The 56,782-nt window shown below is 63.9% G+C and carries 52 protein-coding genes, 1 other RNA gene, 1 pseudogene and 1 riboswitch (1 of these 55 cut by a window edge); of the genes and pseudogenes, 31 read left to right on the top strand and 23 right to left on the bottom strand.

Features of this window, described 5'->3' with window-relative positions; genetic code table 11:
- The 11 genes from OJJ21_RS07095 to OJJ21_RS07045 all read right to left on the bottom strand — a co-directional run.
- Positions 1-166, bottom strand: partial view of a fused MFS/spermidine synthase gene (locus OJJ21_RS07095; RefSeq protein ID WP_297684548.1) — the start only. 1,370 nt of this gene lie to the left of the window's left edge; 166 of the gene's 1,536 nt are visible here — the first part of the coding sequence; its start codon is at positions 164-166; its stop codon lies beyond the left edge, outside the window.
- 22 nt (positions 167-188) lie between these two features.
- Positions 189-779, bottom strand: a complete 591-nt coding sequence (locus OJJ21_RS07090; RefSeq protein ID WP_297684569.1) for a thioredoxin family protein — start codon at positions 777-779, stop codon at positions 189-191.
- A 5-nt stretch (positions 780-784) separates the two neighbouring features.
- Positions 785-1,243: a DsrE family protein gene (locus tag OJJ21_RS07085; RefSeq protein ID WP_297684546.1), complete on the bottom strand. Its 459-nt coding sequence runs from the start codon at positions 1,241-1,243 to the stop codon at positions 785-787.
- A gap of 2 nt (positions 1,244-1,245) precedes the next feature.
- Positions 1,246-1,905 (bottom strand): cytochrome c, encoded by a 660-nt coding sequence (locus tag OJJ21_RS07080; RefSeq protein WP_297684544.1) that lies wholly within the window; start codon positions 1,903-1,905, stop codon positions 1,246-1,248.
- Positions 1,889-3,160, bottom strand: a complete 1,272-nt coding sequence (gene soxC / locus OJJ21_RS07075; protein ID WP_297684542.1) for a sulfite dehydrogenase — start codon at positions 3,158-3,160, stop codon at positions 1,889-1,891. Before soxC ends, OJJ21_RS07080 begins: the two co-directional genes overlap by 17 nt.
- A gap of 14 nt (positions 3,161-3,174) precedes the next feature.
- Positions 3,175-4,881 carry a thiosulfohydrolase SoxB gene (soxB, locus tag OJJ21_RS07070; RefSeq protein ID WP_297684540.1) on the bottom strand — a complete coding sequence of 569 codons (1,707 nt, stop codon included), beginning with the start codon at positions 4,879-4,881 and terminating at the stop codon, positions 3,175-3,177.
- A gap of 84 nt (positions 4,882-4,965) precedes the next feature.
- Positions 4,966-5,817: a sulfur oxidation c-type cytochrome SoxA gene (soxA, locus tag OJJ21_RS07065; RefSeq protein WP_297684538.1), complete on the bottom strand. Its 852-nt coding sequence runs from the start codon at positions 5,815-5,817 to the stop codon at positions 4,966-4,968.
- Positions 5,818-5,826: 9 nt separating this feature from the next.
- Positions 5,827-6,156: a thiosulfate oxidation carrier complex protein SoxZ gene (gene soxZ / locus OJJ21_RS07060; protein WP_297684536.1), complete on the bottom strand. Its 330-nt coding sequence runs from the start codon at positions 6,154-6,156 to the stop codon at positions 5,827-5,829.
- Positions 6,157-6,188: 32 nt separating this feature from the next.
- On the bottom strand, positions 6,189-6,659 hold the full coding sequence (gene soxY, locus OJJ21_RS07055) for a thiosulfate oxidation carrier protein SoxY (RefSeq protein WP_297684534.1): 471 nt from the start codon (positions 6,657-6,659) through the stop codon (positions 6,189-6,191).
- A 30-nt stretch (positions 6,660-6,689) separates the two neighbouring features.
- A complete protein-coding gene (gene soxX / locus OJJ21_RS07050) occupies positions 6,690-7,160 on the bottom strand; it encodes a sulfur oxidation c-type cytochrome SoxX (RefSeq protein WP_297684532.1) in 471 nt (156 codons plus the stop codon).
- A gap of 129 nt (positions 7,161-7,289) precedes the next feature.
- Positions 7,290-7,682 (bottom strand): transcriptional regulator, encoded by a 393-nt coding sequence (locus OJJ21_RS07045; RefSeq protein WP_297684530.1) that lies wholly within the window; start codon positions 7,680-7,682, stop codon positions 7,290-7,292.
- A gap of 62 nt (positions 7,683-7,744) precedes the next feature.
- Between OJJ21_RS07045 and OJJ21_RS07040 the strand changes: the two genes are divergently transcribed.
- Positions 7,745-8,650, top strand: coding sequence for an alpha/beta fold hydrolase (locus OJJ21_RS07040; protein ID WP_297684528.1), 906 nt, complete (start codon positions 7,745-7,747; stop codon positions 8,648-8,650).
- 44 nt (positions 8,651-8,694) lie between these two features.
- On the opposite strand, the gene OJJ21_RS07035 is transcribed toward OJJ21_RS07040, so the two are convergent.
- Positions 8,695-9,345, bottom strand: coding sequence for a TerC family protein (locus tag OJJ21_RS07035; protein ID WP_297684526.1), 651 nt, complete (start codon positions 9,343-9,345; stop codon positions 8,695-8,697).
- A 184-nt stretch (positions 9,346-9,529) separates the two neighbouring features.
- Here OJJ21_RS07035 and hutG point away from each other — a divergent pair, with 184 nt between their 5' ends.
- Positions 9,530-10,333, top strand: coding sequence for an N-formylglutamate deformylase (gene hutG / locus OJJ21_RS07030; protein ID WP_297684524.1), 804 nt, complete (start codon positions 9,530-9,532; stop codon positions 10,331-10,333).
- Complete coding sequence (locus OJJ21_RS07025; RefSeq protein ID WP_297684522.1) at positions 10,330-11,745, top strand: ATP-binding protein; 1,416 nt, start codon at positions 10,330-10,332, stop codon at positions 11,743-11,745. The genes hutG and OJJ21_RS07025 overlap by 4 nt, the downstream gene beginning before the upstream one ends.
- Before the next feature lie 179 nt (positions 11,746-11,924).
- Here the strand turns inward: OJJ21_RS07025 and OJJ21_RS07020 are convergent, their stop codons facing one another.
- A complete protein-coding gene (locus OJJ21_RS07020) occupies positions 11,925-12,542 on the bottom strand; it encodes an ABC transporter substrate-binding protein (protein WP_297684520.1) in 618 nt (205 codons plus the stop codon).
- 199 nt (positions 12,543-12,741) lie between these two features.
- On the opposite strand from OJJ21_RS07020, the gene OJJ21_RS07015 reads away from it, so the two are divergent.
- From OJJ21_RS07015 to OJJ21_RS06995, 4 genes and pseudogenes are all read left to right on the top strand, one after another.
- Positions 12,742-13,707, top strand: coding sequence for a metalloregulator ArsR/SmtB family transcription factor (locus OJJ21_RS07015; protein WP_297684518.1), 966 nt, complete (start codon positions 12,742-12,744; stop codon positions 13,705-13,707).
- The gene (gene metF / locus OJJ21_RS07010; RefSeq protein ID WP_297684516.1) at positions 13,704-14,618 is read left to right on the top strand and encodes a methylenetetrahydrofolate reductase [NAD(P)H]; all 915 of its coding nucleotides are present in this window, start codon (positions 13,704-13,706) and stop codon (positions 14,616-14,618) included. The genes OJJ21_RS07015 and metF overlap by 4 nt, the downstream gene beginning before the upstream one ends.
- An 86-nt stretch (positions 14,619-14,704) precedes the next feature.
- Positions 14,705-18,417: pseudogene (gene metH, locus OJJ21_RS07000) on the top strand (methionine synthase).
- Positions 18,414-18,872, top strand: coding sequence for a GNAT family N-acetyltransferase (locus OJJ21_RS06995; protein WP_297684510.1), 459 nt, complete (start codon positions 18,414-18,416; stop codon positions 18,870-18,872). Before metH ends, OJJ21_RS06995 begins: the two are co-directional and overlap by 4 nt.
- A 3-nt stretch (positions 18,873-18,875) precedes the next feature.
- On the opposite strand, the gene OJJ21_RS06990 is transcribed toward OJJ21_RS06995, so the two are convergent.
- Genes OJJ21_RS06990 through OJJ21_RS06980 form a run of 3 tightly spaced genes read right to left on the bottom strand, consistent with a single transcriptional unit; the run spans position 18,876 to position 21,272 of the window.
- Entirely contained in the window at positions 18,876-19,631 is a 756-nt protein-coding gene (locus OJJ21_RS06990; RefSeq protein ID WP_297684508.1) for an SDR family oxidoreductase, read from the bottom strand.
- Positions 19,625-20,305 carry an SDR family oxidoreductase gene (locus OJJ21_RS06985; protein ID WP_297684506.1) on the bottom strand — a complete coding sequence of 227 codons (681 nt, stop codon included), beginning with the start codon at positions 20,303-20,305 and terminating at the stop codon, positions 19,625-19,627. Before OJJ21_RS06985 ends, OJJ21_RS06990 begins: the two co-directional genes overlap by 7 nt.
- A 10-nt stretch (positions 20,306-20,315) precedes the next feature.
- Positions 20,316-21,272: a hypothetical protein gene (locus tag OJJ21_RS06980; protein ID WP_297684503.1), complete on the bottom strand. Its 957-nt coding sequence runs from the start codon at positions 21,270-21,272 to the stop codon at positions 20,316-20,318.
- 203 nt (positions 21,273-21,475) lie between these two features.
- Here OJJ21_RS06980 and OJJ21_RS06975 point away from each other — a divergent pair, with 203 nt between their 5' ends.
- The 6 genes from OJJ21_RS06975 to OJJ21_RS06950 all read left to right on the top strand — a co-directional run bounded on the left by OJJ21_RS06975 (position 21,476) and on the right by OJJ21_RS06950 (position 26,020).
- The gene (locus OJJ21_RS06975) at positions 21,476-21,823 is read left to right on the top strand and encodes a metalloregulator ArsR/SmtB family transcription factor (protein ID WP_297684501.1); all 348 of its coding nucleotides are present in this window, start codon (positions 21,476-21,478) and stop codon (positions 21,821-21,823) included.
- Between the two features lie 14 nt (positions 21,824-21,837).
- A complete protein-coding gene (locus OJJ21_RS06970; RefSeq protein WP_297684499.1) occupies positions 21,838-22,497 on the top strand; it encodes a cation transporter in 660 nt (219 codons plus the stop codon).
- A 109-nt stretch (positions 22,498-22,606) separates the two neighbouring features.
- Positions 22,607-23,425 carry a class I SAM-dependent methyltransferase gene (locus tag OJJ21_RS06965; protein ID WP_297684497.1) on the top strand — a complete coding sequence of 273 codons (819 nt, stop codon included), beginning with the start codon at positions 22,607-22,609 and terminating at the stop codon, positions 23,423-23,425.
- A 146-nt stretch (positions 23,426-23,571) separates the two neighbouring features.
- Positions 23,572-24,372, top strand: coding sequence for a TerC family protein (locus tag OJJ21_RS06960; protein ID WP_297684495.1), 801 nt, complete (start codon positions 23,572-23,574; stop codon positions 24,370-24,372).
- 115 nt (positions 24,373-24,487) lie between these two features.
- Positions 24,488-25,117 carry an exopolysaccharide biosynthesis protein gene (locus OJJ21_RS06955; protein ID WP_297684493.1) on the top strand — a complete coding sequence of 210 codons (630 nt, stop codon included), beginning with the start codon at positions 24,488-24,490 and terminating at the stop codon, positions 25,115-25,117.
- Between the two features lie 3 nt (positions 25,118-25,120).
- A complete protein-coding gene (locus OJJ21_RS06950) occupies positions 25,121-26,020 on the top strand; it encodes a diacylglycerol kinase family protein (protein ID WP_297684491.1) in 900 nt (299 codons plus the stop codon).
- A 12-nt stretch (positions 26,021-26,032) separates the two neighbouring features.
- On the opposite strand, the gene OJJ21_RS06945 is transcribed toward OJJ21_RS06950, so the two are convergent.
- Together OJJ21_RS06945 and OJJ21_RS06940 are read right to left on the bottom strand one after the other, a co-directional pair.
- Entirely contained in the window at positions 26,033-27,676 is a 1,644-nt protein-coding gene (locus OJJ21_RS06945; RefSeq protein ID WP_297684490.1) for an isovaleryl-CoA dehydrogenase, read from the bottom strand.
- Between the two features lie 16 nt (positions 27,677-27,692).
- On the bottom strand, positions 27,693-28,304 hold the full coding sequence (locus OJJ21_RS06940; RefSeq protein WP_297684488.1) for a TetR/AcrR family transcriptional regulator: 612 nt from the start codon (positions 28,302-28,304) through the stop codon (positions 27,693-27,695).
- Between the two features lie 175 nt (positions 28,305-28,479).
- Between OJJ21_RS06940 and OJJ21_RS06935 the strand changes: the two genes are divergently transcribed.
- Positions 28,480-29,754, top strand: coding sequence for a serine hydrolase domain-containing protein (locus OJJ21_RS06935; RefSeq protein WP_297684486.1), 1,275 nt, complete (start codon positions 28,480-28,482; stop codon positions 29,752-29,754).
- Between the two features lie 15 nt (positions 29,755-29,769).
- On the opposite strand, the gene OJJ21_RS06930 is transcribed toward OJJ21_RS06935, so the two are convergent.
- Complete coding sequence (locus tag OJJ21_RS06930; RefSeq protein ID WP_297684484.1) at positions 29,770-30,819, bottom strand: hypothetical protein; 1,050 nt, start codon at positions 30,817-30,819, stop codon at positions 29,770-29,772.
- 230 nt (positions 30,820-31,049) lie between these two features.
- On the opposite strand from OJJ21_RS06930, the gene OJJ21_RS06925 reads away from it, so the two are divergent.
- The gene (locus OJJ21_RS06925) at positions 31,050-31,589 is read left to right on the top strand and encodes an AAA family ATPase (RefSeq protein WP_297684482.1); all 540 of its coding nucleotides are present in this window, start codon (positions 31,050-31,052) and stop codon (positions 31,587-31,589) included.
- Here the strand turns inward: OJJ21_RS06925 and OJJ21_RS06920 are convergent.
- From OJJ21_RS06920 to OJJ21_RS06910, 3 genes are all read right to left on the bottom strand, one after another.
- Positions 31,586-32,644, bottom strand: a complete 1,059-nt coding sequence (locus OJJ21_RS06920; RefSeq protein WP_297684480.1) for a hypothetical protein — start codon at positions 32,642-32,644, stop codon at positions 31,586-31,588. The two genes, OJJ21_RS06925 and OJJ21_RS06920, sit on opposite strands and share 4 nt — an antisense overlap.
- 42 nt (positions 32,645-32,686) lie before the next feature.
- Positions 32,687-36,355 carry a hydantoinase B/oxoprolinase family protein gene (locus OJJ21_RS06915; protein WP_297684478.1) on the bottom strand — a complete coding sequence of 1,223 codons (3,669 nt, stop codon included), beginning with the start codon at positions 36,353-36,355 and terminating at the stop codon, positions 32,687-32,689.
- Positions 36,356-36,452: 97 nt separating this feature from the next.
- On the bottom strand, positions 36,453-36,971 hold the full coding sequence (locus OJJ21_RS06910) for a winged helix DNA-binding protein (RefSeq protein WP_297684475.1): 519 nt from the start codon (positions 36,969-36,971) through the stop codon (positions 36,453-36,455).
- A gap of 278 nt (positions 36,972-37,249) precedes the next feature.
- Between OJJ21_RS06910 and OJJ21_RS06905 the strand changes: the two genes are divergently transcribed.
- From OJJ21_RS06905 to OJJ21_RS06885, 5 genes are all read left to right on the top strand, one after another.
- Complete coding sequence (locus OJJ21_RS06905; RefSeq protein WP_297684473.1) at positions 37,250-38,137, top strand: DMT family transporter; 888 nt, start codon at positions 37,250-37,252, stop codon at positions 38,135-38,137.
- On the top strand, positions 38,134-38,907 hold the full coding sequence (locus OJJ21_RS06900; RefSeq protein WP_297684471.1) for an N-acetylmuramoyl-L-alanine amidase: 774 nt from the start codon (positions 38,134-38,136) through the stop codon (positions 38,905-38,907). Before OJJ21_RS06905 ends, OJJ21_RS06900 begins: the two co-directional genes overlap by 4 nt.
- Before the next feature lie 60 nt (positions 38,908-38,967).
- An RNA gene (gene rnpB / locus OJJ21_RS06895) (RNase P RNA component class A) lies at positions 38,968-39,346 on the top strand.
- A gap of 32 nt (positions 39,347-39,378) precedes the next feature.
- A riboswitch (cobalamin riboswitch) is annotated at positions 39,379-39,579 on the top strand.
- A gap of 121 nt (positions 39,580-39,700) precedes the next feature.
- Positions 39,701-41,827, top strand: a complete 2,127-nt coding sequence (locus OJJ21_RS06890) for a TonB-dependent receptor (protein WP_297684469.1) — start codon at positions 39,701-39,703, stop codon at positions 41,825-41,827.
- A gap of 4 nt (positions 41,828-41,831) precedes the next feature.
- Positions 41,832-43,280 carry a PepSY-associated TM helix domain-containing protein gene (locus tag OJJ21_RS06885; RefSeq protein WP_297684467.1) on the top strand — a complete coding sequence of 483 codons (1,449 nt, stop codon included), beginning with the start codon at positions 41,832-41,834 and terminating at the stop codon, positions 43,278-43,280.
- Here the strand turns inward: OJJ21_RS06885 and OJJ21_RS06880 are convergent.
- The gene (locus tag OJJ21_RS06880) at positions 43,270-43,869 is read right to left on the bottom strand and encodes a hypothetical protein (RefSeq protein WP_297684465.1); all 600 of its coding nucleotides are present in this window, start codon (positions 43,867-43,869) and stop codon (positions 43,270-43,272) included. The two genes, OJJ21_RS06885 and OJJ21_RS06880, sit on opposite strands and share 11 nt — an antisense overlap.
- A gap of 275 nt (positions 43,870-44,144) precedes the next feature.
- Here OJJ21_RS06880 and OJJ21_RS06875 point away from each other — a divergent pair, with 275 nt between their 5' ends.
- From OJJ21_RS06875 to murC, 11 genes are all read left to right on the top strand, one after another.
- On the top strand, positions 44,145-44,618 hold the full coding sequence (locus OJJ21_RS06875; protein WP_297684463.1) for an MraZ family transcriptional regulator: 474 nt from the start codon (positions 44,145-44,147) through the stop codon (positions 44,616-44,618).
- 71 nt (positions 44,619-44,689) lie between these two features.
- Entirely contained in the window at positions 44,690-45,634 is a 945-nt protein-coding gene (rsmH, locus tag OJJ21_RS06870) for a 16S rRNA (cytosine(1402)-N(4))-methyltransferase RsmH (RefSeq protein ID WP_297684567.1), read from the top strand.
- Positions 45,631-46,179 (top strand): hypothetical protein, encoded by a 549-nt coding sequence (locus OJJ21_RS06865; RefSeq protein ID WP_297684461.1) that lies wholly within the window; start codon positions 45,631-45,633, stop codon positions 46,177-46,179. Before rsmH ends, OJJ21_RS06865 begins: the two co-directional genes overlap by 4 nt.
- Positions 46,179-48,041: a penicillin-binding protein 2 gene (locus tag OJJ21_RS06860; protein ID WP_297684459.1), complete on the top strand. Its 1,863-nt coding sequence runs from the start codon at positions 46,179-46,181 to the stop codon at positions 48,039-48,041. Before OJJ21_RS06865 ends, OJJ21_RS06860 begins: the two co-directional genes overlap by 1 nt.
- Positions 48,028-49,533, top strand: a complete 1,506-nt coding sequence (locus OJJ21_RS06855) for a UDP-N-acetylmuramoyl-L-alanyl-D-glutamate--2,6-diaminopimelate ligase (protein ID WP_297684457.1) — start codon at positions 48,028-48,030, stop codon at positions 49,531-49,533. Before OJJ21_RS06860 ends, OJJ21_RS06855 begins: the two co-directional genes overlap by 14 nt.
- Positions 49,533-50,960, top strand: coding sequence for a UDP-N-acetylmuramoylalanyl-D-glutamyl-2,6-diaminopimelate--D-alanyl-D-alanine ligase (locus OJJ21_RS06850; protein WP_297684455.1), 1,428 nt, complete (start codon positions 49,533-49,535; stop codon positions 50,958-50,960). The genes OJJ21_RS06855 and OJJ21_RS06850 overlap by 1 nt, the downstream gene beginning before the upstream one ends.
- A 15-nt stretch (positions 50,961-50,975) precedes the next feature.
- Complete coding sequence (gene mraY / locus OJJ21_RS06845; RefSeq protein WP_297684453.1) at positions 50,976-52,061, top strand: phospho-N-acetylmuramoyl-pentapeptide-transferase; 1,086 nt, start codon at positions 50,976-50,978, stop codon at positions 52,059-52,061.
- A gap of 7 nt (positions 52,062-52,068) precedes the next feature.
- Positions 52,069-53,457, top strand: a complete 1,389-nt coding sequence (gene murD / locus OJJ21_RS06840; RefSeq protein WP_297684451.1) for a UDP-N-acetylmuramoyl-L-alanine--D-glutamate ligase — start codon at positions 52,069-52,071, stop codon at positions 53,455-53,457.
- Positions 53,454-54,578 (top strand): putative lipid II flippase FtsW, encoded by a 1,125-nt coding sequence (ftsW, locus tag OJJ21_RS06835; RefSeq protein ID WP_297684449.1) that lies wholly within the window; start codon positions 53,454-53,456, stop codon positions 54,576-54,578. The genes murD and ftsW overlap by 4 nt, the downstream gene beginning before the upstream one ends.
- Complete coding sequence (gene murG, locus OJJ21_RS06830) at positions 54,575-55,747, top strand: undecaprenyldiphospho-muramoylpentapeptide beta-N-acetylglucosaminyltransferase (protein WP_297684447.1); 1,173 nt, start codon at positions 54,575-54,577, stop codon at positions 55,745-55,747. The genes ftsW and murG overlap by 4 nt, the downstream gene beginning before the upstream one ends.
- A partial coding sequence (gene murC / locus OJJ21_RS06825; protein WP_297684445.1) for a UDP-N-acetylmuramate--L-alanine ligase occupies positions 55,744-56,782 on the top strand: 1,039 nt, incomplete at its 3' end. The genes murG and murC, both read left to right, overlap by 4 nt.

Raw genomic sequence — 56,782 nt, 5'->3', positions numbered from 1 at the left:
GGCCGACCGACAGGCCGGCCAGCACCACGGCGATGATCGCAGTCCAGGTATAGAGCGACATGCCGACATGGGGCGCCAGCATGCGTCCGGCGACGATCTCGACGATCAGCGCGCCGGCCGAGGTGAGGAAGAGGGTGAGGCCATAGCCGGCCTGTCTGGTGCGCACGCGAATGGACAGACGGAAAGGTTCAGTTGCTGGGCGTGGCGGCCGCCTTGGCCGCATCGATCCGATGCTGCGCCAGATAGGCGGGGAATTCCATCTTTTCGTAGGCACGCTCGGCCACGAATTTGAACATGGCGAGGAAAGCCGGCGGCGGCAACAGGCCACGCATGCGCGCCGACGCCACATCCTTGGCCGATCCCTTCACCGGTTTGTCGGGCAGGAACAGGATGGTCGGCGTGGCCGATACCGCCCAGCGCCGGGCCATGTCCTTTTCCGGCAGGGCACGGCCGTCCAGATCGGTGACTTCGCGGGCGCCGAACAGGTTAAGCTGGATCATTTCGAAATGCTGGCGGATATAGCCGCTGATCGCCGGGTCGGCGAGATGTTTCTCGTGCATCTCGGTGCAGAAGATGCAGCCGCGCTGCTCGAAGCTCAGCGCCACCCGCTTGCCTTTGGCCGCGGCTTCCTCGATGTCCTGCTTGAGATCTAGGAAACTGTCGAGAAACCAGTCCTGCACATGCAGGCCATCGTCATTCACCCGCGCAGCATGCAGGGCGGCCGGTGCCAGAATCAGACTGGCGGGCAGGGCGGCGAGCAGACGGCGGCGGGTCAGCATAGCCTTCACGGACGCAGGTGAATCCAGCCGCGCAGGCTGCGCTCGACGATCTCCGGCAGGCCGTTCGGCACGACGGAGACTTCGGGCAGCAGATCGGCTTTTGTTTTCTTCATGGTGTCCAATGTAGCGCCGCAGGCGATGAAGTCGACCTCAAGTTCCTGCAGGCTGGCGATGCGCTGGGCCACCGGGCTGCCCTTCAGCACGGCAACCAGTCCGGGCCCGTAGGCGATCACCGCCAGTTTCACCTGGGTGGCATCGTAATATTTCTGGATATTCGTGATGTTGCTGAACACGGCGCTGATCCGCTTCGGATCGTCTTCCGACAGGCTGAGCACAATCTTGCGCGGATTGTCGATGGTCGGCTGCGGATCGGCGAATTTTCCGGCCTGGGCCCAGGCGTCGATATGGGCAGCGGCGGGCAGCAGCGCGGTCAGGGCAAACAGAACGGCACGCCGCGTGGACATGCTCAGTCAGCCGCCTTCTGTTGTGTCGGCGTCACGCCCAGCCGGGCGGCCAGGTCGCTGGTGATCTTGGGCGGCGCTGTGCGGCAGTTGGTCATGCAGGTATCGGGTTTCACATCGGGTCGCGGATCGCCGCCGGTAATGAAGCCGTCGCGGTTCGGCAGTTTCAGCGCCTTGAGGCTGGCGGCGTCGAGGTCCTTGTCGGCCGGCCACAGGTCGCCCTGGTTCAGCAGCCAGGCGACGATGGAATAGACCTCGTCATGGGTCAAGCTCTGCGGCGCACCGAAGGGCATGGCCCGATAGATGTAATCATACAGACTGGGGCCGTGCGGCCAGTAACTGTCGATGGTCTTGCGCGGGTCGTCGGATTTCAGCGTGCCGCGGCCGCCGATCAGCTCCGGGTAGCGGCCGGCACCTTCGGCGAACTCGCCATGGCAGGCTGCGCATTGCGCCATGAAAAGCTCTTCGCCAGCGGCGACGCTGCCCTTGCCGGGCGGCAGGCCGGCGCCATCGGGGCCGCGCACGTCGATATTCCAGCCGGCGATCTGTTCGGTCGTGGCCGGTGTGCCGAAGCCGAAGCGCTTTGCCGGCTTGTCCTGCGCCGCCACCGGTAGCGCCAGGCCGAGCGCCAGCAGGATGGCAAGGATTTTAAGCGATCTGAACATTCTCAACCTCGCCATCGGGACGCACGCGCCAGGTATGGATCGAATTCTTGTGATAGATCGAATTGAGGCCGCGCGCCTTGCGCAAATTTTCGATGCTCGGCTGCACATAACCGCTGTCATCGGTGGCGCGGCTCTGCAGCAGCATCGGCCGCCCGTCCCATTGCAGCGGCAGGCGGAAGCGGGTCAGGCAGCGCGACAGCACCGGGCCCTGCAATTCAGCCGTGCGCCAGTTCATGCCGCCATCGGTGCTGACATCCACTTTCTTGATCCTGCCGTAGCCGGACCATGCGAGGCCGCGGATTTCGTAGAAGCCCTTGCCATGCTTCAGCGGCTTTTCCGGACATGGGGAGGTGATGACCGAATTAGCCTCCTGCACGAAAGTGAACTGGCGGGCTTTGCCGTCCGGCATCAGGTCGGTGTATTTCGAGGTCTCCTCGCGATGATGCCAGGGCTGGTCGCCGACCTTGATGCGGCGCAGCCATTTGATGTTGACATTGCCTTCCCAGCCCGGCACCAGCAGGCGCAGCGGATAGCCGTTTTCCGGCCGGATGCGCTCGCCGTTCTGCGAATAGCAGACGATGATATCGTCCATCGCCTTGGCCAGCGGGATGCTGCGTGTCATCGCCGCGGCATCGGCACCCTCGGCGAGAATCCATTTGGCGCTTTTCTGCACGCCCGCTTCTGCCAGCAGGGTGGAAAGCTTGACGCCGGTCCATTCGCAGCAATGCACCATGCCGTGGCTGAACTGCACGCCGGCCATCTGCGCGCCCTTCCATTCCATGCCGCCGTTCGCCGGGCATTCCAGGAAATGGATGCGGCTGACCGAAGGGAAGCGCATCAGGTCGGCCATGGTGAAGATCAGCGGCCGGTCGACCAGGCCATGGATCATCAGCCGGTGCTGTTCAGGGTCGATATCGGGCACACCGCCGTGATGGCGTTCGAAACACAGGCCGCTCGGCGTAATGATGCCGTCGAGTTCATGCAGCGGTGTGAAATTGATCGAGGATTCTTCCGTCGCCGTCAACCAGGGCACGTTGCGCCGGATCGTATTCTTTTCATACGGCGACGGATTGCCGTAGGGATTGGCGGTGACGCCGGGTCCGAGCGTCTTCATCCATTCCGGCACATTGGGCGGCAGGTTGTCGGCGCCGGCCGCCATCGCTTCGCCGACACCGGCGCCCGCCACCAGCGTCAGGCCGCCAATGGCAGAGGTTTTCAGGAAGCGGCGCCGGGATGGGTCATTCGGTGGGCTCATGAGTCATTCCCTCCTTACGCTGCCATGCCGCGCGGATCGGCGCCGGTGACTTTGACGCTGCGGTTCTCCGGGATGGCGATGGCCTTCCTGCTGCTGATGTATTTGCCGACCAGGTCGTAGATCGGCGGCCCTTCGGTGCCCTCGTTGATCGAGGCCCAGCCGGCCACCGTATAGCTCCTGCCCGGATCGATTGGCTGGTTGTTGCGCAGCAGGGTCATGTTGGAAATGCGCTGGCCGATCGGCTTGGACACATCGATGCTGTAGGCCAGCCCACCGACCCGCACCATATCGCCGCCCTGCTGATAGTAAGGGTCCGGGTTGAACAGGTTATCGGCGACATCCTCCAGCACGGTCTTGAGGAATTCGCCCGTCATCTGGTTGCGATAGACATTGGGATAGGTGATGGCCGTCTGCGAATACAGGATGTCGCCGGTGATCGCCTGGCCGGGCAGCAGGGTGGCGCCCCAGCGGAAACCGGGCGACAGCGCGATCTCCGCCTCGCGCTCGGCCAGCATGGCCTGGCAGATCAGGTCGTCGAAGGTGCCGTTGAAATTGCCGCGCCGGTACAGCAGTGAATCCGCCTGGCCATAGACCTTGTCGATCACCGCCTTATGCGGCGCGCGGATGTCGTCGACCAATTTCTTCATGGCCGGATCCGGCGTGATCGCATCGGAGAAAACCGGGATCAGGCGGAAGCGGTAGGCCGCCACTTTCTTGTTCTTCACGTCGAGGTCGAGGCGGGCAAGGAACTTGCCATGGCTGCCCGGCGCCACCAGCAGGGTGGTGCCGATTTCGACCACGGCAGGAATCGCATCATGAGTATGGCCGGTCAGGATCACGTCGATACCCTTGACGCGGGCGGCCAGCTTGCGGTCGACATCGAAGCCGTTATGGCTCAGCAGCACGATCAGCTCGGCGCCGCCGGCGCGCGCGGCATCGACGCGCTGCTGTACCTTGTCTTCCTCGATGCCGAACGACCAGTCGGGAATCAGGTAGCGCGGATTGGCAATCGGCGTATAGGGGAAGGCTTGGCCGATTACGGCGATCTTCACCCCGCCGCGCTCAAACATCTTGGTCGATTCGAAAACCTCGTCGCCGAAGCTGGTATCCTTCACATTGCCGCACAGGAAGGGGATGCCCATGCTCTCGGTGATCTGCTTCACGCGCTCCGCGCCGTAGGTAAATTCCCAGTGCGCGGTCATGGCTTCCACGCCAAGCGCCTGCATCACCTTCACCATGTCGCCGCCCTTCTCGGCCAGCGAGGTGTAGCTGCCCTGCCAGGTGTCACCACCATCGAGCAGCAGCGTGTTGTTCGGCCGTTCGGCGCGGATCGCTTTCACCAGTGTAGCGAGCTGCGCCACACCGCCAAGCCGGCCATATTCCTTTGCCAGCTGGGCGAAATCCGCATAGGTCAGCGCATGAGCCTCGGGTGAAGCGGCCTTGATGCCGTACTGGCGCAGCAGGTGGGAACCGACCAGATGCGGCGGCAGGCCGAGCGCCTCGCCGACACCGATATTCACGCTGGGCTCGCGGAAATACAGCGGCATCAGCTGGGCATGGATGTCGGTGAAATGCAGCAGCGTGACCTGACCAAGCGGTTGGAAGCGCAGCAGGTCGGCCTGGCTGATTTTCTGGTCTGCGGCTCGCGTGCCCACGGACGCGCCGCCGAGCAGCACTGCGGCGGCGGCACCGGCTTGCAGGATATCGCGGCGGCTCAGCATTCACTCGCATCCTTCGTTTGCAATCGACAACAGTATTTTTCTGTACAAAACCTGCGTGCTTCCGCCCCTTGCGGGGCGAAAGGCTTAGCGGCGGACGCTGGGAGCTTCGGACTTCAGTCCGTTGCCGCGCCAGGCAACGAAGAGTTCGAGATTGGTGTATTCGTCGGAGCCGCGCGGGAAAGGCTGGGCCCGGACTTCCTCGTTGCAGCCTTCGAAGCGGCGATGCAGCGAGCCGAAGGACTGCCATTTCAGCCGATAGGTCGGATAGCCGTTCGACTGGCCCTGGCTGAGATTCTCGACGCCGATGCTCATGCCGGCATTGGCCTCGTGGCACTGGTTACAGGCAATGTCCATCTGGCCGCGCCGGGTGTAGTAGAACTTCTTGCCCTCCTCGAAGAAGGGCTGGGCCGCGCCATCGACCTTGACGCTGATCGGCAGGCCGCGCGACTGGTATTCGACATAGGCGGTCAGGCCGAGCAGGGGTTTGGATTCCCATTTCAGCTCCGGCGCCTTCATCTGCTCGGTGCGGCAGAGGTTGATGCGATGCTCGATATTGGCGAGTTTGCCGCGCTTGGGCTCGAATTTCGGATAGGTGACGGCCACGCCCTTCATGCTCTTGGCGGCGTCGCCATGGCAGGAGGCGCAGGATTTTCCGGCGCTGCCAGCCACCGTGCTCCATTCCGTTTCGCCATCCTGTACCGCCAGCATGCCGGGATTCTCGAAATCGTCGTCCTGCATCGTCTGGGTTTCCGGAGAGGCGAAGACATAACCGGAAAACTTGTCGCCAACGATGCGGTCGGCGAATTTCGGATTGGCGCGATATTGCGCCAGCACCTCGTTCTCGTTGCTGCCGGCCGTCTGCTTGTTGTCGCAGGCGGCCAATCCACTCATCAGCATCAGCGCTGCGGCGGCGGGGAGGATGCGTGAATGGGGCATGCGCATCGCTCAGGCTACCGTAATGGCCTGGGTGGCCTTGTAGGTGCTGCCGTCGTCGTCGGTCCAGGCGAATTCCAGGCTGCCGCTCTGCGTGCATTTCAGGAAGAACGACAGATAGGGATTCGCCGAGATGGCGGGTTCCAGCTTCGCCTCGAAGACCTGCTTGCCGTTGAAGGCGACGGTCATCTTGTTGATGATCTTGCGCGGGATGGTTTTGCCCTGCGAATCCTTGCGCTGACCAGATTCCATCGGATGCGAGATCAGTGTCTTGATCTCTATGATTTCATCCTTCTTGGCGCTTTGCGGCACCCGGATGCGCGGCTTGATATCTTCAGCCATGGTCTTGATCCTTTCCTATTCCGCTTCGCCGCTCAGCCGCCGCAGCCGCCGATGGTGACCTTGACCTCGCGGGTCGCGGTCCAGGTTGTACCGTCGTTCATCTCGGCGACAGCGATGATATTCTGCGTTTCCGCCATGCGCATGCGCAGCTGCACTTCCGCCTTGCCGTTGGCCGGCGTCAGCAGAAAGCTGGCAACGCCGGGCTGCGGATTGCGGTCGGCGACGACATGGATCGCTTTGACGTAATCCTTTTCCGTCATCGGGCTTTCGACCGCGATGGTGACCGGCACGGTATTGCCGTTCTCGGCGATTTCCTGGGTTTTGATCTGCACCTTGCCGGCCTTCGGCTCGGCCTTGGCCAGCTCGCTCAGCAGTTTCTTGGCGGTTTCGGGCGACGCCGAAGCGGCAAAGGGCATCAACGCCGCAGCCGCTCCCAGCGCGGCAACCGCCTGACGGCGGCTGACGCCGGTCTGGCGCCGGGGGAGGTGAAGGGATTCGGTCATGACAGACACTCCTGCTGGAACGGTACGCGCTTACTTCAGCGACGACAGATAGGCGACGAGATCTTCGACCTGCTCGGGCGTCAGCATCGGCTTGTTGGCGAAGCGGGTGGCAACGCGGTTCAGGCCGTTGACCCGGTAATAGGCCGGCATGATGGTTTCTTCGTTGAGCAGCTTCGGGTTCACGATCCGCATGCGAATCTCGCCGGGCGTCAGGCGACCGCCGACCTCGGTCAGATCGGGGCCGACATTGCCGATGCGGAAAGCGACTTCGGGGATCGGCATTTTATGGCAGATCACGCAATTGCCCTGGCCGCTGGTTATGGCAAGCGCGCGACCATTTGCCGCGTCGCCGGGCTTGCCGGTCAGCGACTTCTCGATCGCATAATCCTTGACCATATAGGGCAGCAGGCCGGGCTCGCGGACGTCCGCCGTCTGGGCGAGGGCGGTCGAGAGTGATGCAGAAGCCAGCAGCAGGGCTGCGGCGGCAAGCGTCAGGCGCATCGTTCCTCCGGTTTTATGACCACACTGCCCGTTGATGCTTCGGACCGATGGCGCAGCCTGTCGACTGCTGGTTGAGGAGTCCATAACAAACTCATTCCACATTTTGCAAGTGGAGTTTTGTCGCACCCTTTAGCCGCATGCTGCGCCCCCGGCGTGATCGGCGATTAACTGCGCAATTTTGGGATAAAAGAAATCCGCGCCGGGATAGCCGATGAAACGTGCCACTTCGCGGTTGCAGGCCATCAGCACGAAGGTGGGCGTGTAGAGAATCGGCAATTTCGGCAGATCGGCAGGCCAAGACCTGTCCAGGTCGACACGGCGCAGCGGCGCCTGCAGGCCCTCGTCGGATTTCGGATAGCCGGTGCCGATCTCCCGGTGCCAGACCCTGCACCACGGGCAATCGTCGCGCTCGAACATCACCAGCTGTAACGGGGCCTTGGCCTGGGCCAGCACCGTCAGGGGTGAGGCAAACAGCACAGTAGCTAAAACACATAAAAATTGTGCAATGCGAAAAAGCAGCATAGTGTGATGTTAATTTAGAGATGCCCGGTTATCAATGGGCAGGATCACTATGGGAGGACTCAATGATTGCCATGCGCAATGTCGCAGCGCTGCTCGGTTGCCTGTGTCTCGCCTTGCCGGCCTGGGCGGAACCGGTTCGCCTGGTGCAGGAGGGGCGTGGCCTCGATGGCGAGTTGAAACTCGCCGCCGGCAAGACGGTGAAGGACGGCGTGCTGCTGCTGGTGCATGGCACGCTGGCGCATAACCGCATGGAGATCATGCAGGCGCAGCAGGCGTTGCTCGCCGAGCGCGGGCTTTCGACGCTAGCGGTGTCGCTGTCGCTTGGCATCTCCGATCGCAAGGGCATGTATGATTGCGCGCAGCCGCATCGCCACAGCAATGCACAGGCCGCCGCCGAGATCGCCGCCTGGGTTGATTGGGCTGTGAAAGCCGGTGCCGGCAAGATCGGTATTCTGGGCCATTCGCGCGGCGGTGCGCAGGTTGCGTTTTATGCCGCGCGTGCCGGCGCCGCGTTGCCGTCTGCCGTGCAGAAAATCGTGCTGGCGGGACCGACCACCTTTGACCGCAATCGCGCCGCGGCCGAATTCAAGGCGCGCTTCAGGGCCGATTTCGCGCCGGTGATTGCCGGGGCCGAAGCCCTGGGGGCAGCCGGGAAGGGCACCGAGATGATGGCCGTGCCCGGCTTCATGTATTGCCCGAATGCCAGTGTGGCGGCCGCCACCTTTGCCGATTATCACGCCGCCGATGGGCGAAACGATGCGCCGAGCCTGCTGGCGAAGTTGCCGCGGCCGGTACTGGTGGTGGTGGCCGGCGGCGATGAAGTCGTCACCGATCTGCCGGCCCGGCTGCAGGCACTGCCGAAATCGGACCGGCTGCGCATCGTCACGGTCGATGGTGCGGATCATTTCTTCAAGGACCTTTATGGCGAGGACCTTGCCGACGCGGTTACGGCCTACTGGAAGGAATGATGGCCTGCCGGCCCGGGCTGGCCGGGCCGGCGCAGGCGATGCAATCAGCCGCCGTTCAGCGCAGGGATGAACGGGGCCACCTGGAGGCCACCATCCCAGATCATCTTCAGCGCCACATAGGCGATGATTATCAGGCCGATATAGGCGATCCAATGGAAGCGGTCGAGCAGGCGGGCAATCGCCTTGGAGGCGACAGCCATCAGCGCGATCGACAGCACCAGGCCAAAGCCCAGAATGTAGGGATGCTCGCGCGCCGCACCGGCGACCGCCAGCACGTTGTCGATCGACATCGACAGGTCGGCCACGATGATCTGCATCACCGCTTCGCGCTGGGTCTTCGGCGCCGGCTTTTCCTTCGCTTCGCCGTTTTCGCCCGCTTTGGCGGCCTTGGCCTGTTCGCGCAGCTCACGCCACATCTTCCAGGCCACCCAGAGCAGCAGGATGCCGCCCGCGAGCGTCAGGCCGATGATCTGCAGCAGTTGCACGGCCACGCTGGCGAACAGGATGCGCAAAACGGTCGCGGCGAGAATGCCGTAAACGATGATCTTGTTGCGCTGCGCCGCCGGCAGGCCGGCAACGGCCATGCCGATCACAATCGCATTGTCGCCTGACAGAATGACGTCGATCAGAATGACCTGGGCGAAAGCACTAAGTTCGGCAGCGGTGATTGTGAGGCCGAAGAGAGTAATATCCATCGAATAGCCTTGGAATGATGAAGCTTAAGCTGGGGAGCGGAAATCCGCCGCACTCTAGGCGAAACCCGGCCTTTGCTCAAATAGGGAATGCCGGCCGTGAATTATCCGTGTCGGCCTGCACTCCCAGCTTGGCGCAGGCAGCCTGCTTTGTTACCTATGTCGGCCGCAATTTCCAGTCTTCGCCATGAGCCCCAGCCCAAACCTGTTCACGCTTGTTCCCGGCCATACGCCGCTACTGGTCAACGTGCCCCATGCCGGGCGCGGGCTCAGCCCCGGCCTTGCCGAGCGTCTGACGCCGACGGCCCGTCGGCTGGCTGATACTGACTGGCATGTGGAGAAACTGTACGATTTTGTCACTGGCCTCGGCGTCGGCCTCATGGTGGCGACGCAGTCGCGCTATGTCGTCGATCTCAACCGCGATCCTGCCGGCCGGGCGCTGTATCCCGGTGCCGACAATACCGAGCTCTGTCCCACCCGCGGCTTCGATGGCGCACCGCTCTATGCCGACGGTGCCGCACCCGATGCGGCCGAGGTGAGGCAGCGCACGGATGCATACTGGCAACCCTATCATGATCGGCTGACCGCCGAACTGGAAGCGATTCGCGTCCGCCATGGCCATGTTATCCTGCTCGACGGTCACAGTATCGTCAGCGAGGCGCCGCGCTTTTTCCAGGGCAAGCTGCCGGATCTCAATCTCGGCACCAACGAAGGCCGCAGCTGCGCCCCGGCGCTGGCCACCCAGGCTTATGGTGTGCTTGGCACAGCTTCCGGTTTCACCCATATCCATAATGGCCGTTTCAAGGGTGGCTATATTACCCGTCATTATGGCCGGCCGGCTGAAAACATGCATGCCCTTCAGCTCGAAATGGCGCAGAGTTGCTATATGGATGAAGGCAACCTCGAACTTTGGGATCCGCAGCGCGCTGCGCCGCTGACGGCCGTGCTGCGCCGGCTGGTGGAAACCCTTCTGCACTGGACGCCCGCATGAGCGATCAGCCGGCCGGCAGCCTGCGCACCATGCGCTACCCGGTGATGCGCTGGCTGGCGCTGTTTCTCATCCTCGGTGTGCCGCTGTCTGGTGTGATCCTCATCGCCTGGTTTGCCGGGGCGCTGTCGGATGGTGCGGTCTGGTCGATCACCATCCCGATCCTCGGCATCATCGCCCTGTTTTCAGGTTGGCACACGCTGGCCGCCTGGCGTGTGTTGCGCAGCACCGACGAGATCGCCGGCGCCGGTCCGCGCACCCGCAGCGACTGGGATGCGCTGACCATGATCGGCGAGCTGGGGCTGACCGTGGAGCGCCTGCGCCAGACTCTGCTGGACGAGAAAGGCCAGGTTGTCCTGCAGACCACCACGGCGGATGCGATTCTCAATGCGCTGCCCGATCCGGTGCTGCTGCTCGACGGCCGGCGCACCATTGCGCGCGCCAATTTCGCCGCGCGCAAATTCTTCGGCAACGACATCGTCGGCAATGACCTGACGGCGGCGCTGCGCCATCCCACGGTACTGGACGCGGCCGATGCCGTGCTGGGCGGCGAAACCGGTATGGCAGCGGCCGATCTGAACTTGCCGGTGCCGGACGGGCGTAGCTTCTCGGTGCGCGTGGTGGCCCTGCCGGCGGCGCGCGAGGATACCGCAGCCGTGCTGGCGCTGCATGACCTCACCTCGCTGCGCAAGGCCGAGAAAATGCGCGCCGATTTCGTCGCCAATGCCAGCCACGAGTTGCGTACCCCGCTGGCGTCGCTGGTCGGCTTCATCGAGACGCTGTTGGGGCCGGCCAGGGATGACGAGCCGGCGCGGCTGCGGTTCCTCGGCATCATGCGCGACCAGGCTGCCCGTATGGCGCGTTTGATTCAGGATCTGCTGTCGCTGTCGCAGATCGAGATGCGCGAGCATGATCAGCCGTCGGAGCCGGTGGCACTCGCACCGTTGTTGCGCGATGCCGCCGCCGCCCTGGAGCCGCAGGCCAAGGCCAAGAAGATTCAGATTCAGCTCAATCTCGACGACAGCCTGCCGCCGGTGCGCGGCGCCCGCGACGAACTGATGCAGGTGTTCCAGAACCTGATCGACAATGCGATCAAATACGGCCGTGCCGAGACAGCGGTGGTGGTTCGGCTGGCGCGCCGCGATGCCGACTGGATCGAGGTTGGCGTGCGCGATCATGGCGAAGGTATTCCGCGCGAACATCTGCCCCGTCTGACCGAACGATTCTACCGGGTCGACTCGGCGCGCAGCCGCGATCTGGGTGGAACAGGACTTGGCCTTGCCATCGTGAAGCACATTATCAACCGCCACCGTGGCCGGCTTGTCATCGAATCCGAACTCGGAAAAGGCAGCGAATTCATCGTTCGCATGCCGGATGTTCCTGAAAAATCCAAGACAGCCGCAACCCCCGTCTAATCCGCTCCTGTCTGGCGATGTCATTCAGGTCCGGCCGGCGCGGCCAATTTGGGGCGGGCTGTCGCGGCATTTATGTCGAGCAGCGTCGATGGCGCTATCCGACGCTGGCGATGAGCGCCAACAAAAAAAGCCAGCCGTCGCAAAACGGCTGGCTTTTTTTTGCGTTTTGAAGCGGCCGTCTAGCGGCGGCCGGCGATCTGCTTCTTCATCGCCGCGAACAGGGCTTCGAGCTTGCCGCCGTTATTCTGGATCACCGATTCGAATTGCTGGCGCTGGGTGAACGCCATCGATACGCCTTCCACCACCACATCGGTGACCAGCGGTTTGCCGTTCTTCTCATGGGTTTTCCATTCGACGCGAATCGGCGGGCCGCTCTGGCGGTTGATTTGCGACTCGACAATAGTTTCGCTGCCGGCGGCGCGGGCACCGTCCCGGACATCCAGAGTCTCGCCGTTATATTGCGACAGCAGCTGCGCATAGACTTTCACCAGATAGTCCTCGAACAGCGCGTCGTATTCCTTCTTCTGCTCCGGAGTGATGCCGCGGCTGTAGCGGCCAAGGCAGAAACGGCCGACCGCATCGAGATCGAGATGGTTGGTCAGCAGGTCGCGGACCAGACCTTCGCGCTTCTCGGCGGTCAGGGAGCGATCGCCCAGAGCCTTCAGGGTGCCGGTGCCGACCTCGCGGATAAACTGGTCCGGCGCGGCTGGTGCGGAGGCGGTCGCCAGGCCCGATATGGCCAGGGTCAGGCCGGCCAGGGCAGCGAACAGGAATCGGCGGGGCAGGGCAGCGAGCATGGGGACAACCGGACTAAAGCTTGGAGATCAATGATCTTTTGAGCTGACAATAAGGCCTTAACGAGGCGAATACATAGCCCGGCTGCCTTATGAAGACCATGATTCTTTTTATGACCCGATTTGGCTCTACACAAATACATAAAGATATGTTTATATCTCCCGCATGAACGCCGAACCGAGCCTTTCCCTTGATGTCCTGATGGCTGCCCTGCGGGCTGCGGCCGAACCGACGCGGCTGCGCCTGCTGGCGCTGTGTGCCGACAGCCAGCTGACGGTATCGGAACTGACCCAGATCCTGGGGCAGAGCCAGCCGCGGGTCTCGCGTCATCTGAAACTGCTCTGCGAAGCGGGGCTGCTGGAACGTGTACCGGAAGGCACCTGGGCCTTTTACCGTGTCGGCGACCGGCTGGCCGGGGCGCCGCTGGTCCGCGCACTCGCCACCCTGCTGCCGGCCAGCGACCCGATCCTGGCCCGCGATGCCGAACGGCTGGTGGCAGTGAAGCGCGCCCGCGCCGATACCGCCGAACGCTATTTCCGCGACAATGCCGCGCAGTGGTCGGCGATCCGCTCGCTGCATATCGATGAGGCCCAGGTCGAAGCCGCCGTGCTGCGCCTGCTGGGTCAGGGCGCACCGATCGACGATCTGCTCGATATCGGCACCGGCACCGGGCGCCTGCTTGAAATCCTCGCTCCCCGGGTCAAGCGTGGCCTGGGCGTCGATATGAGCCGTGACATGCTCAGCATCGCGCGCAGCAATCTGGAACGCGCCGGGATCAAGCATTGCCAGGTGCGTCAGGCCGACATGTATGCTCTGCCACTCGACAGCAGCAGCGTCGATGCCGCAGTGATCCACCAGGTGCTGCATTTCGCCGATGAGCCGCAGAAGGCGATTCTGGAAGCGGCCCGCGTGCTGAAGCCGCAGGGCCGCCTGGTGATTGTCGATTTTGCCCCGCACGACTTGGAAGACCTGCGTGCCCGTCATGCCCATCGCCGGCTTGGCTTTGCCGATGCCGAACTGCGTCATTGGTGCGCCGCCGCCGGGCTCGATCTCGATCCGGTCACGGCCCTGCCGGGTCAGCCGCTCACCGTGCATGTCTGGCGCGCCGTCAAGCGCGCGCCGGCTGTCGTCCATGTTACGCCCTCGCAGAAGAGTGCTGCCGAATGACCCTCCCTGATACCAATGCCTATGCCGCCCGCCGGCCCGGTCCGCTCAAAGTTTCGTTCGAATTCTTCCCGCCCAAGACGGCGGAGATGGAAGAAAGCCTGTGGCGCAGCGTCACCCGGCTGGCGCCGCTCGGTCCGCGCTTTGTTTCGGTCACCTACGGTGCCGGCGGTTCGACCCGCGAGCGCACCCATAATACGGTGGTGCGAATCCTCAATGAAACCGGCCTGAAGCCCGCTGCGCATCTCACCTGCGTCGGTGCCTCGAAAGGCGAGGTGGATGAGGTGGCGCAGCATTACTGGCAGGCCGGCATCCGTCATATCGTTGCGCTCCGCGGCGACCCGCAGGAAGGCACTGGCGGTTTCGCGCCACATCCGCAGGGTTATGCCAATTCCACCGACCTGATCGCCGGACTGAAGAAGATCGGCGATTTCGAGATCAGCGTCGGGTGCTATCCCGAAGGCCATCCCGATACCGCCTCGCCGCGGATCGAACTGGAGCACCTCAAGCGCAAGGTGGATGCCGGTGCCACCCGCTGCATCACGCAGTACTTCTTCGACCCCGATGTCTATTTCCGCTTTCTCGACCGTGCCCGCTCCGCCGGCATCACCGTGCCGATCGTGCCCGGCATCCTGCCGGTAACCAATTTCCGCCAGGTGGTGAAATTTTCCGCCGCCTGCGGTGCCAGCGTGCCGGCCTGGATGGCCGATATGTTCGATGGGCTGGACGACGATGCCGAAACCCGCCGTATGGTGGCGGCGCATATGGCTGCCGAGCAGTGCCGCAGGCTGCTCTCTGCCGGGATCGACGAGTTCCATTTCTACACGCTGAACCGCGCCGATCTCACCTACGCGATCTGTCATGTGCTCGGCGTGCGGCCCAAACCCAGCATCGCAGGAGAGGCGGCGGCCTGATGTTCGATACACCGGAAAACCGCAAGACGCGCCGCGCGGCCCTGAAGGTGGCGGCGAAAAACCGCATCCTGGTGCTGGATGGCGCCATGGGCACGATGCTGCAGCGGCGCAAGCTGAGCGAGGCCGACTATCGTGGCGACCGCTTCAAGGGTGCCAACAGCGACCTTAAAGGGAATCACGACATCCTGAATATTACCCGGCCCGATGTGATCTACGAGGTGCACAAGGAATATCTCGACGCCGGCGCCGACATCATCGAAACCAACACCTTCAGCGGCACCTGGATCAGCCAGGCCGACTACCATCTCGAAGCTGCGGTGGCCGACATCAACCGCGAGGGCGCGAAACTGGCGCGCAAGGCGGCTGATGAATATACCGCGAAAGATCCGTCGAAGCCGCGCTTCGTGGCTGGGGCCATCGGGCCGACCAACCGCACCGCTTCGCTGTCGCCTGATGTGAACCGACCGGATTTTCGCAACATCACCTTCGACGAGCTGAAGGATGCCTATAAGGAACAGGCGCGCGGCTTGGTCGAAGGCGGTGCCGATCTGCTGCTGATCGAAACCGTGTTTGACACGCTGAATGCCAAGGCCGCAGCTTTCGGCGTCTACGAGCTGTTCGACGAGTTGGGCGAGGAATGGCCGATCATGATTTCGGGCACCATCACGGATTTGTCTGGCCGCACGCTGTCGGGTCAGACCACCGAAGCCTTCTGGAATTCGTTGCGCCACACCAGGCCGTTTTCAGTCGGCCTCAACTGCGCTTTCGGCGCCCAGCAGATGCGGCCCTACGTCGCCGAGCTGAGCCGCGTCGCCGATGTGCCGGTCAGCGCCTATCCCAATGCCGGGCTGCCCAACCAGTTCGGTGAATATGACGAACCGCCACATGCTACGGCCGCGCATCTGCGTGAATGGGCCGAACATGGCCTGGTCAATATCGTCGGCGGCTGCTGCGGCACCACGCCGGAGCATATCAGGGCGATCGCCGACAGTGTGAAGGGCGTGAAACCGCGCCGCATCCCCACCATCCCGCCGCAGCTCCGCCTCAGCGGCCTCGAACCCTTTGCTGTGCCTGCCGCATGACCGATATTGATGAAGCATTCTCGCCTGAATCGGAAAACCGCGGCTTCAACGGTCCGGTCTTTATCAACATCGGCGAACGCACGAACGTCACCGGTTCGGCGAAATTCCGCAAACTGATCCTGAACGGCGATTTCGATGCCGCGCTCACGGTGGCGCGCCAGCAGGTGGAAAACGGCGCCCAGATCATCGATATCAACATGGACGAGGGCATGCTCGACTCCAAGGCGGCGATGGTGAAATACCTGAACCTGATCGCCTCCGAGCCCGATATTTCGCGCGTGCCGATCATGATCGACTCCTCGAAATGGGATGTGATCGAGGCCGGCCTGAAATGCGTGCAGGGCAAGGCCATCGTCAATTCGATCAGTATGAAGGAAGGCGAGGATGCCTTCCTGGAACATGCCCGCAAGGTGCGGCGTTACGGTGCCGCCGTCGTGGTCATGGCCTTCGACGAGCAGGGCCAGGCCGATACGGCTGACCGCAAATACGAAATCTGCGCCCGTGCCTACAAGTTGCTGACCGAGAAAATCGGCTTTCCGCCGGAAGACATTATCTTCGACCCCAATATCTTCGCGGTCGCCACCGGCATCGAGGAGCATAACAATTACGCGGTCGAGTTCTTCGAGGGCGCCAGGCGTATCCGCGAGAACCTGCCGCACTGCCATATCTCCGGCGGCGTTTCCAACGTCTCCTTCTCCTTCCGCGGCAACGAACAGGTCCGTGAGGCGATGCACGCCGTTTTTCTGTATTACGGCATGCAGAACGGCATGGACATGGGCATCGTCAATGCCGGCCAGCTGCCGGTCTATGAGGATATTCCGACTGAACTGCGCGAACGCGTCGAAGACGTGCTGCTCAACCGCCGCCCGGATGCCACCGAACGCATGCTGGAAATCGCCGAACGCTTCAAGGGCGGCGCGCGGACACAGGAAATCGACATGTCATGGCGCGAGAAGGATGTGCGCGCCCGCCTGACCCATGCGCTGGTACATGGTATTTCCGATTTCATCGATGAGGATACCGAAGAGGCGCGCCACATCGTGGCCAGGCCGCTCGAAGTCATCGAAGGCCCGCTGATGGACGGCATGAATGTCGTCGGCGACCTGTTTGGTGCGGGCAAAATGTTCCTGCCGCAGGTGGTGAAATCCGCCCGCGTGATGAAAAAGGCAGTCGCCTATCTGCTGCCGTTTATCGAAGCCGAGAAGAACGCCGGTCCGGCCAGGACCAACGGCAAGGTGCTGATGGCCACAGTGAAGGGCGATGTGCACGATATCGGCAAGAACATTGTCGGTGTCGTGCTCCAGTGCAACAATTACGAAGTGATCGATCTCGGCGTCATGGTGTCCTGCGCCCGCATCCTGGATGAGGCGAAGCGGCAGAATGTCGACATTATCGGCCTCAGCGGCCTGATCACGCCGAGCCTGGACGAGATGTGCTATGTCGCCAGCGAGATGCAGCGTGAGGGTTTCCAGTTGCCGCTGCTGATCGGCGGCGCTACCACCTCGAAGGTGCATACGGCGGTCAAGATCGCGCCCAACTACAAGGGCCCGGTGATCTACGTCACTGACGCCTCGCGTGCCGTCGGCGTGGCCGGCCGGCTGGTTTCGGCCAACGACCGGCCGACCTATGCCGGCGAGATCGCCAGCGAATATGAAAAAATCCGCGACATCCACGCCCGCGAGCGCAATACCGGCCCACGCCAGAGCATTGCCGATGCGCGCCGCAACAAAACCAGGATCGACTGGAACGGCTATGTGCCGCCGCGGCCGTCCTTCCTCGGGGTGAAGGCATTTGACGATTATCCGATTGTCGAACTGGTCGAGTGCATCGACTGGACGCCGTTCTTCTCTTCCTGGGAATTGCGCGGCAAGTATCCCGAGATTTTGAAAGACCCGGTGGTGGGCGAGGCGGCCACCAACCTTTTCAAGGATGCCCAGGCGATGCTGAAACGCATCGTTGCGGAGAAGCCGATCAGGGCCAGCGCTGTGATCGGCTTCTGGCCGGCGGCGCAGATCGATGATGACGACATCGCGCTCTATGCCGATGAGGTCCAGGGCGAGGAAGTGGCGCGGCTGCATATGCTGCGCCAGCAGATGAAGCGCGACCGCGAGCGGGCTAATATCTCGCTGGCCGATTTCGTCGCCCCGAAGGAATCCGGCCTGGCTGATTATGTCGGCGCCTTTGCCGTCACGGCGGGGATCGGACTGGATGACTGGATCAAGCGCGAATTCACCGCGAAACAGGACGACTATTCGGGCATCCTGGCGCAGGCGCTGGCCGACCGCCTGGCCGAAGCCTTTGCCGAGCGCATGCATGAGCGCGTGCGCAAGGACTTCTGGGGCTATGCCGCCGATGAGACGCTGGGCAACGACGACCTGATCGCCGAGAAATATCGCGGGATCCGGCCCGCACCGGGCTATCCGGCCTGCCCCGACCATACCGAGAAGGCGACCCTGTTCAGCCTGCTCGATGCCACGCAGAAGGCTGGTATCACGCTGACCGAAAGCTTCGCCATGTGGCCCTCGGCGGCGGTCAGCGGCTGGTATTTCAGCCACCCGCAATCGGCCTATTTCGGTATCGGCCGTATCGAGCGCGACCAGGTCGCCGATTATGCCAGGCGCAAGGGCATGGACCTGGCGACGATGGAACGCTGGCTGGCGCCGAACCTGGCCTACGATCCGGCGCGCGAGGCGCCGCCAGCCGAGGCCGCCGAGTGAGTCTGACATTCCGCTTGGCCACCGCGGCCGATCTGCCCGAGATCGTGCGCCTGCTGGCCGATGATCATCTCGGCGGCAGCCGCGAACGCCACACCGATCCGCTGCCGGCCGAATACGGCATCGCCTTCGCTGGCCTGCAGCGCATCGGCGCCGAAGTGATCCTGGCACTGGATGCTTCGGGCATCGTAGTGGGCTGCCTCCAGTTATTGGTGCTGCCCGGCCTTGGCAGTCTGGGCAAGCAGCGCGCCCAGATCGAGGCCGTGCGGATCGAATCCTCGCTGCGCGGCAAGGGGCTCGGCTCGGAACTGATCCGCCACGCTGTAACCCGCGCGAAGGAAAAGGGCTGCAAGCTGGTGCAGCTCACGTCGGACAACAGCCGCCAGGGCGCGCACCGCCTTTACGAGCGGCTCGGCTTCAAGGCGAGCCATGTCGGCATGAAGCTGTATCTCGACTAGACCTCAGCGCCCGCCGGCGACATCCAGCAGGGCACCGTTGACGTAGCTCGATGCGTCATCCAGCAGCCAGATGATGGCTTCCGCCACTTCCATCGCAGTGCCGGCGCGTCCCAGTGGCGCAGTGGGACCGAGCCGCGCGGCGCGATCCGGTTCGCCGGCGCTGGCATGGATATCGGTTTCGATGATGCCTGGCCGTACTGCATTGACGCGGATGCCTTCCGGGCCGAGTTCCTTGGACAGGCCAAGCGTCAGCGTGTCGATGGCGCCTTTCGAGGTGGCATAATCGACAAACAGGTTGGGCGAGCCGAGCCGCGCCGCCACCGAAGACAGGTTGACGATGCCGCCACCTTTGCCGCCGCGTCTGGTTGACAGGCGTCGCGCGGCTTCGCGGGCACACAGCACGCTGCCGAGGATATTGGTGTCGAACAGGCGCTTCAGCCGCTCCAGCGACATATCGGCCAGGTCGGCCGTCGGTGCCACTACCCCGGCGTTGTTCACCAGGCCATCAAGCTTGCCGAAAGCCCTCTCGGTGGCATCGAACATCGCGATCACATCGGCCTCGACGGCGACATCGCCCTTGATGGCGATAGCGCGACCGCCGGCTTTCTGCACGGCCTGCGCGGTGTCCTGCGCGGCCTTCTCGTTGCCGGCATAGTTCACGCCGACCGACCAGCCCCGCTGGCCGGCCAGGATGGCGACGGCGCGGCCGATGCCGCGACTGCCGCCGGTGATCAGGATCGCTTTTGCTGCACTCACCATGGAATCTCGCTGCCGTCGTAGTTGAAGAATTTGCCGGTATCCTTGATCGTCAGGCCGTCGATCACATTTTTCAGTCCGGCGCCGCTGGTCGCCACATCGATGTCCGCGCCGGCGCCGCCCATATCGGTCTTCACCCAGCCGGGATGCAGCGTGATGACGCTGATGTTGCTGGATTTCAGGTCGAGCGCCAGATTGTGCATGCCGGCATTGATCGCGGCTTTCGAGGCACGATAGGCGTAAGCCCCGCCGCTGCCGGCGGCAATCGAGCCCATGCGGCTGGAGATGGTGGCTATTTTAGCCCCCCCTTTCGCAGCCTTCAGATGCGGCAGGAAGGCGAGCGCCATTTTCATCGGCGCCACGCTGTTGACCTGCAGCACCTGCAGGTAGATGTCAAAATCGCTCACCGTCAGTCCGCCGTCGCGGTTGCCATAGATGCCGGCGTTATTCAGCAGCAGGTCGATGGCGGTGCCCTGGTATTTCTGCGCTAGTGCATCGACGGCGGCATAGTCGGTCACCTCCAGCGCCTCGATGCTGACGCCGCGCACCGCCTTCAAGGCCGTGGCGGCCTGCGGGTCGCGGCAGGTGGCGATCACGGTCCAGCCATCGGCGGCATAGCGTTTGGTCAGCTCCAGGCCGATGCCGCGGTTGGCGCCGGTGATCAGCAATGTGGGCATGTTTCGCTCCTTATGCGGGTCGCGCCGCGACGCGGCGATACAGCGGTTGCAGCAATCCGGGCAGCATATACATCGGCAACTGGCCCATGGCGAAAAACACCACCATGTCGAACACCGCACGGTCGGCCAGCGACACCATCACCAGGCCCATGTTGCAGTTGCCGGTGAGGATTCCCAGTGTCAGCGCCGCTGCTTGCCCGAAGCGGAAGACAAAGCGCCCGACAGCATAGCCCAGCACCTGCAGGGCCAGGTTGGCGATGAAGGCCGAGGCCGTGGCGAGCAACACATAGCCCGGTTGCGCCATCAGCTTGACGGCGACGCCATCCATGATGGCGATGGCAAACAGCACCAGTGCCAGCACGGAACTGCCGTCCATCAGCCGCTGGTTCTTCCGCAGCCAGCCGGGCGGCAGCTTCCAGTGCGCCAGCAGCGCGGCGGCGAAGGCAAAGCCGACCATGAGCGCCAGACGCCCCATGAATTCGATCAGCGACATCTGCACCTCGATATCGAGCAGCAGCAGCGCCAGCGGCGGCAGCGTGAAGGGCACCAGCGCGGTGGCGATCACCATGACGATGACGGCGAGTGCCGCATCCAGCCCGAGGATCAGTGCGAAAGCCACCGTTGCCGTCACCGGCGGCGCCGCCGACATCAGCACGATGGCTTCCATCAACGGGCGCGGCAGGCCGAGTGGGGTCAGCGCGGCAAACATCAGCAGCGGGCAGACCAGCAGCAGGAAGATGATGATCGGCACGAACAGCAGCGGCCGCCGCGCATAGGCCTGGAAGGCGCTCCAGTCGAGCCGCATCAGCGACAGCGACAACGGCAGCAGCAGGAAGACCACCAGGCCCGGCCGCAGCAGGCTGGCCAGCGGCGGCACCAACAGGCCGACCAGCACGCCGCCGAACAGGAATTTGGTGGCATGGCGGCCCATGTAGTCGAGCGGCCTCCAGAGCAGGGTACGGATCACGGCTTGGGCTTCCGGCTGGAAAACAGGGGAGTTTCACGTGAAACATAGAGGGAACAGAAAGTCAGGGGCGGCATACGGATCATCATGCGAGCGGGGAACATTTATCGTTATATCCTAGGAGCATAGACCCGGGATGCTGGGCAGGCGAGGGCGGAATTGTCCCGCTTGACACTCAATACTCAAACATTTAAATAAATATTGAAATGTTTGATCTTAGCCATATCGAAGATGCCGAGGTGATTCAGCTCGCCGACATGTTCCGGCTGCTGGGCGACCCCTCACGTTTGCGCCTCGTGGTGGCGCTCTGTGCCGGGCCCTGTCCGGCGTCGGCTGCGGCCGAAGCTGCCGGCCTGTCGCCGCAACTCGCCAGCCATCATCTGCGGCTGCTGAAGGCGGCACGGCTGGTGCGCGGCATCCGGCGCGGCCGGCAGATCTATTACGACCTGGCCGACGATCATGTGCGCCACATGCTGGCAGACATGGCCGAACACGTCGCGGAGCCGCATAAGGATGAGACGGCGCTCGACGACCATCTTGAACACACGATTTGAGATAGGGTGTAATCATGAGTGCGTCCTGCTGCTCTCCTGCACATAACCACCAGCCCGGCCATGGTCATGGCGATCACGATCATGATCACGGCAATGCAGCTCGGCCTGCCTTGTGGATCGCGCTGCTGTTGAATGGCGGCATGTTCGTCGTCGAGCTGGGGGCTGGCCTAAGCGCTGCTTCAACCTCGCTGCTCGCCGATTCCGCCGACTTCCTGGGTGACGCAGCCAATTACGGCCTCGCGCTGGCCGTATTCTCGATGGCGCTGGTCTGGCGCGCCCGGGTTGCGCTGCTTAAGGGCATTTCGATGGGCCTGTTCGGCCTGTGGGTTGCCAGCATGACGATTCATCATGCCGTCGCCGGCACAGTGCCGGAGCCGGCCACCATGGGCATGGTGGGTTTCGCGGCGCTTGCCGTGAATGTGCTGGTCACGATGATCCTGTATCGCTTCCGGACCGGTGACAGCAACATGCGCGCGGTGTGGATCTGCAGCCGCAACGATGCGCTCGGCAACCTCGCCGTGATGGCGGCGGCCAGCGGCGTGTTCGTCACCAATTCAGCCTGGCCCGACCTGGCCGTGGCGTCCTTCATGGCGGCGTTGGCGCTCTGGGGCTCGGTCCAGGTGATCCTGCATGCCCGTCGCGAGCTGCGGCAGGATGCATTCAAACCCGCATGAAGTGAATACGGTGGATGCGAACAGTCTGGTATCGTTTATGGCCGAAAACCGGAGACGGACCGTGGTCGCTGAGTTATAACAACTACGATTTCCTGCCTGAGTATCAGATATGAACGAGAAACTTAAAACCGCAGACAGCCATTTTGCCTTCGGTGAAAACTGGGCGAGTTATGCCCACCTAATCGACCAAAGCCGCCTTGCTAAAGCCCGTGAAGGTTTGGTTCGGCTATTAGGCGAAGATGGTCTGCGCGACAAAACCGTGCTGGATATCGGCTGTGGTTCAGGCTTGCATGCTGTAGCGGCACAGGCGCTCGGTGCCCGGCGTGTTCTTGGTGTTGATATCGACCGGAGTTCCGTCGCTACATCTCGGCAAGTTTTTGCCCGCATGGGTACTGAGGCGCAATGTAGTGCGCAGGAATGCAGCGTATTTGAGCTTGAAAACGCCGGCCTCGGGCAATTCGATGTCGTCTATTCCTGGGGTGTTCTGCATCATACCGGTGCCATGCATGAAGCGCTTGAGAAAGCGGCGGGGATGACGGCGCCCGGAGGAACTTTCGTTTTCGCGCTGTACCGCAAGACCAAGTTGTGCTGGCTGTGGAAGGTTGAGAAACGTTGGTATGCCAAAGCATCGCCCACTGCGCAACGTATGATGCAGCGGCTTTATATTGGTATGATGCGTTTAGCGTATTGGTTACTCGGTCGGGATTTCAAAGCGCATCTGCGAAGCTATAAAGAGCAACGTGGCATGGATTTCGAGCACGATGTGCATGACTGGCTTGGTGGCTATCCTTATGAGTCGATCTCCCCGGCCGAGGTCGCTGCCCTGATGGGAAAGCTCGGTTTCGATCCAGTGCGCAGTTTCACACGCCCCGGGGGCTGGGCCGTGTTCGGCTCGGGTTGCGACGAATTTGTATTTCGGCGGTCTTAACTCGTTCAGAGTGAGAATAACGCCTTGAAAACGCCATAATTCCGGGTAGATTGCAGCCCACGTCCGGGCCCCTCTGGCTGCCATGAACGGGATGGCAGCGATGTCGGACGGCTTTTTGCAAAAGCCCCCCGCCCAGGATATCTCTCATGGATCTTTCGGTTTTCCTTGAACCGGCTGCGCTGCTTGCGTTGGTCGGCCTTATCGCCCTCGAACTCGTCCTCGCGGTCGACAACCTGATCTTCATCACCATCCTCACCAGCCGGCTGCCGGAACACCAGCAGCCGCTGGGCCGCAAGCTCGGCCTGCTCGGCGCGGTCATTACCCGCGTCATGCTGCTTCTGTCGGCGGCCTGGCTGATCACGCTGACGGCGCCCTGGTTCACCCTCTTCGACTATGAAATTTCCGGTCGTGACCTGGTGCTGATCCTCGGCGGCCTGTTCCTGATCTGGAAGGCAACCATGGAAATCCATGAGCGTGTCACGCCGAAGGACAGCGACGAGATGGAGAATGGCACCCCCGGTGCAACCGGCGGCGAGCCGAAAAAGAAGTATCCCGCCTTCTGGGCCATCATCGGCCAGATCGCTGTGCTGGATATCGTCTTCTCGCTCGACAGCGTGATCACCGCCATCGGTCTGGCGCGCCAGATCGAGATCATGGTGGCTGCTGTACTCATCTCGGTCGCCATCATGGTGGCGCTGGCCGAGCCGCTCGCCCGTTTCGTGAAGAAGAACCCCAATATCGTCATGCTGGCGCTGTCGTTCCTCGTCATGATCGGCATGGCGCTGGTCGCCGAAGGGTTCGACATCGAGATCCCCAAGATCATGATTTACGGCGCCATGGCCTTCTCGGTGACGGTCGAGCTGCTCAACATGGCCTCGCGCAAGGCCCAGCTCAGCCGCACCTATCGGGCCATCCGCGACCCCGAAGGACGCAGCGAAGCCGACTGAGGCTGATGGTCTTCATGCATCCGAAGAGGCGGGCTCAGGCCCGCCTCTTTTTTATCGCCGCGCTTTCGCCCCATTCGCTCGCCATCATCACGGCATGAACGGGAAGCGTGCCGATATGTCAGCCTCTGCGCCGCGCCGTCGGCCCAGCATTGCCGGCGACCTGTCGCGCCTGCGCCGTCATGGCCGCACGCGCAGCCTGACACTGGCGGAAGCCAGCGCGATGTTTGCCGACCGTTCGACGCCGCTGCTGCTGCTTTTCCTCGGCCTGCTCGGTTTCATCCCGTCGCCCGGCCTGCCGCTCGGCCTGATCACCGGGTCGCTGGTGGTCTGCATCGCCTTTGGCATGCTGCTGCGCCCCGGTAATCCACCGATCCCGGGCCTGCTCGGCCGTCGTCGCCTCTCGAGCGGCCTGCTGCGCAGATTCATGGGCTTTGCGATTCCCTTCGTGCGCCGGCTGGAACGCCGTTTCCGGCCACGGCTGACCTGGGTGGTCAGCGGCACGGGCGTGGCCTTCGCCGCCATTGCCATCGCGATCCAGGGTATCGGTCTGGCGCTGCCATTGCCCTTCGGCAACCTGCCGTTTGCCTTCGGTATCGTACTGACCGCGCTCGGCCTGCTGACCCGCGACGGCCTTGGTGCATTGGCCGGACATTTTGTCGGGATCGCCAGCACGGCCTTGTTCGTTACCCTCGGGATCGGGTTGGCGCGAGCCGGCACCGATCTGACCGATTGGCTGCTCTGGTAACGCATGACCATCTCTATCGTCATCAATGCCGAATCAGGCACGGCGCGACAGTATGGCGCGGTGGCTTTGCGCGACCTGATCCATACGGCGGCCGCCAAGGCCGGCCAGCCCGATGTCGATGTGCAGATGGTGGCGCCGGCGCAGTTGTCGCGGGCACTGGCCGCGGCCGCGCAGGGCAGCACGGAAGTCTGGGTCGGTGGTGGCGATGGCACGCTCCGCGCGGCGGCCGAACTGGCCATGAAACGCGATATCGTGCTGGGCGTGCTGCCGCTCGGGACCATGAATCTGCTGGCGCGCGACCTGAACATACCGCTGGAAATCGAAAATGCCGTGGCCGCGCTTTGCGAAGCCACCGTGGCCGCCATCGATGTCGGGCGCGTGAACCAGAGCCTGTTCCTCAACAAGTCGGCGCTCGGCCTATATCCGGAAATGGTGGTGGACCGCGAACGGCGCCGACGCCTGTTCGGCCTGACCAAATGGCCGGCCATGATGCGCTCGGCCTGGCGTGCGGTGCGCCGTCACCGGATGATGGAAATTGCCATCGACCATCATGGCCAGCGGTCAGAAATCCTGTCGCCGGCCATCGTGGTGGCGGTCGGCAGCTATGAATTCAATGCCGGCCGACTGTTCAACCGCTCCGATCTGCAGAGCGGCGAACTCACCATCTATGTCAGCCACGAGAAAACCTGGCTCGGCTCGGCCAGCCAGCTCGCCAAGCTGCTCCTAGGGACATTGCAGGACGATCCGTCGCTGCAGGTGATCAAGGCACACAGCCTGCAGATCGACTTCCGCCGCGCCAAGCCGGTCGCCAATGACGGCGAGATCGACATGCTGAAAGGCCCGATCCGCTACGCCGTGGCACCCCGGGCGCTCAAGGTGCGCATGCCGGTGGAGTCCGCGTAAACCACCAGTCTTTTAAACGGGCAGCGCGCGGTCCGCGATGGCGCGGGTATTGATGCCTTTCGGCAAAGTGCCGAAGGCATGGCCCCAGTCGCCGCCCAGCCGCGAGGCGCAGAAGGCATCGGCCACGTCCGGGGTGGAGTGGCGCACCAGCAGCGCAGCCTGCAGCGTCACCATCATTTTCTCCACCACGCGCCGGGCGCGATGCTCGATCTCTCCCAGGTCGGCGAATTCCGTCTTCAGGTCGTTGATCGCCGCATCCAGCCGTTTGTCGTTGCCGCGGGCCGGGATCAGGTCGGCGAAATAGGCCTCCAGTCCGTCCGGGTTTTTCTGCATGGCGCGCAGCACGTCGAGGCACATCACGTTGCCCGAGCCTTCCCAGATCGAATTGAGCGGAATTTCCTTGTACAGCATGCCGAGCGGACCCTCGTCGACATAGCCGTTGCCGCCATGCACCTCCATGGCTTCCACCACCGCATTGGGCGCGCGTTTGCAGATCCAGTATTTCACCGCCGGTGTGCACAGGCGACGGAAGGCGGCCTCGACGGGGTCGTGTTCGGCGCGGTCGAAGGCGCGCGCCAGTCGCATCGCCAGCAGCGTGGCGGCTTCGGACTCGATGGCGAGATCCGCCACCACATTGGTCATCAGCGGCTGGTCGATCAGATGGCGCTGGAAGGCGCGGCGATGCGCGACATGGTGCAGGGCCTGCGCCACGGCACCACGCAGGAGCCCGGTTGACCCCAGCGCGCAGTCCAATCGCGTATACGTTCCCATTTCGATAATCGTGGGCACGCCCCGGCCTTCCTCGCCGAGCAGCCAGCCATGCGCATTGTGGAATTCTACCTCGGACGACGCATTCGACTTGTTGCCGACCTTGTCCTTCAGGCGCTGGATCTGTACGGCATTTTTGCTGCCATCCGGCAGCCAGCGCGGCACGAAGAAACAGCTCAGGCCATGGGGCGACTGCGCCAGCACCAGATGCGCGTCGTTCTGCGGGCAGGAGAAAAACCATTTATGCCCGTTGATGATGTATTCGGCGCCCGGACCGCCCGTACCCACCGGTTTGGCGACCGTCGTGTTGCTGCGCACATCCGAGCCGCCCTGTTTTTCGGTCATGCCCATGCCGATCAGGGCGCCGGTCTTCTGTGTCACCGGCTTGTTGCTGCCGTCATACTGGCGCGAATAGATTTTCGGCAGCCAGGTTTCCGCCAGATGCCTGTCCTTGCGGATCGCCGGCACGCTGCCATAGGTCATGGTGGTCGGGCACTGGCTGCCCGGCTCGATCTGCGCATGCATGATATAGGCGGCGGCGCGGGCGACATGGGCGCCGGGTTTTGGCTCGGCCCAGGGGGCCGAATGCAGGCCCTCGCCGATGATCAGCGCCATGATGCCGTGCCAAGCCGGATGGAAGTCGACTTCGTCAAGTCGATGACCGAAGCGGTCGAACAGTTTCAGCTGTGGCGGATGCTTGTGGGCCAGCCGGCCCATCTCGATGGTCTCGGCATCGCCCAGACGCTGGCCATAGACGGTGAGGCGGTCTTTCGCCCAGCCGGCGCCATTGATCTCGGCCACCTGCAGCAGTGCCCTGTCGGTGGTGAAGAGATTGTAGTCCTCCAGCGCCGGCGGCTGGTTGAGCACATCGAAGACGGCATCGGTCATGGCGTTTCTCCCGTTATCATTTGTCTCGCGCGCTCACGGCGCGGATGCAGAACAGCGCCAGGTCGTGAATCAGTTGTTCCTGGTCGGTTTTCCTGGCCTGCGGCGCCAGCGGGCCGAGCAGCGCCTCCACCAGCGCGCCGACGATGGCCGAGGCGGCGAGCATGGCATCCTGCTGCGGCAATTCGCCAGTACGGATGCCATCCTCGATCAGGGTGCGGAAAATGTCGCGATAGGGCGCGCGGTAGCGCCGGCGGTCGGCCTCGACCAGGGCATCCACCGGCTCTGCGAGGAGCGCCCAGGCCAGGCGGCGGCCCTTCATGGCGCGCTGGGCGAAGACTTCGACGACATGCGCGATCCGCGCCGCCGCCGATCCCGGAGTCTGCGCCGCGGCGGCACAGACATCGATCTCGCGCTGCGAGGCGCGACGGAAGACTTCGTCGAACAGTTCGGCCTTGGAGGGGAAATAGCGATACAGCGCGCCGGTACTCAGGCCGGCCTCGGCGGCAATCGCCGGAATGCCGGTGCCGCCATAGCCATGTTGCGCCACCAGGGTCAGGGCCGCCATAACGATGCGCTCGCGCGTTTCGTTCAGGCGCGCCACCACGGTTTCGGTGCGGCGATAGGCCATGTCAATCTTTCCTCCGCAAAGAAGTGAAACATGATTCACTTCTTTCGGCAAGAGTGAAATCGGGCCTTGCCCAAGCGTAACGGTCCGTATCCGGCCTTGATTTCGGCAGGAAAAACCCGGTGGCGGCGTTATGGTTTGTGACAGAGGAAGCAGGTGCATACACGAGGTTTGCGTCATGGCTGATACGGTTGGCGCTGTCACAACAGGAGCGCGCTGCCTGAAGCGGATCGGTTATGCGCTTCTGCTGACGATTCTGTCTGTGCAGATCGCCGGCGCCAGTCCCACCGGTTCTGCCCTGGCGGGACTGGAGGCCTTCGATGCCGAAATGGCTGCCCTGATCGAGCGATGGAAAATGCCGGGCGCGAGCCTTGCCGTCGCCGTGCACGGGCGGATCGTGCTGACACGCGGCTATGGCCTGGCCGATCGCGAAAAGCAGGAGCCGGTGCAGCCGGCGACGCGTTTCCGTCTCGGCAGTCTGGCCAAGCCGCTGACTGCGGTTGCCGTGCTGCGGCTGGTTGAGCAGGGCCAGCTCGATCTCGATGCGCCGCTGCTGCCGGTGCTGGGTGAGCTCGGGCCACGGCCGGCCGCGATCACCGATCCGCGCGTGTACCGAATTACCATCCGGCAGTTGCTACAGCATACCGCGGGCTTCGATCGTGGAATCGCCGGCGATTTGGTGTTCATGCCACGCGCGGGAGAGGCGGCGGCGCGTCAGAATGCCGCCATGCCACCGAGTTGCGCGGTCGTCCTGCGCGACAGCCTGGAACGCAGGTTGGATTTCGATCCTGGCAGTCGCCACGCCTATTCGAATATCGGCTACTGCATTCTTGGCCGGGTGATCGAGCGCGTCAGCGGGCAGACTTACGAGGCCTTTGTGCGCCAGCATATCCTGACCCCGGCGGGTGCCGGCGGCCTGCAGCTGGCGCGCACCTTCGACATGGCCGAGGGAGAAGCTGCCTATTACGACTATCCCGGTGCGCCGCTGGTCGAAGCGATGCCCGGAGTCGGTTCGTCCCGCATGGTGGCGGCACCTTACGGCCTCTATGCCATGGAGACCATGGATTCCTTCGGCGGTTGGATCGGCTCGTCGCTGGATTATCTGCGCTTCATGCTGGCCATCGACGGACAGCGCGGGGCACCGCTGCTGCGTCCGCCGAGCCTGAAGGCGATGTTGGCGCCTCCGGCAGGTCTTGATGTCAAGCCATCCTTCTACGGGTTGGGCATGCAGGTGCGGCCGGTCAGCGGGGGGCTGAACTGGTGGCATTCCGGCTCGCATGCCGGGACGAAGACTCTCGCGGTTCGCACGGCGAAGGGCTACGCTTGGGTCGCGGCTTTCAACAGCCGGCCGAAAGACCGCAACGGCTTCGCCACGGACCTTGACCAGAGCCTGTGGCGTGCCGCGAATGCCGTGCAGATTTGGCCGGAGGGCGATCTGTATTCAGGGCAGTAGACGTCAGAACCGCCATCAGAATCGCATCGCCAGATTGAGCCGGGCCTGCGTCAGGTAGCCGTCGTCGGTGCCGGCCATGTCGTCCTGGCTCACCGCGTAGCCGGCCATGATGGTCATCGCCCGGCTGGCCAGGGCGGCCGGGGTCCAGTGCAGCTGCAGGTCCAGGCTCTGCTGTTTGCCATAAAACGGCACGGCGTCGGCGTCGCTCAGATTGCGTTTCTCGCCGAGGCCGAATTCGTGGCTGGCGGTGAGGTTGAGCGTCTCGCCGAGCGGCACGCCGATCTGCAGGCCCAGGACGTTGAGGTCGCGTTCCTCCTGGTAGCGGTATTCATTGCGCCGCTGCAGCGAGGCGCCGAGTTTGTAGCCACTGGAGAAATGCTGCGCGATGGCGACACGGTGTCGCTCGTTGCTGCTGGCCGAGGCCGGATTGCCGAAGGTGGATTCCGTCGTATAGCCCGACGACAGCGTCAGGGTCAGGTCGCGCGCGATCATCGCCGAGATCGAATTGTCGATGCCGAAACGGCGGCTGCCGCTGCCAGCCAGATCGCCCCAGTTGGCGGCGGCATCCGGATCGACCTTGAAGGTCAGGCCGTATTCCTCGTAAGCGAGGCCGAATTTGCTGCTGGCCGAGCGGCTTTCGTTATCCATGCCGCCACTCTGGCTGATGGCGCTGGTATTGCTCAGCGCCAGGCCGTCGAACAGCGGTACATCGTAAGCCTTGTTCAAGGCACCTGGTGCGGCATCCTGTTCGCTGTAAACGCCGATCCTGTCGCCGTCCTGCGCCAGCATGTCATGGCCGGGGAGGGCCATGGCTGAAGAATCGCTGCGCCGGCTGAGCAGGCTGACATCGCTGGCGGTGAACAGCGGGCGCCGCGTCAGAAGATAATTGCCGTCATCGGGATTGTAGGCGAGCAACGCGAGGCTGCTGCGCGAAGTTGCGAGCAGCGGGTCGTACTTATCGGGCAGGGCGGCGATCTGGCACAGGCCGGCATCCATTGGGCCGACGATCAGCGGACAGGACGGCAACGCCGATTGCGCCTCCGCGGTGGTGCCAGACAGGGCCACGCCCGCGAATGCGCATATCAGAGCTGCGCTGGATCGGACGTGACGAAACACGGCACCTCTTCCCCGAATATCTGCTGCAGAGTCGAGTCTGCCACAGAGGTGTTACCGGAGGTTTATCAAGCACGCCTGTGGCCGAATTGGGGCAGCGCTAGCGAGGCAATGTCACTTTTTTGCAGCTCTCCGCGCTAAAGCCGGTTTCGCTGAACGCAGCCTGGCCGTAAAGTCATGCTATGAATCTGATCTTTATTTACGGCAAGCCGGCCACCGGCAAGCTCACCGTGGCCCGCGAACTGGCCAGGCTCACCGGCTACAAGCTGTTTCATAACCATCAGACCGTCGATCTGCTGCTCTCGGTCTTCGACTTCGGCAGCAAGCCTTTCGTCGAGCTGCGCGAAGAAATCTGGATCAAGGTCTTTGCTCGCGCCGCCAAGGAGCGGCTGCATGGCCTGATCTTCACGTTCGCGCCGGAAACCACGGTGCAGCCAAAATTCATCGAGCAGGTGCTCGATGCGGTGGAGCCGGCCGGCAGCCGGGTGCGCTTCGTCGAACTGACCTGCGCGATGGACGAGGTCTACCGCCGCATCGACCACAAGTCGCGCCAGCAGAGCGGCAAGATCACCTCGCATGAGGTCTATGAGAAGCTGGAGGCCGCCGGCGTCTTTGCCACATCGCATATGCCGAAACCGGATGTCAGCATCGACACTGGCAAGCTTAATCCCGCCGAAGCGGCGGCGAAAATCGCCAAGGAATTGCGCCTGCCGAAGGTCTAGGGCAGAGCCGCCGCCGCCGCCAGCCAGAGTTGCGCAATGGCGGCAGGGCTGTAGTGGGCGGCGACGTGAGCCTGCCCCGCTGTCGTGCGTGCTATCACGGCAGCCGGATTGTCGCAGGCATCCAGCAGCGCCTGCGGCAGTGAGTCAGAAATCGCGACATATGGCGCCAGCTCGCGGTAACTGTCGAGCGGATGGGCGAAGACGGCACGGCCGGCCTGCAGCGCCTGCAGGGCACGGTTGGCGCTCTTGCCGCGCACCAGGGCATTGTCATGCTCAAAGGGCAGCACCACGGCATCGCAGGTCGCCAGCGCCTGCTGCAGTGCCGGCACCGACCAGGGCGAGGCGGCGATCTGCGCCGGTGCCGCCTTGCTGCGCAGGCCATCGAGAAGGGCCGTGCCAAGCGGTTCGCAGAGCAAGGTGAGCTGCACAGGGCGTTGCGCCGCCAGCGCCGGCAGGTCCTCGGCGCAGAAGCGGTGCATGGCGGTGGCATGGGCACCGAAGAAACCGAACCACAACAGCTTCAGGGTTTCTCCGGGGGCAAAGCGTACCGGTGCCGGCGCCACTTCGACCACATCGCCGATCATCCGCAGATCGGCATCCGGCAGATAGGCGCGCAGCTGCTGCGCCAGGGTGGCGGATGCCGCAACGATCCGCCCGGCACGGCCGAGCAGGGCAGGGTAGAAGCCGGCGCAGCCGGCAGCCAGTTCCGCGCCGCGCTGCTGCCGGATATGGCTCAGGAAGTCGTCGCCCAGCTTGAGATCGCAGACATCGACGATCAGGCGCCTGCCGATGGTGGCGCCGAGCGCGCCGATGGCCTGCACCTGCGCCGGCTGCAGCAGCGCGCCTTCCTTGGGCTGGGCCAGGATCACCGCGTCGGCATCGCGCAAGGCCGCATCCGGCGCGGCCCATTGCTCCAGCCCCAGCACGGCGGCGTCATGGCCGGCGGCGCGCAGGGCGGCGGCCGGCAGCAGGGCGCGATAGCGCAGGCTGGCCAGATCGCTGTGGCCACCGGCGATCGCGGCTGCCGGCGCGAAGGTACAGAATCGAATCCGCATCGGGCCGCAGCTTACAGCAAACGGCCATCGGGAAACTGCGGATTATTCCGCCGCCTGCTTCAGGTCATCCGCCTTGCCGAAGCCGCCACCGGAGGGGGTGGAAATGACGAAGACATCGCCCGGCTGCATCGGCGTCGAGCAGCGGCCTTCCATCGGCTCCCTGGCGCCGGATGTGCGTTCCACCCACTGGCGGCCGGTCTCACCCTGGCCGCCGCCTTCAAGGCCGAAGGGCGGCACGGTGCGATGCGACGACAGCAGGGTGGCCACCATGTCGGTGAGGAAGCGCATGCGGCGGACGGTGCCGTCGCCGCCCTTGTGCCGCCCCTTGCCGCCGGAGCCGCGCCGGATACGGAAGCTCTCCAGCAGCACCGGGAAGCGGAATTCCAGCACTTCCGGATCGGTCAGGCGGGCGTTGGTCATATGGGTATGCACCGCGTCGCAGCCATCGAAATCCGGGCCGGCGCCGCTGCCGCCGCAGATCGTCTCGTAATACTGGTAGTCGTTGTTGCCGAAGGTGAAGTTGTTCATCGTGCCCTGCGCCGCGGCCATCACGCCGAGCGCGCCGAACAGCGCGTCGGTGATGCACTGGCTGGTCTCGACATTGCCGGCCACGGTGGCGGCCGGATAGACCGGATCCAGCATCGAGTTTTCCGGAATCACGATCTCCAGCGGCTTGAGGCAGCCGCCATTGAGCGGGATGTCGCTGTCGACCAGGCAGCGGAAGGCGTAGAGCACGGCGGCGACGCACACGGCCTTGGGCGCATTGTAGTTGGTCGGATGCACACCGGACGTGCCGGTGAAATCGATCTTGGCGGTACGGTCCTGGTGGTTGACCGTCACCTTCACCTTGATCTCGAAGCCGTCATCCATCGGATCGGTGAACTGGCCGTCCTTCAGACGGCTGATCACGCGGCGCACGGATTCTTCCGCATTGTCCTGCACATGGTTCATATAGGCGCGCACGACCTCGAGGCCGAACTGGTCGACCATCTTGCGCAGCTCCTGCGCACCCTTCTCGCAGGACGCGATCTGCGCCTTCAGGTCGGCGATATTCTGCGCCGGGTTGCGCGAGGGATATTTGCCGGATTTCAGGATGGCAACCATCTCGTCTTCCAGCATGCGGCCGCCGTCGACCAGCAGCACGTTGTCCAGCAGCACGCCTTCGTCTTCCACCGTGCGGCTGTCCGGCGGCATCGAGCCCGGCGTGGTGCCGCCGATATCGGCATGGTGGCCACGGCTGCCGAGATAGAACAGCACTTCCTTGCCGGCCCTGTCGAACACCGGCGTGATCACGGTGACGTCGGGCAGGTGGGTGCCGCCGGCATAGGGCGCGTTCAGCACATAGACATCGCCCGGCTTCATCTGGCCGGCGCGTTTGCGCATCACCGTCTTGATCGATTCCGACATCGAGCCCAGATGCACCGGCATATGCGGGGCGTTGGCGATCAGCTCGCCATCCAGGTCGAAAATCGCGCAGGAGAAATCGAGGCGTTCCTTGATGTTGACAGAATAGGCCGTCTTCTCCAGCACGCTGCCCATCTGCTCGGCGATCGACATGAACAGGTTGTTGAAGATTTCCAGCATCACCGGATCGACGCTGGTGCCGATGGCCCGGCGCTCGGGCAGGGCGTCCACGCGCTTCAGCACCAGGTCGCGGCGCTCGGTCAGCCTGGCCTGCCAGCCGGGTTCCAGCACGATGGTGCTGGTCGGCTCGATCACGATGGCAGGCCCCTTGATGGTCTCACCCGGGCGCAGCGCGGCGCGATCGTACACCGGCGTATCGCGCCAGTCGCCGGCCATATAGGCCTTGCGCTTCGCCAGTGTCGGGATTGCATTCTGGCCGCGCGGATCGACGATCTTTTCCACCGCATCGGGTGCACGTTCGCCCTGGCCGATCACTTCCACGGCCACGCTGCCGGCGATCAGCGCCTTTTCCGGGCTGATGAAGCCGAAACGCTGGCGATGCGCAGTTTCAAAGGCAGTTTTAATCTCCGACAGCGAACCGAATTCGACCTCAAGCGCGGAATCCGAGCCGCCGTAGCGTACATGCAGCTTGCGGATCACCGTGATCTTCTCTGCCGGCACGCCCTGGCGCAGCATCTCGGCCCGGGACTCTTCAGCAAGCGTATCGAGTTCCTTCGCCAGGCCGGGCAGGGCGCTTTCCTGCAGCGGCACTTCGGCGGATTTTTCCTTCAGCACGCGCTGGTCGGCCAGGCCCATGCCATAAGCCGACAGCACGCCGGCCAGCGGATGCAGTAGCACCTCGGTCATGCCCAGCGCATCGGCCACCAGGCAGGCATGCTGACCGCCGGCACCGCCGAAGCTCGACAGCACGTATTTGGTGACGTCATAGCCGCGCGCCACCGAGATTTTCTTGATCGCGTTGGCCATGTTCTCGACCGCGATGGCGAGGAAGCCTTCCGCCATTTCCTCGATGCTGCGGCTGTCGCCGCTCTCAGCCTTCACGCGCGCCTGCAGTTCGGCGAATTTCGTCTTGACGATTTCGGCATCCAGCGGCTGGTCGCCATCGGGGCCGAAGACGGCCGGGAAGAAATCGGGCTGCAGCTTGCCCAGCACGACGTTGCAGTCAGTCACCGCCAGCGGCCCGCCACGGCGATAGCAGGCCGGGCCAGGATTGGCGCCGGCCGAGTCCGGGCCGACGCGATAGCGCGCGCCGTCGAAATGCAGAATCGAGCCGCCGCCGGCCGCTACCGTGTTGATCATCATCATCGGCGCGCGCATGCGCACGCCGGCCACCATGGTCTCAAAGGCGCGTTCGTATTCGCCGGCATAATGGCTGACGTCGGTCGAGGTGCCGCCCATGTCGAAGCCGATCACCTTCTTGAAGCCGGCCCGGGTGGAGGTTTCCACCAGGCCGACGACGCCGCCGGCCGGGCCGGACAGGATGCTGTCCTTGCCCTGGAAAAAATTGGCATCGGCGAGACCGCCGTTCGACTGCATGAACATCAGGCGCAGCGCGGTGTTGGCGGCATCCAGTTCGCTGCCGACTTGGTCGACATAGCGGCGCAGGATCGGCGAGACATAGGCATCTACCACGGTGGTATCGCCGCGGCTGACGAATTTGATCAGCGGCGAGACCTGGTGGCTGGCCGAGACCTGGGTGAAACCGAGCTGCTTCGCCAGTGCCGCAACCTGCGCCTCATGGTCGGTATAGCGATAGCCATGCATGAACAGGATGGCGACGCTGCGAATGCCATCGGCAAAAGCGGCCTTCAGCGCCGCCTCGGCGGCCTTGAGGTCGAGCGGTGTTTCGATACTGCCGTCGTTGCGCACGCGCTCGGGCACTTCCACCACGCGTTCATACAGCATCTCGGGAAGCTGGATATGCAGGGCAAACAGATTGGGGCGCGTCTGGTAGCCGATGCGCAACTGGTCGGCGAATCCTTCCGACACCAGCAGCAGTACACGGTCGCCCTTGCGCTCCAGCAGCGCGTTGGTGGCCACCGTGGTGCCCATCTTCACCGCGGCGATCCTGCCCTTGGGCAGTGCATCGCCGGCCTTCAGCCCGAGCAGGTCGCGGATGCCCTGTACGGCAGCATCCTTGTAGCGTTCCGGATTTTCCGACAGCAGCTTGTGGGTGACGATGGCACCATCCGGCTTGCGGCCGACGATATCGGTGAAGGTGCCGCCGCGATCGATCCAGAATTCCCACTGGGCGTTGGAAGGCGCGGGCGCGGCAGACTGGGTCATGGGAGGCTCCAAAAAGGATCAGGCAAGCGTAGCCGGGAGCGAGACGGTTACAAAACGTTGATAATTTGTCAACGTTGCTGAGGCCGGCAATGCGGCGCTACAGCGAGGCTGCGGCGCGGGCGGCCTGGTCGTAAGTGCCGGACAGGGCGCGCATCAGGTCAGCCACCCGGGAAAGGTCGCCCTGCGCCTGTCCGATCCGGGGCTGGCCGATCAGCGCGAAGGCCTCGCCCAGCAGCTGTTCGCGGATCTTGCGGTATTCCAGGCAGAGCTTCTGTCCCTTCGCGGTGGTGGAGTAGAAAATCTCCTTGCCGCGCCGGGTGCCGGCGATCAGGCCGAGCCGCACCATCTTTTTCAGGCCGTAATTGACGGTATGGGAATCCTCGACATTCAGCACCAGGCAGAGATCGGCCAGCCGCTTCGGCCGGTCGCGGTGGTTCACCCCATGCAGCACCATGACGTCGAGGGCGGCCAGATCGCCCTGGACGCCGATTCCTGAGCCGGCGGCTGTCATGCAGCGCACGATCCAGCGGCTGAAAGCATTGCCGGTCATCATCAGGGCAAATTCGAACTCACTCAGGCCTTCCAGCTTTTCGCTGGCCAGATGGGCGGACGACACGATCGGACGCCGCGCCGATGTTCCGGCCGGTGTTCCTGTCGCTGTTCCTGTCCCAGTACCTTTCCGGCTTTTCTTCTGCGGAGTCTTTGCATTCGCCATACCGTCTGCCTTCTAGTCGACCGCCATGCCTGCTAACCAGGCATTACCGCGGCATATCTTCGATAAGAGCCGCATACCCCCCTTGCGGCCAGCGCATGGCCGGCATGTAAACAAGCGTAGCCCGCGGCAGGGCGGCTTTGCTAGGGTCGCGCCCCATGAAGCCCCAGCATCTTGCCCTTATGCTCTTGATCTGCGCGATTTGGGGCGGCAATTTTGTCGTCACCAAGCTCGCGGTCAATCATTTCCCGCCGATCCTGTTCACCGCCTTGCGGTTTGCTCTGGTTGCTGTGCTGATGCTGCCATGGCTGCGCTGGAAGCCGGGGCAGATGCGTAATGTGGTGATCGCTGCCTTCTGCATGGGCACCCTGCATTTCGCCCTGATCATCGTCGGCATCGCCAAGGCGGATGATGTCTCGGTGGTCGCGGTCGTCACCCAGCTGGGTGTACCGATCTCCACCCTGATGGCAGTGCTGCTGCTGGGCGAGCGCGTGCGCTGGAAACGCAGCCTGGGGATCGGGCTGGCCTTTATTGGCGCCGTGGTGATCAGTTTCGACCCGAAAGTGATGAATTACCAGGTTGCCATCGGCCTGATCCTGATGGCAGTGATCATTTTCTCTCTCGGTCAGATCACGGTGCGCCGTATCCATGATGTCCATACTTTCACCATGCAGGCCTGGGTGGGAATCCTGAGCGCACCCTGTCTGTTGCTGATTTCGCTGATGATCGAAGACCGGCATGTCGAACAGACGCTGTCGGCCAGCACCTGGCATTGGGGCGCGATCATCTATGCCGCCGTGGCGGTGTCGCTGATCGGCCATGGCGGCGCCTATTATCTGTTGCGGCGCTATCCGATCAGTATCGTTAACCCCGGCTTTACGCTGGCGCCGATCTTCGGTGTTCTGGCCGGTGTGTTTTTCCTCAACGAGCAGCTCAGCGGCCGGGTCATCATCGGTTCGGCCATCACCCTTCTGGGCGTCTTGATCGTCGCCATGCGCGAAGGCACTGTGGCCGATGCGCGCGGCACGCCGCCGGAGAAGGTGGCATTGGAGAAAGGAGCCGGTGAATGACCCTGTCGTTTGTCGAGCATCCGTCGCCGAATTTCGACGATCGCAGCGGCCGTCGGCCGGTCGATATGGTGGTGCTGCATTATACCGGTATGCCGACCGCGACTGCGGCCCTGCAGCGCATGTCCGATCCCGAGGCGAAGGTCAGTGCGCATTACATGATCGATGAGGACGGCACGGTTTACCGCCTGGTGCCGGAGGAGAAGCGTGCCTGGCATGCCGGTGTCGCTTTCTGGCGCGGCGTGCGCGACGTGAATAACCGTTCCATCGGCATCGAGCTGGTCAATCCCGGCCATGAATTCGGGTATCGCGAATTCCCTGTTGTCCAGATCGATGCCCTCATTGCCCTTCTGAAGGATATGGCGACCCGCCATGGCGTGATGCCGGGCAATTATCTGGCCCACTCCGACATCGCGCCGATGCGCAAGGAAGACCCGGGTGAGCTGTTTCCCTGGCGTCGCCTGCATGCGGCCGGTTTTGGACGCTGGTGGACCGACGATTTCAAGGTCTCGCCCCATGCGCCGACCCTGCAGCCGGGCGAGCGGAGCGGCGCGGTGCTGGAATTGCAGGTTGCCCTCGATCGTATCGGCTACGGCATCGAGGGCAGCGGGGTCTACGATCCGCCGACCGAAGCGGTGGTGCGTGCCTTCCAGCGCCATTGGCGCCAGGCCCAGGTCGATGGTATTGCCGATGCCGAAACCGGCAGCCTGATCCGCCATATCGCCGAACAGGTGCTGATGCGCCGGATCAGCAGCGAACGCGCCACCAGCTGACCCTTTCTTTACAATGGCCGCTTGACGGCAACCGCGCCGGCGCCTACCTGTGCGGCGGTGCCAGACGGCTGGACGGTCGCGGCGTTCTTTTGAGCGTCGAGGAAAGTCCGGGCTCCACGGAAACACGGTGCCGGGTAACGCCCGGCGGGGGTGACCCCAGGGACAGTGCCACAGAGAGCAGACCGCCATGACCTGTCATGGCAAGGGTGAAAGGGTGCGGTAAGAGCGCACCGCGCGACCGGTAACGGGAGCGGCATGGCAAACCCCACCGGGAGCAAGACCAAATAGGGATGGCCGCAGGCGCAAGCCTGCAGAACGGTTTCCGGTTTGCCATCCGGGTCGGTCGCGCGAGGCGTCCAGCAATGGGCGTCCCAGAGGAATGACCGTCCATCCTGCGCAAGTAGGAGGACAGAACCCGGCTTACAGGCCGTCTGGCACCCTGCTTCTCGATTGACAGACTCGGCGGCAATCTGCACCTTGCCTGCCGACGGTGCCCGCAAGGGCCTAACTGGGAACGCGGTGAGGGGGAATCTCTCAATGCCGCGGCTGCCCCTGCAACTGTAAGCGGAGAGTTTTTCGTCGATTAAGCCACTGGCGCCGCCAAGCGCTGGGAAGGCGACGAAGAGCAAGGACCCGCGAGCCAGGAGACCTGCCGTCATCCGTGGTCACACGCGATCACATCGGGCAGGGTGCACCGGTGGGTAGTCCACCGTTCGCCTGCCTATCCTCAGGGCATCGGAGACAACCTCGTTCGCGGTGACGTGCCACAAGGCCGACCGCATGAGGTTTCTCTATGGCCCATTTCGTCTCCCGCGCGACGCGCGGTGTCCGCTATTTGATCCCGCTTGCTCTGCTGTATGCCGCGCCCGCCTGGGCGCAGGATACCGTGCTGCCCACGCTGACCATCGGCGGGCAGGTTCCCGAAGAGGAGGCCGGGCTGCAGCTTACGCAGCCGGCCGCCACCGGCAGCCGCCTCGGTCTCACGCCGCTGGAAACCCCGGCCAGCGTCGAGGTGATCACCGGGGAAACCATCCGTGCGCGCGGTTATGCGACCGTGAACGAGGCAGTCGGCCAGGCCACCGGGGTTAGTTCCATTGCCACGCCCGGCAATGGTGGCACCGCTCTCTCGACCCGCGGCTTCACCGGGCATAACTCGATGATGCAGCTTTACGACGGCACGCAGATGTATGTTGGTGCCGGCACGGTGACATTCCCCTTCGACACTTGGACGGCGGACCGCATTGAGGTTCTGCGCGGACCAGCTTCGGTGCTGTATGGCGCCGGCGCCATCGGCGGCGTCGTGAATGTCGTGCCCAAGAAGCCAGGTGCGACTTTCGAGAACGAGGCGCTGGTCGAATTCGGCAGAAATCTCGAACGCCATCTCGCTACTGGCAGCGGCGGGCCGATCAACAGCAAGCTGTCCTACCGCGCCGATGCGAGCGGGCGGAAATCCGACGGCTGGGTGGACCGTGATGAAACCGAGAGTCTGGCCTTTGCTCTGGCGCTGCGTGCGCAGGCCAGCGAAAATTTCGCCATATCGCTGTCGCATGATTATGGCTATCAGCGCCCGTCTCGCTATTTCGGCACACCGCTGATCAACGGGTCGTTGGACGAGAGTATTCGCAAGAAGAATTACAATGTCGAAAACAGCCTGATCGAATATCGCGACAACTGGACCCAGCTAAAATTCGAATGGAATGCCAGCGACAGCGTCACTTTGAACAACACACTGTACAGGCTGACCACCAATCGCCACTGGCGCAATCTGGAAACCTATAGCTACAATTCCGGAACCGGCCTGATCGACCGGTCGGATGCACTCGAAATCCTTCATGACCAGACGCAATACGGCAATCGTTTCGATGCCACGATCGAGAACAGCGTCTTCGGCCTGAAGAATACGAGCGTGGTTGGACTGGATGTGAACCGGGCCAATTTCAGATATTCGCATGATTTCGACAACGGTGCGGCGTCGGCCAGTGTCGATCCGTTCAATCCGCAGGTCGGGCTGTACCAGTCGGACGATCCGTTCCGCCCGCGGCATCAGACCCAGACCAGGCAGTATTCGCTGTTCGCCGAGGATCGACTTTCGGTCACCGACCGGTGGACCTTGGTTGGCGGACTGCGGTTCGACCATATCGTGCTGAATCGGGATCAACTTGATAATCCCGCAAACAGTTTCGAGAAAACCTTTGCCGATCCCACCTGGCGCATCGGCACAGTCTACAGCCTGACGCCAGCCACCTCGCTGTATGGCCAGTATGTCACGGCGGTCGATCCGGTCGGTGGCATCCTCAATCTGTCTGCCGCGAACCGTGGCTTCACGCTGGCCACCGGCCGGCAGGTGGAAGTGGGTGTCAAACAGTCGCTGATGAATGGTCGCGGCGAATGGACGCTGGCCGGCTACCATATCGTCAAGACCGACATCACTTCGCGCGTGCCCGGCAATCCGACGCTGACGCAGCAGATCGGCGAACAGTCCTCGCGCGGTGTGGAATTCGCCGCCGGTTTCGATCTGGCGCGCGACTGGCGGCTGGAGGGCAACGCCACCTGGCTGGATGCGCGGTTTGACGAATTCACGGAAGCGAGCGGTGCGTCGCGTGCGGGCAACACGCCGCCGAATGTTCCGGAATTGCTTGGCAATCTGTGGCTCGCCTGGGCCTTCGCGCCGGAATGGAAGGCGCGCGCTGGTTTGCGCTATGTCGGCGAACGCTACAGCGATAATGCCAATCTTAAACGGCTGCCAGATTACACCGTGGTCGATCTCGGGCTGGAATGGAGGCCGCACAAGGATGTCAGCATTGCCTTCCGGCTTCACAACCTGTTCGACGAGGTCTATGCGCAGACGGCCTATGGCGACGATCAGTGGATGCTGGGCCTGCCGCGCACGGCCGTGGTCTCCACGCATGTGAAGTTCTGAGCCGATGAAGCGCACCCTCCGTCAGGCGCAGCGCTGGCTGTATCTGATCCATCGCTGGATCGGCATCGCCACCTGCCTGCTCTTCGCCATGTGGTTCTTTTCCGGCGTGGTGATGATGTATGTCGGATTCCCGGCCCTGACGGAAGCTGAACGCCGAAATCTGCTGCCTGTGATCGACGGGCGGCAGGTACGGCTTTCGCCGGGCGATGCACTGGCGGCGGCCGGGCTGACTGCCTGGCCGCGCGCCCTGCGCCTTGAAATGATGCACGACGAGCCGGTCTATCGCATCACCGGCTGGGATCATGCACGGCTGACGGTTTCGGCACGCGACGGCCGCCGGATCGAGGGCATCGATGCGGCGACGGCCATCGCCATCGTACGGCGAGTGACCGATGCGCCGCCGGTTTCAGCCGCTCCTGAGGAGCGCGACCAGTGGAGCGTGACGGCGCGCTACGACCCGCTGCGGCCGTTCCATCTGGTGGCCCTGAACGATCCGGCCGGCACGGAGCTGTATGTTTCGGCACGTACCGGCGAGATCGCCCTGGACACCGCGCGCAGCGAGCGGTTCTGGAACTGGCTCGGCGCCGTTCCGCACTGGATCTACCCCACCGTGCTGCGGGCCAAGGCGGTGCTGTGGCGCGACGTGGTGCTGTGGTTGTCCGGTCCGGCCATCATCGTGGCGGTCACCGGCATCTGGATCGGCATCCAGCGCCTGCGGCCGCAGCGTCGCTACAAGAACGGCGCCATGTCGCCCTATCGCGGCTGGATGCTGTGGCATCACTGGGCCGGCGTGGTCGGTAGCCTGTTCCTGCTGGCCTGGATCGTCAGCGGTTGGCTGTCGATGAATCCGAATTCCTGGTTCACGGGCCGCAACACCGATGCTGCCGCCCTGCAACGCTATGCCGGCCATACCGCAGTCGATTTCCCGCTGCCGTCCATACCGCTTGCCGATGCGGTGGAACTCCGTTTCCTCTGGGTCGGTGGTGCGCCGCTGGTACTGCAGCATCGCCGGGACGGCAGCGTGATGGCTGCGCCGATCTTAAGCGGCGAAGCCGTCTTTGCCGCGGCGGCACACTTGTTGCCTGAAGCGCGTCCGGTCATGCAACAGGTGATCGCCGAGGAAGACGATTACTGGTATTCCCATCACAACCAGCGTCTGTTCCCGGTGCTGCGCATCGGCTTTGATGATGCCGACGGTACCTGGTTTCATATCGATCCGCTGAGCGGCGATATCCTGGGCCGCCTGGATGATAGCCGGCGCAGCTATCGCTGGCTGTTCAATGCGCTGCACAGTTTCGATTTCCGCTTTCTGCTGCGCTGGCGGCCGGCCTGGGACATCCTACTCTGGAGCATGTCCATTGTCGGCCTGGCCATGTCGGTCAGCGGTGTCGTGATCGGCTGGCGCCATCTGCGGCGCAAGCTGCGCCGCCGGCAGGTACAGGTCAGCGATTGACGCGCAGGATGAAAGCATCCGGAATCTGTTCCGGGCATTCGCTGAAATGCGGCTCGAAGATTGCCGAAAAGCCCTGTCTGGCGCGGGTGTCGAGGCACCATTTCTTGCCATCGATGCCTTTCAGCGACAGCCCGCCCCCCTTGATGTCCCATAGCTGCGGCAGCTGTTCGAGCATCTCGGTATTCAGTGCGCAGGCCGAGGCCACCAGAATCTGCGTACGCGGTTCCATCGCCAGGCAGTAGCTCGGATTGGCGGCGAAGAAAATCTGGTAGGCGTCCTGCTGCAGGGGCCGGCTGATGAAAAAGCCCTGGGTCAGGTTGTCGATGTTGAATTCGCAGGGCGACAGCAGCACGTTGGCGCGCAGGCGTCTGACGTCATTGTTGATCAGCTGCGTGGTAAAGCACTGGTTGTTGGCAGTGCCGGCCACGATGGCAAAGCGTTTCAGCGGTGGTGCGTCGCGCGGCAGGAATTCATTGACCGCCGCCGCGATGGGGGCGGCGGCCAGAGCCAGAAGCGCACAGACAGCCATGCCGGCTGCAGCCATGCGCCGGCTGAGCCGCTTCTCGATGTTGCGAACCCTGTCACCCATCTGTGATCCCGTGCTTCCCCTGTCAGCTGTCGATGTAGTCCGAGCGCGGTGGCGAGATCAAGCGTATTAGGGAGAACAAAAGAGAACATTAAGAGAATTTATTAGGATCGAGGCCGCTGCAAGTACCCGAGATCATTGGCCGATCTCCAGTCTGAATCACCATAACAGACAGTTAAAATCCATTGACCCCCATATAGGCCCATGTTATCCCATCCTATCCCAGGTCAGGATGCCCAAGGGGGGCAGGTCGCCGGGAGCGAGCGCGGGGCCGCGGCGTGGAGCTGTTTCTCTCCACCTTCAAGAATCGGATCGACGCCAAGGGCCGGGTTTCCGTGCCGGCGCCGTATCGCGCCCTGCTGACCCGTCGCCAGCCGGAAGGCGGCCTGATTCTCGGTCCCGATATCGTCGCGCCGGCGCTGGTCGCCGGTGGCCGTGACTATCTCGACGGCGTCAATCGCCGCATCGACGAGCTGCCGGATCTGCATCCGGAACGCGAAATGCTGATCGACGGCCTGCTGCCGTTCCTGAGTGAGCTCACGCTTGATCAGGAAGGCCGCATCCAGCTGCAGCCGCAATTTCTCGACCATGCCGGCCTGGCTTCGCCGGGCGAGGCGGTGTTCGTCGGCCGCCGCCACAGCTTCCAGATCTGGGAGCCCAAGGCCTGGGAAGCCCGCGCCAGCGAAGCGCGGACGAAAGCTGCCGCCTGGTTGCGCAGCGGTGCCGGAGTGACGACGGGGGCAAAATCGTGAGCCCGGCGGATCGTTTCCGCCCGCAAGACACAAACGGCCATGAAAAAGCCGCAGGAACGGTTCATCTCTCGGTGATGTGCAGTGAAGTCGTGGCAGCGCTCAATCCGCGCGCCGGCGACGTGATGGTGGACGGGACTTTTGGTGCGGGCGGTTACAGTTCGGCCTTGCTGGCCGCGGCGGAGTGCCGGGTGATCGGCATCGACCGCGACCCCACCGTGCAGGTCCATGCCGACCGTGTTTCGGCAGCTTATCCCGGCCGTTTCCGCCTGCTGGCCGGCCGCTTCGGCGACATGGCCGATCTGCTCGGTGCCATCGGCATCGATGGCGTGGACGGCGTGGCATTGGATATCGGCGTGTCCTCGATGCAGATCGACCAGGCCGAGCGCGGCTTTTCCTTCCAGCAGGACGGTCCCCTCGACATGCGCATGTCGGACAAGGGCGAAACCGCTGCCGATATCGTCAATTCGCGTGACGAGGCGGAACTGGCCGACATTATCTATCTCTATGGTGAAGAGCGCCGCGCCCGTGCCGTGGCCCGTGCCATTGTTGCCGCTCGCGCCGAAGCGCCGATCACCCGCACGCGCCAGCTGGCGCAGATCGTCGCCCGCGTGGTGCGCGCCGCGCCGGGCATCAATCCGGCGACCCGCACCTTCCAGGCGCTGCGCATTGTGGTGAATGACGAACTGGGCGAGTTGAAGCGCGGCCTGGTGGCTGCCGAAAAGCTGCTGAAGCCGGAAGGCCGGCTGGCTGTGGTGTCCTTCCATTCGCTGGAAGACCGCGTGGTGAAGCATTTCCTCGATCGCCGCAGTGGCAAGCAGACCGGCAGTTCGCGCCATCTGCCGCAGGCGGCGACGGCGCCGCGCGCGGCCTCTTTCGAATTGCTGCACAAGGGTGCGCTCACCGCTGGTGAAGTCGAAACCGCCGGCAATCCGCGCGCCCGTTCCGCCAAGCTGCGGGCAGCCCGGCGGACGGCTGCGCCGGTCTGGCCGGATGACGACATGCGGGAGGCAGCATGAGCCGCGGCTTGTCCCTGATCGCCCTGCTGCTGCTCGCTGTGGTGTCGTTCGGCCTCTACCAGCTGTCATATGAAGTGCAGCGGCTGGAAGAGGAATTGATCGAGCTGAACCGCGCGCTGAGCCAGGAACGCGAAACCATCGGCGTGCTGCAGGCCGAATGGAGCTATCTGAGCCGGCCGGATTACCTGCAGGGCAAGGCGGGACGCCTGCTGGAGATGCGTCCGACCACGGCCAAGGACATCATTGCCATTGAATCGCTGCCCTGGCGCCAGGATCGCGGCCAGGAGCGTAATCCGGCCCTGCCGCAGACGGCGCCATCGGCGACGGTTCCTGCCTTGCCGCCAATGGCGGCGGCACCGCAGCCTGCTCCGGCTCCCGTGCAGCCTGTGGTCGCTGTCCAGCCTGCCGCGTCGCCTTCGGCGCCGGTGCAGGTTGCCGCCAGGCCGGCCGCCGAAGCGCCGGCTGTCGGCGGCTTTGACGCCGAAGTGGCGGCCGTGCTCGGCGCCATGCAGCGCGGCGGCAAAGACCAGCGGAGGGCTCCGTGATGGCGCTGTTCCGTCGCACGCAGAAATCGCCGCAGAAGATGAAGCCGCGTCCGCCCTGCACGCCGGCCGACATGCCCGGCAGTCCGGCGCTGGTACGGCTGGAAGGCGCGGCCAAGCAGGCGCTCGATGCCAGCCGGGGCCGCCTCGTCATCGGGATCGGGCTGTTTTCACTGGCCTTCGTTCTGCTGGCCGGACGCCTGGTCGAGCTGACCGTGATCCGCGGCGCGGCGGAACCGGCCGTGGCGCGCGGTTTCAATCCGGAGCTGGGTGCGCGCACCGCGCTGATGGAACGCCAGCCGATTGTCGACCGCAACGGCCAGATTCTCGCCACCAATCTGAAAATTGCCTCGCTCTATGCCGATCCGCGCAAGGTGCAGAATGCCGCCGGCGCTGCCACGCGGCTGGCCCAGGTGCTGCCCGAACTGCCGGTTGGCGAGGTGCAGGCCAAGCTGAATTCCGGCAAGAGCTTCGTCTGGCTCAAGCGCGGTCTGGCGCCGCGCGAGCAATACGAGGTCAATCGCCTCGGCATCCCGGGCCTGTATTTCCATAACGAGCAGCGCCGCGTCTATCCGCAGGGCGCGCTCGGCACGCATGTCGTCGGATACACCGATATCGACGGCAAAGGCATTTCCGGTATCGAACAGTATTTCGACGAACAGCTGCGCGACCCGACCCGCACCGGCGACCCGCTTGAACTCAGCATCGATCTGCGCGTGCAGCATGTGATGCGCGACGAGGTGGCGAGGGCGATCGAGTATTTCAATGCCATTGGCGGCGGCGGCATCGTCATGGACATCTATACCGGCGAAATCATCTCGCTGGTCAGCCTGCCCGATTTCGATCCGGCCGAGCCCGGCACGGCCAGCAAGGATGCACGGTTCAACCGCATCACGCTTGGCGTCTATGAAATGGGCTCGACCATGAAGACGCTGAACACGGCGATGGCGCTGGATTACGGCACCGTCAAGCTGAGCAGCGGCTACGATGCCAGTCGGCCGATCCAGATTTCGCGTTTTTCGATCAAGGACGATCACCCGAAGAACCGCTGGCTCAGCGTGCCGGAAATCTTCATGTATTCGTCCAACATCGGTTCCGCCAAGATGGCCGTCGATGTCGGGCCCGAGCGCCAGCGCGAATTCATGGCTCGCCTGGGCATGCTGACCAAGCCGGCGCTGGAACTGCCCGAAATCGGCGCGCCGCTGGTGCCGCGCAACTGGAAGACCGTCGAGACGATGACCATCGCCTTCGGCCATGGCCTGTCGGTCACGCCGCTGCAGCTTGCCACCGCCACGGCCGCCATCGTCAATGGCGGCGTGCTGCATCCGCCGACCCTGATCAAGCGCCCGCCGGGTATGCCGGCGCCGGGTCGCCAGGTGATCCGCCGCGATGTCAGTGACACCATGCGCAAGCTGATGCTGCTGGTGGTGGAAGACGGCACCGGCAAGAAGGCCGGCGTTGACGGCTACATGGTTGGCGGCAAGACCGGCACGTCGGAGAAGGTCAACGAACGCGGCGGCTATAACCGCAAGGCGCTGTTCAACACCTTCGTGGCCGGTTTCCCGATGCACAACCCGCGCTATGTGGTGCAGGTCATGCTCGACGAGCCGAAAGGCAACAAGAGCACCTATGGCTTCGCCTCGGCCGGCTGGACCTCGGCGCCGACCGCCGCCCGCGTGATCAGCCGTATCGCGCCGCTGCTTGGCGTGCCGCCGGTGGACGAGAATTCGCCGGCGATCCGTCAGGCCATGTATGTGCCGATCCCAGGCCAGCCGATGCCGAATTTCGCAACGCCGCCGAGCGGCCCGGTTGCTGCGGCAGCCGTCGTGCCCAAGACGCAGGAGAAGAAACTTGCGTCTCAGTGATCTTTGCGCCGATCTCCCGCTCGATCCGCGTGCCGCCGCGCTGGATGTCGCCGGTTTGACCGCCGACAGCCGCGCCGTGCGCCCGGGCTATGTCTTCGCTGCCCTGAAAGGCACACAGGCCGATGGCCACCGTTTCATTCCCGATGCGCGCGAGAAGGGCGCCGTCGCGGTGCTCAGCGATCATGTCGATCCGGCCTATGCCGGCCAGATCGCTTTTGTCACCGATACCAATCCGCGCCGCCGGCTGGCGCTGATGGCCGCTGCCTTCTTCGGCGCGCAGCCGAATCATATCGCCGCCGTCACCGGTACCAACGGCAAGACTTCGGTGACGAATTTCACCGCGCAGATCTGGGCCCGGCTCGGCTTCAAAAGTGCCAGTCTGGGCACGCTCGGCCTGCACACACTTGGTTTACAGGGCGCTGACCTCGACCTGCCGGTGGCGCATACCACGCCGGATCCGGTGCAGCTGCATGAATTGCTGACCAGGGCCAAGCAGGCGGGTGCCGAGCATCTGGCGCTGGAGGCATCGAGCCACGGCCTCGACCAGTTCCGCCTCGACGGGATTGTGCCGCAGGCGGCGGCCTTCACCAATCTCACCCGCGACCATATGGACTACCATCCGACGGTCGAGGCCTATTTCGCCGCCAAGCTGCGGCTGTTCGATACCCTGCTGCCGGCCGACGGTGCGGCGGTGATCAACATGGATTCCGCGCTCGGCGCCAAGGTGGAGCAGATTTGCACGCGCCGTGGCCAGCGGCTGATCCGTTACGGTCAGCTCGGCACCGAACTGAAACTGCTCTCTGCCGTGCCGCACGCCGGCGGATTGCAGGTAGAAGCCGAAGTCTTCGGCGTGCGTCGCCATGTCGACCTGCCGCTGATTGGCGGCTTCCAGGCTGGCAATGTTCTGGCCGCGCTGGGCCTGGTGGTTGGTTGCGGGGTGCATGCGGCGGCGGCCTGGGAAACCCTTGCCACGCTCGACGGCGTGCCCGGCCGTATGCAGAAGGCCGCGCAGCGCAAAAACGGGGCCAGCATCTTTGTCGATTACGCTCATACCCCCGATGCGCTGGAGACGGTGCTGAAGGCGGCACGACCGCATAGCACGCAGCGCCTGGCGGTGGTGTTCGGCTGCGGCGGCGACCGCGATCGCGGCAAGCGTCCGCTGATGGGCGCGGTGGCGACGAAGCTGGCCGACCGCGTCTATGTTACCGACGACAATCCACGCAGCGAAGAGGCCGCATCGATCCGCGCTGCCATCATGGCGGCAGCACCCGGCGCGCGTGAGATCGGTGATCGTCGTGAGGCGGTTTTCACTGCTGTTGCCGAATTGCAGCCGGGCGACCTGCTGCTGGTTGCCGGCAAGGGCCATGAGCAGGGCCAGGTCATCGGCAAAGACGTGCGCCCCTTCGACGACCTGCTGGTGGCGCGCGAAGCCGTGTCTGCCGCGGATGCGGGGTCTGGTTTGGGCAGCGCACCATACGGAGGTAAAGGTTAATGGAAGCTTTCGCGCTGTGGACGTCTGCCGAAGCTGCCTCCGCCACGCATGGGCAGGGCGATGGATTCTGGACGGCAAGCGGCGTGTCGATCGACAGCCGCACGGTCGGCTTTGGCGATTTGTTCATCGCCATCCGCGGTCCGACCTTCGACGGTCATGCCTTCGTTGCCGATGCGCTGGCGAAAGGTGCCGCGGCGGCGATGGTGGACAAGGGCCCCGAGACGCTGCCCGGCATGAATCTTCTGCGCGTGAAGGACACCTTCCAGGGTTTGAATGATCTTGCCGCAGCGGCGCGCCAGCGCTGCGGCGCCAGGGTGATCGGCGTCACCGGCAGTGTCGGCAAGACCTCGACCAAGGAAATGCTGCGCCAGGTGCTGGCCGAGCAGGGCGCGACCCATGCCTCTGTCGGCAATCTCAACAATCATTGGGGCGTGCCGCTCACGCTGGCGCGCATGCCGGTTGACAGCCGCTTTGCCGTGATCGAGATGGGTATGAATCATCCCGGCGAGATCGCACCGCTGTCGAAACTGGCGCGGCCGCATATCGCCATCATCACTGCCATCGAGGCCGTGCATCTGGAGAATTTCGACAGCATCGAAGGCATCGCCGATGCCAAGGCGGAGATCTTCGCCGGCCTGGAACCGGGCGGCATCGCCATCATCAACCGCGACATGCCGTATTTCGAGCGCGTTGCCGCCGCCGCCATGGCGGCCGGTGCTGCCGAGGTGATCGGCTTCGGCGAACATCCGCAGGCGCAGGCCCGGCTGATGAAATATGCGCCGCATTCGGCATGCTCCTGCGTCGCTGCCGAGATTCTCGGTCATCCGATGACCTTCAAGATCGGGGCGCCGGGCCGCCACTGGGTGCTCAATGCGCTCGCCGTGCTGGCGGCGGTTCATCTCGCCGGCGGCGATCTGGCCGAAGCCGGTATGGCGCTGGCGGGCGTGACCGCGCCGAAGGGCCGCGGCGAACGCCATGCGCTCGACTGGCGCGACGGCGGCAGCCTGGATCTGATCGACGACAGCTACAATGCCAGCCCGCCCAGCATGCGCGCCGCCTTTGCCGTGCTGGCGATGGCCAAGCCGAGCAGCGCACGCGGCCGTCGCATCGCCGTGCTGGGCGACATGCTGGAACTGGGCCCGGATGAGCAGGCAGCCCATACCGGCCTGGCTGAAGACCTGGTGCGCGAAAAGATCGATCTCGTCTTTGCCTGCGGTCCGCTGATGAAGGGGCTTTACGATGCCCTGCCGCCGCAGATGCGGGGACATTACGCGGCCAATTCGCTCGAACTGATCCAGCCGCTGCGTCGCGCGGTGCGTTCCGGCGACGTGCTGCTGGTCAAAGGTTCGCTCGGCAGCCGCATGGGCAAGATTGTCGAAGATTTGCTGAATCCGGCGCAGACCCCGCGCGCTGCCAACGGTTGGTAAGGAAAGTCCGGAAGAATGCTGTACCACCTGCTGTATCCGCTGGCGGATGAGATCAACATCCTCAATCTGTTTCGCTACATCACCTTCCGCACCGGCGGGGCGATTCTGACGGCAATGGTGCTGTCCTTCGTGATCGGCGAACCGCTGATCAACTGGCTGCGTGCCAAGCAGGGCCGGGGCCAGCCGATCCGCGATGACGGTCCGGAAAGTCATCTGGTCAAACGCGGCACGCCGACCATGGGCGGTTTCCTGATCCTGCTCGGCATCGGCAGTGGCACCCTGCTCTGGGCAGACCTGAGCAACCGCTATGTCTGGGTCGTGCTGCTGGTCACGTTCGGCTTCGGCCTGATCGGCTTCTATGACGACTATCTGAAGGTGACGAAGCAGAATCCGAAAGGCGTGCCGGGCAAGCTCAAGCTGGTTCTGCAGGTCGTCATCGCCGGCATTGCCGCCGTCTGGATCAACCAGATCGCCGCGGCGCCGCTCAATACCAGCCTTGCCGTGCCCTTCCTCAAGGACGTGCTGCTCAATCTCGGTTGGTTCATGATGCCGTTCGCCGCCTTCGTGATGATCGGCGCTTCCAATGCGGTGAACCTCACCGATGGACTCGATGGCCTCGCCATCGTGCCGGTGATGATTGCCGCCGCCAGCTTCGGCCTGATCTGCTACCTGGTCGGCAATACCGTCTTCGCCAATTACCTGCAGATTCACAATGTCGCCGGTGCCGGCGAACTGGCGGTGTTCTGCGGCGCGCTGGTCGGTGCGGGTATCGGCTTCCTGTGGTTCAACGCACCCCCGGCCATGGTCTTCATGGGCGATACCGGTTCGCTGTCGCTGGGCGGTGCGCTCGGCACCGTCAGCGTCATCGTCAAGCATGAACTGGTGCTGGCGATCATCGGCGGTCTGTTCGTGCTCGAAACCGTGTCGGTGATGGTGCAGGTCGCCAGTTTCAAGCTGACCGGCAAGCGAGTCTTCCGCATGGCGCCGCTGCATCACCATTACGAGAAGAAAGGCTGGAAAGAGCCGACCATCGTGATCCGCTTCTGGATCGTTGCGGTGATCCTGGCGCTGGCCGGCCTCTCCACCCTGAAGCTGCGGTAAGGCACGCATGATCGCGCTCACCCACACACGCGGACAGACCTGGGCGGTGTTCGGCCTCGCACGCAGCGGGCTGGCCACGGCACGGGCGCTGATCGCCGGCGGCGCCGAAGTCCGCCTGTGGGATGACAATGTCGCCTCGCGCGACATCGCGGCTGCAGCCGGCTTTCAGCCGATGCAACTGCACGAGGCGGCGCTTATCGGTTGTGCCGGTCTGGCGCTGGCGCCGGGCGTGCCGCTGACCCATCCAGTGCCGAACCAGGTGGTGGCCAATGCACAACGCGCCGGCCTGCTGATCGTCGGCGATATCGAACTGCTGCTGCGTGAACTGAAACCTGCCGTCTACGGCATCACCGGCACCAACGGCAAGTCCACCACCACGGCCTTGCTGGCGCATATCCTGAAATCCGCCGGCCGCAGCATCGCGCTCGGCGGCAATATCGGCCAGGCGGTACTGGAACTGCCGCGCTTCAACAGTCCGGCCGACGGCGCCTATGTGATCGAGATGTCGTCGTTCCAGATCGACCTCACGCCGGACTGGCAGGCTCGCATCGCCGTGTTGCTGAATATCACGCCGGATCATCTCGACCGCCATGGCAGCATGGCGGCCTATGCCGCGATCAAAGCACGCATCTTCGGTGGCCAGGCGGCCGGCGATACCGCCGTGATCGGCGTCGACGACGATCACTGCCGCGCCATTCATGCTGCCTTGCTGGCAGAGAATAGCGGTCGCGCCGTGGTGCCGGTCTCGATCCTGCGTGTCCTGGAGCAAGGCGTCAGCGCGATCGACGGCATGCTGTATGAGAATGGCACGCCGGTCTTCGCCCTCGATTTCCCGGCCCTGCCCGGTGCGCATAACGGCCAGAATATCGCTGCCGCTTATGCCGCCGCGCGCGCCGCCGGTCTGGATGCCGAGACGATCCATGCCGGCATTGCCTCTTTCCCCGGCCTGAAACATCGTCTGCAGCGCGTCGGCAGCATCGACGGCATTGCCTGCATCAATGATTCCAAGGCCACCAATGCCGATTCCACCGAAAAAGCGCTGGCGGCTTTCGACAATGTCTACTGGATCGCCGGCGGCAAGGCGAAAGAGGGCGGCATTGCCAGCTTGAAACCGCTGTTCCCGCGCATCCGCCGCGCCAGCCTGATCGGCGAAGCGGCAGCCGATTTCGCCGCCACGCTTGGCAGCGCTGTGCCACATGCGCTCTGCGGCACGCTGGACAAGGCGCTCGACGATGCACTGGCGGCGGCGCGCAAGGACCGGCTCAAGGATGCCGTGGTGCTGCTGTCGCCGGCCTGTGCATCTTACGACCAGTTCAAAAGCTTTGAGCATCGTGGCGACGAATTCATCCGTCTGGTCACTGAGCGCAGCACTGGTGAGCAGGGGGCGGCGGCATGATCACCTTCTCGCGCACCGATACCTCCATACTCGGCCGCTGGTGGTGGACCGTCGACCGCTGGCTGCTGGTCGCCATTGCCGTCCTGATCGCGGTCGGCACCGTGCTGACCCTCGCCGCCTCGCCGGCGGTGGCCAACCGCATCGGCCTGGCCAATTTCCATTTCGTGCAGCGCCAGATGGTCTTCCTGGTGCCGGCCATGCTGATCATGATCGCCACCTCGCTGCTTGATCCGGTCGGCATCCGCCGTGTCGCCACCGTGGTCTTCCTCGGTGCGCTGGCCGGCATGTGCCTCACCTTCTTCATGGGCGTGGAAGTAAAGGGCGCGCATCGCTGGATTTCCTTCGGCGGCCTGTCGGTGCAGCCGTCGGAATTCGTCAAGCCTGCCTTTGCCGTGGTTGCCGCCTGGCTGTTTGCCGAATGGCGCAAGGGCACCGGTTTTCCTGGCTGGGCGATCTCGACCGGCTTGTGCGGCTTCGTCGTCAGCATCCTGCTGCTGCAACCCGATCTCGGCATGGCCGTCGTGGTCTGTGCCGTGTGGATGGCGCAATTCTTCATCGCGGGCCTGCCGATTGTCCTCGTTCTGGCCCTGGGCGCCCTCGGCGTCGCCGGCATCTTCGGCGCCTACCTGATCTTTCCCCATGTGGCCAGCCGCATCGACCGTTTCCTCGATCCGGCCGGCAAGGAGAACTACCAGATCGAACGGGCCATGGAGGCTTTCGCCACCGGCGGCATCTGGGGTCGCGGTCCGGGTGAGGGCGCGGTGAAAAGCGTGCTGCCCGATGCCCATACCGATTTCATCTTCGCCGTGGCCGGCGAGGAATTCGGCCTGTTCGCCTGCCTGTTCATCGTCGGCATCTTCGCCTTCATCGTGCTGCGCTGCTTCTCGCGGCTGATGACCGAAAACAACCTGTTCGTGCTGCTCGCCGCTGCCGGCCTTACGACCCAGTTCGGCCTGCAGGCCGTCATCAATATCGGCGTCAACCTGCATCTGCTGCCGACCAAAGGCATGACCCTGCCGTTCATCTCCTATGGCGGCTCGTCACTGCTGGCGCTGGCATTTGCCATGGGCATGCTGCTGGCGCTGACACGCTGGCGGCCTGAGAACGGAGCGGTGCGATGACGGGCGCCGCGAACGGTATGGCGGAGAATCCGATCCTGCTCGCTGCCGGCGGCACCGGCGGCCACGTTTTCCCGGCCGAGGCGCTGGCGGCCGAACTGCTGCGTCGCGGCCATCGCGTCGGCCTGGTCACCGACACGCGCGGCAAGGGCTTCGGCCAGGGCCTGCCCGAGCTGCCGCTCTATCGCATCCCGGCCGGCACGCCGAGCGGTCGCTCGCTGCCGGGCAAGCTGATGAGCATTGTCGAGATCGCCCGTGGCGTGTTCGCTTCGCTGACGCTGCTCGGCCTGACGCGGCCGGTCGCCGTTGTCGGCTTCGGCGGTTATCCGGCGCTGCCGCTGTTGCTCGCCGCGCGTCTGCGCAAGATCCCGATCGTCATCCATGAACAGAATGCCGTGCTCGGCCGCGTCAACCGGCTGGTGGCGCGCTTCGCTGCCCGCATCGCCACGTCTTTCCCCGCCACGCATTTCCTGCCCGAACAGGCGGTTGTCACCGTCACTGGCAATCCGGTGCGCCCGGCGATCCTCTCTGCTGCCGATGTGCCCTATACTGCGCCGGACCAGGCTTTGCGCCTGCTGGTGCTTGGCGGCAGCCAGGGCGCCCGCGTGCTCTCCGATGTGGTGCCAGCCGCGTTTGCTGCATTGCCGGCCGAAATGAGGAAGCGCCTCAGGCTGGTGCAGCAGTGCCGCGCCGAAGACCTCGAGCGTGTGCGCACGGCTTATATGCAGGCCGGCATCCAGGCCGAGACCGCGACCTTCTTCAGCGACGTGGCGCAGCGCCTCGCCGTTGCCCATCTTGTCGTCAGCCGCTCCGGCGCCAGCAGTACCGCGGAAATCGCGGTGATCGGCCGGCCGGCCTTGCTGGTGCCCTACGCCCATGCGATGGACGATCACCAGACCGCGAACGCCCAGGCACTGGCGCAGGCCGGCGGTGCGGTGGTGATCGCGCAGGATAAATTCACGCCCGAACGCGTCGCGGCGGCTTTTGCCGATCTGCTCGGCGATGTGGCGCAGCTGACCGACATGGCCGCGCATGCACGCAGCGTCGGTCGCCCGCTGGCAGCGCAGGCGCTGGCCGATCTGGTCGAGCGCGTCGCCGCCGAACATCGTCAGGCTGCCGCAGCTGTGCAGACTGTTTCCAAGGATCATTCAGTGAAGAGGACCGCGGCATGAGAGCGCTGCCGCTCGATATCGGTATCATCCATTTCGTCGGCATCGGCGGCATTGGCATGTCTGGCATCGCCGAGGTGATGCACAATCTCGGCTATCAGGTGCAGGGTTCGGACCTCAGCGCAAACTATAATGTGAAGCGGCTGCGTGACCTCGGCATCACGGTGTTCGAGGGTCATCGCGAGGAAAATGTTGCCGCCGCCGAAGTGCTGGTGGTCTCCACCGCCGTGAAGCCCGACAATCCGGAAGTGAAGGCGGCCCGTGCCCGCCTGATCCCGGTGGTGCGCCGCGCCGAGATGCTGGGCGAGCTGATGCGCCTGAAATGGGCCATCGCCATTGCCGGCACCCATGGCAAGACCACCACCACCTCGCTGGTCGCCGCCCTGCTGGAAGCGGCCGGCATGGACCCCACCGTGATCAATGGCGGCATTATCAACGCCTACGGCACCAATGCCCGTCTCGGTGCCGGCGAATGGATGGTGGTGGAAGCCGACGAAAGCGACGGCACCTTCCTCAAGCTGCCGGCCACCATTGCCGTGGTGACCAACATCGACCCCGAGCATCTCGACCATTACGGCACCTTCGACAAGGTGCGCGACGGCTTCAAGCAGTTCGTCGAGAGCATTCCATTCTACGGTTTCGCCACGCTGTGCATCGATCATCCGGAAGTGCAGGCGATGATCGGCCGCATCACTGACCGCCGCGTCGTCACCTATGGCTTCTCGCCGCAGGCCGATGTCCGCGCGGTGAATGTGCGCTTCGACAGTCGCGGCGCCATCTACGACGTGCAGATTACCGATCGCACGCGCGGCGGCGAGTCCAGCACGATTACCGACGTGCATCTGCCGATGTTCGGTCGCCACAATGTCCAGAATTCTCTGGTCGTGGCAGCCATCGCCCGCGAGATGGGCTTCGGTGCCGATGTGGTGAAGAAGGCGCTCGGCAGCTTCGGCGGTGTGAAGCGTCGCTTCACCATCACCGGCATCGCCGGCGGCATCACTGTGGTGGACGATTACGGTCATCATCCGGTGGAAATCT

It is taken from the genome of Ferrovibrio sp., assembly GCF_025869515.1.
In the GTDB taxonomy this organism is placed as follows: Bacteria; Pseudomonadota; Alphaproteobacteria; order Ferrovibrionales; family Ferrovibrionaceae; genus Ferrovibrio.
Note: the sequence above shows the minus strand (reverse complement) of the source record. Positions and strands in the feature narration are given on the sequence as shown.

Bases quoted from the DNA above. Each gene is read 5' to 3' on its own strand.
- OJJ21_RS07040 (WP_297684528.1), top strand. From the start codon at position 7,745: ATGATTGCCATGCGCAATGTCGCAGCGCTGCTCGGTTGCCTGTGTCTC.
- OJJ21_RS06905 (WP_297684473.1), top strand. From the start codon at position 37,250: ATGCTCTTGATCTGCGCGATTTGGGGCGGCAATTTTGTCGTCACCAAG.
- soxA (WP_297684538.1), bottom strand. From the start codon at position 5,817: ATGCCCCATTCACGCATCCTCCCCGCCGCCGCAGCGCTGATGCTGATG.
- murD (WP_297684451.1), top strand. From the start codon at position 52,069: ATGATCGCGCTCACCCACACACGCGGACAGACCTGGGCGGTGTTCGGC.
- OJJ21_RS06860 (WP_297684459.1), top strand. From the start codon at position 46,179: ATGGCGCTGTTCCGTCGCACGCAGAAATCGCCGCAGAAGATGAAGCCG.
- OJJ21_RS06920 (WP_297684480.1), bottom strand. From the start codon at position 32,644: ATGCGGATTCGATTCTGTACCTTCGCGCCGGCAGCCGCGATCGCCGGT.
- OJJ21_RS06970 (WP_297684499.1), top strand. From the start codon at position 21,838: ATGAGTGCGTCCTGCTGCTCTCCTGCACATAACCACCAGCCCGGCCAT.
- OJJ21_RS06925 (WP_297684482.1), top strand. From the start codon at position 31,050: ATGAATCTGATCTTTATTTACGGCAAGCCGGCCACCGGCAAGCTCACC.
- OJJ21_RS06955 (WP_297684493.1), top strand. From the start codon at position 24,488: ATGTCAGCCTCTGCGCCGCGCCGTCGGCCCAGCATTGCCGGCGACCTG.
- OJJ21_RS06945 (WP_297684490.1), bottom strand. From the start codon at position 27,676: ATGACCGATGCCGTCTTCGATGTGCTCAACCAGCCGCCGGCGCTGGAG.
- OJJ21_RS06850 (WP_297684455.1), top strand. From the start codon at position 49,533: ATGGAAGCTTTCGCGCTGTGGACGTCTGCCGAAGCTGCCTCCGCCACG.
- murG (WP_297684447.1), top strand. From the start codon at position 54,575: ATGACGGGCGCCGCGAACGGTATGGCGGAGAATCCGATCCTGCTCGCT.
- metF (WP_297684516.1), top strand. From the start codon at position 13,704: ATGACCCTCCCTGATACCAATGCCTATGCCGCCCGCCGGCCCGGTCCG.
- OJJ21_RS07045 (WP_297684530.1), bottom strand. From the start codon at position 7,682: ATGCTGCTTTTTCGCATTGCACAATTTTTATGTGTTTTAGCTACTGTG.
- OJJ21_RS06880 (WP_297684465.1), bottom strand. From the start codon at position 43,869: ATGGGTGACAGGGTTCGCAACATCGAGAAGCGGCTCAGCCGGCGCATG.
- hutG (WP_297684524.1), top strand. From the start codon at position 9,530: ATGAGCCCCAGCCCAAACCTGTTCACGCTTGTTCCCGGCCATACGCCG.
- OJJ21_RS06890 (WP_297684469.1), top strand. From the start codon at position 39,701: ATGGCCCATTTCGTCTCCCGCGCGACGCGCGGTGTCCGCTATTTGATC.
- OJJ21_RS06940 (WP_297684488.1), bottom strand. From the start codon at position 28,304: ATGGCCTATCGCCGCACCGAAACCGTGGTGGCGCGCCTGAACGAAACG.
- OJJ21_RS07035 (WP_297684526.1), bottom strand. From the start codon at position 9,345: ATGGATATTACTCTCTTCGGCCTCACAATCACCGCTGCCGAACTTAGT.
- OJJ21_RS06885 (WP_297684467.1), top strand. From the start codon at position 41,832: ATGAAGCGCACCCTCCGTCAGGCGCAGCGCTGGCTGTATCTGATCCAT.
- OJJ21_RS06960 (WP_297684495.1), top strand. From the start codon at position 23,572: ATGGATCTTTCGGTTTTCCTTGAACCGGCTGCGCTGCTTGCGTTGGTC.
- OJJ21_RS07020 (WP_297684520.1), bottom strand. From the start codon at position 12,542: ATGCTCGCTGCCCTGCCCCGCCGATTCCTGTTCGCTGCCCTGGCCGGC.
- OJJ21_RS06865 (WP_297684461.1), top strand. From the start codon at position 45,631: ATGAGCCGCGGCTTGTCCCTGATCGCCCTGCTGCTGCTCGCTGTGGTG.
- OJJ21_RS06915 (WP_297684478.1), bottom strand. From the start codon at position 36,355: ATGACCCAGTCTGCCGCGCCCGCGCCTTCCAACGCCCAGTGGGAATTC.
- OJJ21_RS07090 (WP_297684569.1), bottom strand. From the start codon at position 779: ATGCTGACCCGCCGCCGTCTGCTCGCCGCCCTGCCCGCCAGTCTGATT.
- soxY (WP_297684534.1), bottom strand. From the start codon at position 6,659: ATGACCGAATCCCTTCACCTCCCCCGGCGCCAGACCGGCGTCAGCCGC.
- OJJ21_RS07025 (WP_297684522.1), top strand. From the start codon at position 10,330: ATGAGCGATCAGCCGGCCGGCAGCCTGCGCACCATGCGCTACCCGGTG.
- mraY (WP_297684453.1), top strand. From the start codon at position 50,976: ATGCTGTACCACCTGCTGTATCCGCTGGCGGATGAGATCAACATCCTC.
- soxB (WP_297684540.1), bottom strand. From the start codon at position 4,881: ATGCTGAGCCGCCGCGATATCCTGCAAGCCGGTGCCGCCGCCGCAGTG.
- ftsW (WP_297684449.1), top strand. From the start codon at position 53,454: ATGATCACCTTCTCGCGCACCGATACCTCCATACTCGGCCGCTGGTGG.
- OJJ21_RS07085 (WP_297684546.1), bottom strand. From the start codon at position 1,243: ATGTCCACGCGGCGTGCCGTTCTGTTTGCCCTGACCGCGCTGCTGCCC.
- soxC (WP_297684542.1), bottom strand. From the start codon at position 3,160: ATGAGCCCACCGAATGACCCATCCCGGCGCCGCTTCCTGAAAACCTCT.
- OJJ21_RS06985 (WP_297684506.1), bottom strand. From the start codon at position 20,305: ATGCCCACATTGCTGATCACCGGCGCCAACCGCGGCATCGGCCTGGAG.
- OJJ21_RS06965 (WP_297684497.1), top strand. From the start codon at position 22,607: ATGAACGAGAAACTTAAAACCGCAGACAGCCATTTTGCCTTCGGTGAA.
- OJJ21_RS06935 (WP_297684486.1), top strand. From the start codon at position 28,480: ATGGCTGATACGGTTGGCGCTGTCACAACAGGAGCGCGCTGCCTGAAG.
- soxX (WP_297684532.1), bottom strand. From the start codon at position 7,160: ATGCGCCTGACGCTTGCCGCCGCAGCCCTGCTGCTGGCTTCTGCATCA.
- OJJ21_RS06950 (WP_297684491.1), top strand. From the start codon at position 25,121: ATGACCATCTCTATCGTCATCAATGCCGAATCAGGCACGGCGCGACAG.
- OJJ21_RS07015 (WP_297684518.1), top strand. From the start codon at position 12,742: ATGGCTGCCCTGCGGGCTGCGGCCGAACCGACGCGGCTGCGCCTGCTG.
- OJJ21_RS07080 (WP_297684544.1), bottom strand. From the start codon at position 1,905: ATGTTCAGATCGCTTAAAATCCTTGCCATCCTGCTGGCGCTCGGCCTG.
- OJJ21_RS06990 (WP_297684508.1), bottom strand. From the start codon at position 19,631: ATGGTGAGTGCAGCAAAAGCGATCCTGATCACCGGCGGCAGTCGCGGC.
- OJJ21_RS06975 (WP_297684501.1), top strand. From the start codon at position 21,476: ATGTTTGATCTTAGCCATATCGAAGATGCCGAGGTGATTCAGCTCGCC.
- soxZ (WP_297684536.1), bottom strand. From the start codon at position 6,156: ATGGCTGAAGATATCAAGCCGCGCATCCGGGTGCCGCAAAGCGCCAAG.
- OJJ21_RS06900 (WP_297684471.1), top strand. From the start codon at position 38,134: ATGACCCTGTCGTTTGTCGAGCATCCGTCGCCGAATTTCGACGATCGC.